At 71.1% G+C, this 53462-nt stretch carries 49 protein-coding genes and 1 pseudogene; 30 read left to right on the top strand and 20 right to left on the bottom strand.

The annotated features are described in order from the left end of the window. From CUT39_RS02940 to CUT39_RS02920, 5 genes are all read left to right on the top strand, one after another. A partial coding sequence (locus CUT39_RS02940) for an ABC transporter substrate-binding protein (RefSeq protein WP_198586829.1) occupies positions 1 to 1284 on the top strand: 1284 nt, incomplete at its 5' end. 116 nt (positions 1285 to 1400) lie between these two features. Further along, the gene (locus CUT39_RS02935) at positions 1401 to 2330 is read left to right on the top strand and encodes a carbohydrate ABC transporter permease (RefSeq protein WP_408611076.1); all 930 of its coding nucleotides are present in this window, start codon (positions 1401 to 1403) and stop codon (positions 2328 to 2330) included. Between the two features lie 5 nt (positions 2331 to 2335). After that, positions 2336 to 3217 (top strand): carbohydrate ABC transporter permease, encoded by an 882-nt coding sequence (locus CUT39_RS02930; RefSeq protein ID WP_100444068.1) that lies wholly within the window; start codon positions 2336 to 2338, stop codon positions 3215 to 3217. 139 nt (positions 3218 to 3356) lie between these two features. After that, positions 3357 to 3743, top strand: a complete 387-nt coding sequence (locus tag CUT39_RS02925; RefSeq protein WP_100444475.1) for a DUF4234 domain-containing protein — start codon at positions 3357 to 3359, stop codon at positions 3741 to 3743. A 67-nt stretch (positions 3744 to 3810) separates the two neighbouring features. Continuing rightward, positions 3811 to 4326, top strand: coding sequence for an adenine phosphoribosyltransferase (locus CUT39_RS02920; protein WP_100444474.1), 516 nt, complete (start codon positions 3811 to 3813; stop codon positions 4324 to 4326). Here the strand turns inward: CUT39_RS02920 and CUT39_RS02915 are convergent. Together CUT39_RS02915 and CUT39_RS02910 are read right to left on the bottom strand one after the other, a co-directional pair. Further along, the gene (locus CUT39_RS02915; protein ID WP_100444473.1) at positions 4323 to 4928 is read right to left on the bottom strand and encodes a bifunctional 4-hydroxy-2-oxoglutarate aldolase/2-dehydro-3-deoxy-phosphogluconate aldolase; all 606 of its coding nucleotides are present in this window, start codon (positions 4926 to 4928) and stop codon (positions 4323 to 4325) included. The genes CUT39_RS02920 and CUT39_RS02915 overlap by 4 nt on opposite strands. Then, positions 4925 to 5845 (bottom strand): sugar kinase, encoded by a 921-nt coding sequence (locus CUT39_RS02910; protein WP_100444472.1) that lies wholly within the window; start codon positions 5843 to 5845, stop codon positions 4925 to 4927. The genes CUT39_RS02915 and CUT39_RS02910 overlap by 4 nt, the downstream gene beginning before the upstream one ends. A gap of 172 nt (positions 5846 to 6017) precedes the next feature. Here CUT39_RS02910 and CUT39_RS02905 point away from each other — a divergent pair, with 172 nt between their 5' ends. The 5 genes from CUT39_RS02905 (at position 6018) to CUT39_RS02885 (ending at position 11378) form a co-directional block, all read left to right on the top strand. Then, the gene (locus CUT39_RS02905) at positions 6018 to 6446 is read left to right on the top strand and encodes a hypothetical protein (protein ID WP_100444471.1); all 429 of its coding nucleotides are present in this window, start codon (positions 6018 to 6020) and stop codon (positions 6444 to 6446) included. Positions 6447 to 6539: 93 nt separating this feature from the next. Continuing rightward, a complete protein-coding gene (locus tag CUT39_RS02900; protein WP_100444470.1) occupies positions 6540 to 8045 on the top strand; it encodes a family 43 glycosylhydrolase in 1506 nt (501 codons plus the stop codon). Between the two features lie 159 nt (positions 8046 to 8204). After that, the gene (locus tag CUT39_RS02895; RefSeq protein WP_198586828.1) at positions 8205 to 10109 is read left to right on the top strand and encodes a DEAD/DEAH box helicase; all 1905 of its coding nucleotides are present in this window, start codon (positions 8205 to 8207) and stop codon (positions 10107 to 10109) included. Then, on the top strand, positions 10106 to 10681 hold the full coding sequence (locus CUT39_RS02890) for an SWIM zinc finger family protein (RefSeq protein WP_100444468.1): 576 nt from the start codon (positions 10106 to 10108) through the stop codon (positions 10679 to 10681). Before CUT39_RS02895 ends, CUT39_RS02890 begins: the two co-directional genes overlap by 4 nt. A 103-nt stretch (positions 10682 to 10784) precedes the next feature. Next, positions 10785 to 11378: a GNAT family N-acetyltransferase gene (locus CUT39_RS02885; protein ID WP_100444478.1), complete on the top strand. Its 594-nt coding sequence runs from the start codon at positions 10785 to 10787 to the stop codon at positions 11376 to 11378. Here CUT39_RS02885 and CUT39_RS02880 read toward each other — a convergent pair. The 6 genes from CUT39_RS02880 to CUT39_RS20655 all read right to left on the bottom strand — a co-directional run bounded on the left by CUT39_RS02880 (position 11339) and on the right by CUT39_RS20655 (position 16678). Beyond that, positions 11339 to 12016 carry a response regulator gene (locus tag CUT39_RS02880; RefSeq protein ID WP_100444467.1) on the bottom strand — a complete coding sequence of 226 codons (678 nt, stop codon included), beginning with the start codon at positions 12014 to 12016 and terminating at the stop codon, positions 11339 to 11341. The genes CUT39_RS02885 and CUT39_RS02880 overlap by 40 nt on opposite strands. A gap of 34 nt (positions 12017 to 12050) precedes the next feature. Next, complete coding sequence (locus CUT39_RS02875) at positions 12051 to 13250, bottom strand: sensor histidine kinase (RefSeq protein ID WP_100444466.1); 1200 nt, start codon at positions 13248 to 13250, stop codon at positions 12051 to 12053. A gap of 10 nt (positions 13251 to 13260) precedes the next feature. Beyond that, positions 13261 to 14085, bottom strand: a complete 825-nt coding sequence (locus CUT39_RS02870) for an ABC transporter permease subunit (protein ID WP_100444465.1) — start codon at positions 14083 to 14085, stop codon at positions 13261 to 13263. Beyond that, positions 14085 to 15005 (bottom strand): ABC transporter ATP-binding protein, encoded by a 921-nt coding sequence (locus CUT39_RS02865; protein ID WP_100444464.1) that lies wholly within the window; start codon positions 15003 to 15005, stop codon positions 14085 to 14087. Before CUT39_RS02865 ends, CUT39_RS02870 begins: the two co-directional genes overlap by 1 nt. A 108-nt stretch (positions 15006 to 15113) precedes the next feature. Further along, on the bottom strand, positions 15114 to 15767 hold the full coding sequence (locus CUT39_RS20660) for a DNA polymerase (RefSeq protein ID WP_232805552.1): 654 nt from the start codon (positions 15765 to 15767) through the stop codon (positions 15114 to 15116). Beyond that, on the bottom strand, positions 15701 to 16678 hold the full coding sequence (locus CUT39_RS20655; RefSeq protein ID WP_198586826.1) for a hypothetical protein: 978 nt from the start codon (positions 16676 to 16678) through the stop codon (positions 15701 to 15703). The genes CUT39_RS20660 and CUT39_RS20655 overlap by 67 nt, the downstream gene beginning before the upstream one ends. Before the next feature lie 70 nt (positions 16679 to 16748). Here CUT39_RS20655 and CUT39_RS20650 point away from each other — a divergent pair, with 70 nt between their 5' ends. Continuing rightward, positions 16749 to 16892 carry a GPGG-motif small membrane protein gene (locus CUT39_RS20650; RefSeq protein WP_198586825.1) on the top strand — a complete coding sequence of 48 codons (144 nt, stop codon included), beginning with the start codon at positions 16749 to 16751 and terminating at the stop codon, positions 16890 to 16892. Here CUT39_RS20650 and CUT39_RS02855 read toward each other — a convergent pair. The 6 genes from CUT39_RS02855 to CUT39_RS02830 form a co-directional block, all read right to left on the bottom strand. Then, positions 16889 to 17905, bottom strand: a complete 1017-nt coding sequence (locus CUT39_RS02855) for a LacI family DNA-binding transcriptional regulator (protein ID WP_100444463.1) — start codon at positions 17903 to 17905, stop codon at positions 16889 to 16891. The two genes, CUT39_RS20650 and CUT39_RS02855, sit on opposite strands and share 4 nt — an antisense overlap. Before the next feature lie 10 nt (positions 17906 to 17915). Then, positions 17916 to 18737, bottom strand: a complete 822-nt coding sequence (locus CUT39_RS02850; protein WP_100444477.1) for a carbohydrate ABC transporter permease — start codon at positions 18735 to 18737, stop codon at positions 17916 to 17918. Between the two features lie 44 nt (positions 18738 to 18781). After that, complete coding sequence (locus CUT39_RS02845) at positions 18782 to 19744, bottom strand: carbohydrate ABC transporter permease (protein ID WP_100444462.1); 963 nt, start codon at positions 19742 to 19744, stop codon at positions 18782 to 18784. A gap of 100 nt (positions 19745 to 19844) precedes the next feature. Next, positions 19845 to 21113: an ABC transporter substrate-binding protein gene (locus CUT39_RS02840; RefSeq protein ID WP_100444461.1), complete on the bottom strand. Its 1269-nt coding sequence runs from the start codon at positions 21111 to 21113 to the stop codon at positions 19845 to 19847. 148 nt (positions 21114 to 21261) lie between these two features. After that, a complete protein-coding gene (locus CUT39_RS02835; RefSeq protein ID WP_100444460.1) occupies positions 21262 to 22701 on the bottom strand; it encodes a carbohydrate-binding protein in 1440 nt (479 codons plus the stop codon). Between the two features lie 267 nt (positions 22702 to 22968). After that, entirely contained in the window at positions 22969 to 23421 is a 453-nt protein-coding gene (locus tag CUT39_RS02830; RefSeq protein WP_100444459.1) for a hypothetical protein, read from the bottom strand. Positions 23422 to 23528: 107 nt separating this feature from the next. On the opposite strand from CUT39_RS02830, the gene CUT39_RS02825 reads away from it, so the two are divergent. Further along, the gene (locus tag CUT39_RS02825) at positions 23529 to 24281 is read left to right on the top strand and encodes a M50 family metallopeptidase (protein WP_198586823.1); all 753 of its coding nucleotides are present in this window, start codon (positions 23529 to 23531) and stop codon (positions 24279 to 24281) included. On the opposite strand, the gene hrpB is transcribed toward CUT39_RS02825, so the two are convergent. After that, entirely contained in the window at positions 24256 to 26712 is a 2457-nt protein-coding gene (gene hrpB, locus CUT39_RS02820; RefSeq protein WP_100444457.1) for an ATP-dependent helicase HrpB, read from the bottom strand. The genes CUT39_RS02825 and hrpB overlap by 26 nt on opposite strands. A 69-nt stretch (positions 26713 to 26781) precedes the next feature. Between hrpB and CUT39_RS02815 the strand changes: the two genes are divergently transcribed. Next, positions 26782 to 27381, top strand: coding sequence for a COG4315 family predicted lipoprotein (locus CUT39_RS02815; protein ID WP_157930442.1), 600 nt, complete (start codon positions 26782 to 26784; stop codon positions 27379 to 27381). Positions 27382 to 27390: 9 nt separating this feature from the next. On the opposite strand, the gene CUT39_RS02810 is transcribed toward CUT39_RS02815, so the two are convergent. Then, the gene (locus CUT39_RS02810; RefSeq protein WP_100444455.1) at positions 27391 to 28854 is read right to left on the bottom strand and encodes a serine/threonine protein kinase; all 1464 of its coding nucleotides are present in this window, start codon (positions 28852 to 28854) and stop codon (positions 27391 to 27393) included. Positions 28855 to 28897: 43 nt separating this feature from the next. Next, positions 28898 to 29305 (bottom strand): peptide-methionine (R)-S-oxide reductase MsrB, encoded by a 408-nt coding sequence (gene msrB / locus CUT39_RS02805; protein ID WP_100444454.1) that lies wholly within the window; start codon positions 29303 to 29305, stop codon positions 28898 to 28900. A gap of 68 nt (positions 29306 to 29373) precedes the next feature. Between msrB and CUT39_RS02800 the strand changes: the two genes are divergently transcribed. The 4 genes from CUT39_RS02800 (at position 29374) to CUT39_RS02785 (ending at position 34087) form a co-directional block, all read left to right on the top strand. Further along, positions 29374 to 30405, top strand: coding sequence for a lactonase family protein (locus CUT39_RS02800; protein ID WP_100444453.1), 1032 nt, complete (start codon positions 29374 to 29376; stop codon positions 30403 to 30405). Positions 30406 to 30479: 74 nt separating this feature from the next. Then, on the top strand, positions 30480 to 31088 hold the full coding sequence (locus tag CUT39_RS02795) for a TetR/AcrR family transcriptional regulator (protein ID WP_198586822.1): 609 nt from the start codon (positions 30480 to 30482) through the stop codon (positions 31086 to 31088). A gap of 117 nt (positions 31089 to 31205) precedes the next feature. Next, a complete protein-coding gene (locus CUT39_RS02790) occupies positions 31206 to 33455 on the top strand; it encodes an MMPL family transporter (protein ID WP_100444450.1) in 2250 nt (749 codons plus the stop codon). 59 nt (positions 33456 to 33514) lie between these two features. After that, on the top strand, positions 33515 to 34087 hold the full coding sequence (locus CUT39_RS02785; protein WP_100444449.1) for a hypothetical protein: 573 nt from the start codon (positions 33515 to 33517) through the stop codon (positions 34085 to 34087). A 32-nt stretch (positions 34088 to 34119) separates the two neighbouring features. Here CUT39_RS02785 and CUT39_RS02780 read toward each other — a convergent pair whose 3' ends face one another. Next, positions 34120 to 35142, bottom strand: coding sequence for a pirin family protein (locus tag CUT39_RS02780; protein WP_100444447.1), 1023 nt, complete (start codon positions 35140 to 35142; stop codon positions 34120 to 34122). Between the two features lie 85 nt (positions 35143 to 35227). Between CUT39_RS02780 and CUT39_RS02775 the strand changes: the two genes are divergently transcribed. The 4 genes and pseudogenes from CUT39_RS02775 (at position 35228) to CUT39_RS02760 (ending at position 39191) form a co-directional block, all read left to right on the top strand. Then, positions 35228 to 35710: a MarR family winged helix-turn-helix transcriptional regulator gene (locus CUT39_RS02775; protein WP_157930441.1), complete on the top strand. Its 483-nt coding sequence runs from the start codon at positions 35228 to 35230 to the stop codon at positions 35708 to 35710. A gap of 63 nt (positions 35711 to 35773) precedes the next feature. After that, positions 35774 to 38461 carry a sigma-70 family RNA polymerase sigma factor gene (locus tag CUT39_RS02770; protein WP_198586821.1) on the top strand — a complete coding sequence of 896 codons (2688 nt, stop codon included), beginning with the start codon at positions 35774 to 35776 and terminating at the stop codon, positions 38459 to 38461. A gap of 34 nt (positions 38462 to 38495) precedes the next feature. Next, positions 38496 to 38714, top strand: a pseudogene (locus tag CUT39_RS02765) (NAD(P)H-binding protein); the annotation flags it as partial. 117 nt (positions 38715 to 38831) lie between these two features. Beyond that, positions 38832 to 39191, top strand: coding sequence for a DoxX family protein (locus tag CUT39_RS02760; protein ID WP_100444443.1), 360 nt, complete (start codon positions 38832 to 38834; stop codon positions 39189 to 39191). Between the two features lie 80 nt (positions 39192 to 39271). Here the strand turns inward: CUT39_RS02760 and CUT39_RS02755 are convergent, their stop codons facing one another. Beyond that, a complete protein-coding gene (locus CUT39_RS02755; RefSeq protein ID WP_100444442.1) occupies positions 39272 to 40018 on the bottom strand; it encodes an SAM-dependent methyltransferase in 747 nt (248 codons plus the stop codon). 483 nt (positions 40019 to 40501) lie between these two features. On the opposite strand from CUT39_RS02755, the gene CUT39_RS02750 reads away from it, so the two are divergent. The 9 genes from CUT39_RS02750 (at position 40502) to atzF (ending at position 52617) form a co-directional block, all read left to right on the top strand. Beyond that, on the top strand, positions 40502 to 41563 hold the full coding sequence (locus tag CUT39_RS02750; protein ID WP_100444441.1) for a polysaccharide deacetylase family protein: 1062 nt from the start codon (positions 40502 to 40504) through the stop codon (positions 41561 to 41563). A 331-nt stretch (positions 41564 to 41894) separates the two neighbouring features. Further along, a complete protein-coding gene (gene urtA / locus CUT39_RS02745) occupies positions 41895 to 43166 on the top strand; it encodes an urea ABC transporter substrate-binding protein (RefSeq protein WP_100444439.1) in 1272 nt (423 codons plus the stop codon). 30 nt (positions 43167 to 43196) lie between these two features. Then, a complete protein-coding gene (gene urtB, locus CUT39_RS02740) occupies positions 43197 to 44081 on the top strand; it encodes an urea ABC transporter permease subunit UrtB (RefSeq protein ID WP_100444437.1) in 885 nt (294 codons plus the stop codon). Next, on the top strand, positions 44078 to 45160 hold the full coding sequence (urtC, locus tag CUT39_RS02735) for an urea ABC transporter permease subunit UrtC (RefSeq protein ID WP_100444436.1): 1083 nt from the start codon (positions 44078 to 44080) through the stop codon (positions 45158 to 45160). Before urtB ends, urtC begins: the two co-directional genes overlap by 4 nt. Further along, positions 45157 to 45948 carry an urea ABC transporter ATP-binding protein UrtD gene (gene urtD / locus CUT39_RS02730; RefSeq protein ID WP_100444435.1) on the top strand — a complete coding sequence of 264 codons (792 nt, stop codon included), beginning with the start codon at positions 45157 to 45159 and terminating at the stop codon, positions 45946 to 45948. The genes urtC and urtD overlap by 4 nt, the downstream gene beginning before the upstream one ends. Further along, complete coding sequence (urtE, locus tag CUT39_RS02725; RefSeq protein ID WP_100444434.1) at positions 45932 to 46624, top strand: urea ABC transporter ATP-binding subunit UrtE; 693 nt, start codon at positions 45932 to 45934, stop codon at positions 46622 to 46624. The genes urtD and urtE overlap by 17 nt, the downstream gene beginning before the upstream one ends. Then, positions 46621 to 47334 (top strand): GntR family transcriptional regulator, encoded by a 714-nt coding sequence (locus CUT39_RS02720; RefSeq protein ID WP_100444433.1) that lies wholly within the window; start codon positions 46621 to 46623, stop codon positions 47332 to 47334. Before urtE ends, CUT39_RS02720 begins: the two co-directional genes overlap by 4 nt. A gap of 25 nt (positions 47335 to 47359) precedes the next feature. Beyond that, positions 47360 to 50929 carry an urea carboxylase gene (uca, locus tag CUT39_RS02715; protein ID WP_100444432.1) on the top strand — a complete coding sequence of 1190 codons (3570 nt, stop codon included), beginning with the start codon at positions 47360 to 47362 and terminating at the stop codon, positions 50927 to 50929. A 29-nt stretch (positions 50930 to 50958) separates the two neighbouring features. Next, on the top strand, positions 50959 to 52617 hold the full coding sequence (atzF, locus tag CUT39_RS02710) for an allophanate hydrolase (RefSeq protein WP_100444431.1): 1659 nt from the start codon (positions 50959 to 50961) through the stop codon (positions 52615 to 52617). Positions 52618 to 52768: 151 nt separating this feature from the next. Here the strand turns inward: atzF and CUT39_RS02705 are convergent, their stop codons facing one another. Then, complete coding sequence (locus CUT39_RS02705) at positions 52769 to 53278, bottom strand: hypothetical protein (protein ID WP_100444430.1); 510 nt, start codon at positions 53276 to 53278, stop codon at positions 52769 to 52771. Positions 53279 to 53462: the final 184 nt, after the last annotated feature.

The following is a 53462-nucleotide window of genomic DNA, read 5'->3' as shown; positions in this document are numbered from 1 at the left end:
GGCAAGGGTTTCGGTGGTTCGTTTTCGGGGCCGGTGTTGGGTCGTCGGGGTGTGTTCGCGTTGGGCGGGTTGTCCGCTGGTGCGGGTGTGTTGTCGGCGTGTGGTGGTAATACCGGGCGTGGGGAGGCCGATGGTGACGGTCCGGTGTTGTCGCAGTGGTATCACGAGTACGGGGAGGCCGGGACGCAGCAGGCGGCGTTGGATTATGCGGCGGCGTATCCGGATGCGCGGGTGGGGGTGGAGTGGATCCCGGGTGATTACGATGCGGCGTTGTCGTCGGGGCTGCTGGCCGAGGACGAGGCGCCGGACTGTTTTGAGAGTCATCTCAATCGGGGGATGGTCGAGGCCGGGCAGTTGGAGCCGTTGGATGACCTGGTCGCGGATGTTATCGATGACATTCCGGAGTCGGATCTGGCGCGGAATACGCTGGATGGGACGGTGTACGGGATTCGGATGATCGATGATCCGCAGTACATCGTGTATCGGCCGAGCATGTTCGAGGCGGCCGGGATCGCCGGGCCGCCGGAGACGTTCGATGAGTTGGTCGATATGGCCGTGGAGTTGGATTCCGGTGAGGTCAAGGGCATCGATTTCGGTGAGGCCAGCGGGGCCGACCGGTTGGGTCAGCACATGATCCACAGTCTGGGGTTGTCGTTCATCGGCGCCGACCGGCAGGCGGGGTTCGATGATGCGCGGATGGCCGAGGGGGCGGGGTCGGTGCGTCGGTTGTCGGAGTCGGGGGCGCTGCTGCTGGGGGCGCCGACCGCGTGGTGGGATCCGTCGTCGATGCTGCAGGGGTTGACGGCGATGTCGTGGACGGGCCTGTGGACGATGCCGGCGCTGTTGGAGGGGTTGGGCGATGATATCGGGATCTTCCCGTGTCCGGGCTTCGCCGGGGGGGCGCCGACGGTGTTCAACGGGGGCTGGTCGGCGTTTGTGAACGCGAACGGCCCGAATGTGGAGGCGGCCAAGGCCTTCACCAAGTGGTTGTGGGTCGATCATGAGGAGTTCATTCTGGATTGGTGCCTGTCGTACGGGTTCCATATCCCCTCGCGGTTGTCGCTGCGGGCCCAGGCCGATGAGTTGACCTCGGGGCCGGCGGCGGAGGCGGTGGCGATCGCCGATGAGTTCGGGTGGGCCGAGGATCCGGATTGGACGCCGGCGATGAACACGGCGGTCAACGACATGATGAGCAACATCGTCATCGAGGGGGCCGATCCGGAGGAGGAGTTGGCCGCGGCGGTGGCGACGGTCAACGACGAGCTCGACGGGATCTTCGGGTAGCGGGGCCGGCGGTGACCGAAACCGAAACCGAAACCGAGACCGGCACCCCCGGCCCCGGCCCCGGCTCCGGCTCCGGCCCTGGTGCTGATACCGGGGCCGGGGCGGGCCGGTCGGGGGTGTCGTGGCGTGCCCGGGTCGGCCGGCGTCTGGGGAGCCGGGGCGCGGCGTTCTGGTATTTCGTGGGGCCGTTCCTGGCCGGGTTGGTGATGTTCACCTATGTGCCGGTGGCCTGGTCGGCGTTTTTGTCGTTTTTCGATGCGCGCAACACCGTGACGCCGGCGGCCGAGGACTTCGTGGGGTTCGCCAATTTCGCCTCGATGTTGACCGATGCGAACTTCCTGCGGAGTCTGTGGACGTTCACCCTGTTCGCGGCGATCATCGTGCCGGTCACGTTCGCCGCTTCGCTGGGGTTGGCGTTGGCGGTCAACCGGGTTCGGGTGGCGCGGGCGTTCTTCCGGTCGGTGTTCTTTCTGCCGTTCGCCTGTTCGTATGTGCTGGCCTCGCTGGTGTGGAAGATGTCGATCTTCACCGGGGTGCATTACGGGCTGGTGAACACGGTGCTGGGCTGGTTCGGGGTCGGGCCGATCGCGTGGTTGAACGGGAATGATCCGCCGTGGTTCTGGCTGGTGATCGCGACGCTGCGGTTGTGGATCCAGTGCGGGTTCTACATGATTCTGTTCATCGCCGCGCTGCAGCAGATCCCCGAGCATTTGTATGAGGCGGCGTATGTGGACGGGGCGAAGCCGGGGCGGCAGACGTTCTGGCATATCACGCTGCCGGGGCTGCGGGCGACGTCGGTGGCGGTGCTGATGCTGGTGCTGATCCAGGCCTATCAGGCCTTCGATGAGTTCTGGAACCTGCTGCCGAACTCGGGGAACGTGCCCTATGGGCGGACGCCGTTGGTGTATTTGTTCCATACCTCGTTGGGGACGGTGCAGGATCTGGGTCGGGGTTCGGCCGGGGCGTTGATCCTGGCGTTGTTGATCGCGTTGGTGACGCTGTTCCAGGGCAAGGTCCTGGGCTTCGGCAAACCGGAAGGACGGTGAGGGCGATGGTGGCGGCTGGTGTGAAGGGCCGGCGGCGGCCGGTGGGCTACCGGCCCGGGGCCGGCTCGGCCGCCTCCCGGGCGGCCAACCTGGTCGGCCTGTCGCTGCTGGCGGCGGTGTTTCTGGTGCCGTTCTATCTGATCGTGCGCAATGCCCTGGCCACGACCGAGGAGATCACCGCGCCGGGGTGGATGTGGTTTCCCTCCTCGCCGGCGTGGTCGAACGTGGCCGAGTTGTTCAACGATCCGAAGGTGCCGATGGGGCGGAGTCTGTGGAACTCGGCGGTGGTGGGGGTGCTGACCACGGTCGGGACGCTGTTTCTGTGTTCGACCGCCGGGTACGGGCTGGCCCGGATCTCCCACCGGCATGCGAACAAGATCTTCTATGCGATTCTGGCGACGTTGATGGTGCCCAGCGCGATCACGTTCGTGCCCAGTTTCGTGCTGGTCTCCAGCCTGGGGTGGGTCTCGGATCTGCGGGGGTTGATCATCCCGCCGTTGTTCAACGGGTTCGTGGCCTTTTTGTGCCGGCAGTACTTCCTGAGCTTCCCCAGAGAGCTGGAGGAGGCCGCCCGGGTGGACGGGTTGGGCTACTGGGGTGCGTTCTGGCGGATCGTGATGCCGAACTCGAAGGGGTTCATGGCCGCGATGGCGGTGATCACGTTCGTGACCTCGTGGAATGCGTTCCTGTGGCCGTTGGTGATCGGGCGGTCGCCTGACTCGTGGACGGTGCAGGTGGCGTTGTCGACGTTTCTGACCTCGCAGTCGATCAATCTGCCGCAGTTGTTCACCGCCGCGGCGGTCGCGATCCTGCCGCTGGTGTTCGTGTTCTTGTTCCTGCAGCGGTATCTGGTCCAAGGCGTCGCCCAAACCGGACTCAAAGGCTGAATCGGCCCTGCCGGATCGCCGGACCCCCGGAGTGGCGGAGCCGTGCTAGTGTGACCTTCGTCATCGCCGCGGTTCCGCACTTGCCCGATCAGATGGGGCCGCGGCGCACCCCGTTCATCTATTGAGGAGCCATCGAGCAATGCCTGAACTCAAGACCCGCAACCCCTTCGGCGTGTGGGTGCTCAACCTCGTCACCATCGGCATCTACGGACTCGTCTGGGCGCACAAGACGTGCCAGCAGGTGCAGGCCGTCAGCCCGCAGAACCCCAAGAACGTCTCCCCGGCCGGCGCGGTGCTGTCGATGATCTTCGGCGGGTTCACCCTGATGATCTGGCCGGCGATCAACTGGTTCAACTTCTGCGCCTCGATGCGGGCCCAGCAGCAGGCCGCCGGCCTGCAGCCGACCTTCAGCACCGGAGTGGCCACCCTCCTGGTGTTCGTGGTCAGCACCCACACCGTCTACGTCCAAGGCCAGCAGAACCTGGTCGTCCAGGCCGTCCAGCAGCGGCAGGGCGCGGTAGCCTGAGCCGTCGCCCGGGTGGGGTCCGGCCGCGGCCGGACCCCACCCGGGCGGGACCCGATAGGCTGGCGCAGTGGACCTGACCGACTACGTGCCCGTCGTGCCCGACTTCCCCGTGCCGGGGGTCGGGTTCCGCGACATCACCCCGCTGCTGGCCGCGCCGGAGGCGTTCCGGGCTTCGATGGACGAACTGGAGCGCCGGTGCGGCGCCCACACCTTCGACGCGATCGCCGCCTTCGACGCCCGTGGTTTCCTATGGGCCGCACCGCTGGCCGATCGGACCGCGAAGCCGCTCATCCCGATCAGGAAGTCCGGCAAGCTGCCTCGCGAAGCGGCGGTGGAGACCTACAGCAGCGAGTACGCCGAGGTCGGAGTGGAGATCCACGCCGACGCGGTCGCACCGGGGGACCGGATCCTGCTGGTGGACGACGTGATCGCCACCGGTGAGTCGATGGCCGCCGGCGTCAGGCTCGTGGAGGGCCTGGGCGGCACGGTGGTCGCCTGCGCCGCGCTGCTGGAGATCGGGGCCCTCGCCGGGCGCGACCGGCTCGAGGGCCACCGCGTGGTCTCCCTGCTCGGCCCGCTCTAGGATGCTTCCCTGATCTGCTCGGCCAGCAGTTCGAGCGATTCGGGTTCGGCCAGGGCCGACCCGACGCCCACGACCGAGGCGCCCGCCCGGAGGTAGGCGCCGACCTCGTTCACGCCGACGCCCCCGGTGGCGACGCACCGCATGTCGGGGAACGGACCGGCCATCGCCTTGAACCAGCCCGGTCCCAGGGTCGAGGCCGGGAAGACCTTCACCCACCGGCAGCCGAGCCGGGCCGCGAGCTGCAGTTCGCTGGCGGTCGCGACGCCCGGCAGGTGGGGGAGCCCGGCGCTGCCAGAGGCCTCGAGGACCTGGGCGTCCAGGCCCGGCGCGACGGTGTAGACCGCGCCGGCCTCGGCCGCCCGTCTCACGTGGTCGCTGGAGACGACGGTGCCCGCCCCGACCTGGTGGCCGCCGTCCCGTGCGGCCTCGACCACGGCGGCCAGGGCCTTCTCCTGGCCGGGCCTGCCGATCGGGACCTCGACGAGGTCGACGCCGCCGGCCCAGGCGGCGCGGGCCATCGCGACGGTCTCGTCCGGCGGCAGGCCGCGCAGGATGGCCATCACGCGTCGGCCGTCGAAGAGGGTGTCGAAGTCGATGCTCATGGTCGGTGCTCCAGCAGGGATTTGACGGTCTTGGGACTCGGGGGCGCGGCGAGGTCGCCTACGGTCTGGAGGGCTCCGGCGGCGAGCCGGTGCCCCAGCGACATGCAAGCGCTTGCACTAACGCCCTTGAGACGACCGTAGAGGAAGCCCGAAGCGAAGGCGTCACCGGCTCCCACCGGTTCGACGATGTCGACCGCATCGGCGGGGGAGTAGAGGCGTCGGTCCCCTTCGTAGCAGGTGACGCCCTCGCCGCCGTCCTTGATCACCAGCGTCTGCACTGCGGGCAGTCGGGCGCGGACGTCGTCGGGGGTCTTGCACTCCCACAGCGTCTCGGCCTCGTCGAGGCCGACGAAGCAGATGTCGGCGGCGTCGGCCAGGCCCGCGAGCACGGGGGCGGCCCGCTCGACCGGCCAGAGCGCGGGGCGGTAGTTGACGTCGAAGCTCACCGTCGCCGGGGCCAGCGCCCGGTCGACCACGAGCTCGCGGACCAGTCCGTGGCACGTCTCCGACAGCGCCGGGGTGATGCCCGACAGGTGCAGGATCTCGGGGGGTGCGGTGCCCGCGAGCTGGCCGGGTCCCATGGCGGAGGCGGCCGAGCCGGCGCGGTAGTAGTGGACCTTGGTGCCGTCGCCGGGCCGCGGGTCCTTGAAGTAGATCCCGGTGGGGCGGTCCGGGTCGACTTCCACGCCGTCGCAGTCGACGCCGGCGTCGCGCAGTACGTCGAGGATGCGCTTCCCGAACGGGTCGTCGCCGACCTTGCCCCTCCAGGCCGCGTCCGTGCCGAGCAGCGCCAGGCTGACGGCGACGTTGGATTCGGCGCCGGCGACACCGGCGCGCAGCTCTCCGGCGTGGCGGAGGGACGTCGACGGGGAGGGCGTGAACACGGCCATCGATTCGCCGAGGCAGAGGACTTCCATTGGCGCTCCTTACGGTGGGGAGGCCCCAGACTACCGGCCGGTGTCGGCACATGCGTATCCGCGGCTGTCGATGTCCGCGTTAGACTCGGAGGCGAGCCATCAGCCCACAGGTTCGAGTCGCCGCCCGGTGGCGGCAGGTCGCGGCTCGTGAGTTCCACCGAGAGTGTGATCGATGACCGATCTGCAACTGGGCAAGCTCTTCGCCTGGGTGATCGGCGTGCTGTCGCTGATCTGGCTCCTGGCGCAGTGCATGGGCGGCCCCGTAGCGCCGCCCGAGCCCGACCCGCAGGAGTTCGACCGGGACTCCCAGTTCTACGCTGAGGACTGCCGGCGTACCTGGGAGGCCCTGGAGATGATGGGCGAGCTCGACCACGAGAACGTCGACCAGGTGGTCGACGAGATCGACCTGATCGCCTCCGAGATCACCGATCCCGAGCTGTCGGAGATGGCGTACTCGTTCGGCGCCCGCGTCCAGGAGATGGTCGCCCAGACCGAACCGGGCGACGACGAGCAGCTCCAGGAGAGCTACATGCTGTTCCGCGGCCTGGTCGAGGTCGACCTGTCGATGCGCTGCACGGCTTCCTCGTCGTCGACCGGTTGACCGCGGCCGATCGCCGCATTGACATCCTTCGGGTTTCTGGTTAGCCTCGACACGTTCCGGCCACTTTATCGATATACCATTCCGTGGAGCGACATGAAACCCCTGGTTGAACCCCGCAGGCGCCGTCCCTGGCTCAGTGCGGCCCTCGCCCTGGCCGTGATCGGCGCCCTGCTCGGCACCGCGCCCGCCGCGACCGCCGACGGCCGCCTCGACTGCGAACCCGACGCCCCCACCGGGCCGATGCTCGGCGAGCTCGGCTCCCACGACCCCGCCCTGGTGGCCGGCTGCAAGGACGAGCCCTGGTACGTGCTGGCCACCGGCTGGGGCCCGTTCAACGACGGCACCGTCCCCATCCGACAGTCGCTCGACCGGGGCCAGTCCTGGCGCACCGTCGGCAGCGTCTTCGACTCCAAACCCGCCTGGGTCGAGGAGGCCGTCCCGGGGGTCGACAACCTCTGGGCCCCCGCCGTCCACTACGACAACAAGAGCGCGACCTACTACGTCTACTACAGCGCCTCCACCTTCGGCTCCCAACGCTCCCTGATCGGCCTGGCCACCAACACCACGCTCGACCCGGCCGACCCCGATTACGAATGGGTCGACCGGGGCATGGTGTTCGAATCGCATGAAGGCGACCCCTACAACGCCATCGACGCCGAGATCCTGGCCGACCGCCACGGGGCCCACTACATGGTCTTCGGCTCCTGGTGGAACGGCATCTACGTCCTCGAGCTCGACTGGCCCTCCGGCAAGCCCGCCGCGGGCGCCGAGCCGGTCCACGTGGCCGGCCAGGGCGGCGACGGCATCGAGGGCCCGACCCTGATCCGGCACGGCAAGTACTACTACCTGTTCGTCTCCCTCGGCGTCTGCTGCGAGGGGGCCGACTCCACCTACTCGATCGCGGTGGGCCGCTCCACCTCGCCGACCGGACCCTTCCTCGACCGCGACGGGGTCGACATGGCCGACGGCGGCGGCACCGTCGTACTCGCCGAACACGGCACCAACGTCGCCACCGGCGGTCAGAGCCTCGACAAGGGACTGATCGCCTACCACTCCTACGACCAGGCCGGCGGCTTCGCCTTCGGCATCGAACGGTTCGAATGGAAGCGCGGCTGGCCGGTGCTGTCCGGCCCCGCCGCCGGCGGCGAACCGAGTCCGGCGGTCGACACCGACGCCTGGTACGAGATCACCAGCGCCCATTCGGAGCTCGCGCTGGGGATCGAGGGCGCCTCCACCGAGGGCGGCGCCGAACTCGTTCAGCAGGAGCCCACCGGCGAGGCCCATCAGCAGTGGCGCTTCGTGTACTCCGACAACGGCTTCTACCGCCTGGTGAACCGCAACTCGTCGCTGGCGCTGGACATCTTCGAGTGGAACGACCAGCCCGGCGCGACCATCGTCCAGTGGGACGACCTCAACGGCGTCAACCAGCAGTGGCGGGTCGAGCAGAGCGGCGGAGCCGTCACGCTCCTGAACCGCTTCTCGGCGCTGTCGCTGACCGTGTGGGACGGTGCGACCGACCCGGGCAGCCGCATCAGCCAGGACACGCCCACCGGCGGGGCCGACCAGCAATGGGTGCTGGACCCGGTGAGCGGGAACTGACGAAACCGACCTTCCGCGAGGTTCCGCGGGGCGGACCGCCAGGTCCGCCCCGTTCTCCGATGAAGCACCCAAACCCCCGCAAACCGGCGGCGCGAGTTTGGGAACGAGACCCCACCTGTGGCAAAATGGCTCGTCTGCCGCGAACCAGTAGGAGCCTCGGTGCCACCCAGCCAACTGCACGCCACCTTCCTTCCCGACCACGCAGCACCGGCCGATGGTCGGCTTCTGTTCTTCGGCGGCCCGAACCCGCGCATCGCCGCGGCCGAACTCGGACTGCCCCCCGGTGACCCGCTCACCGCCGAGCTCTTCCTCGACGGCGAACCGCGCACCGTCGACGGCGTCGCGGTCCCGGTCCGCCCCGTCCTGACCGCGCTCACCCGCGTCGCCTCCCGGCCCGACATCACCGAGTCCGTGGCCGCCTGGGCCCGCGTCGCCGGCGCGATCGGCGACGACAAATTCGACGACCTCGACCGCATCGCCGCCGAGCTGCCCCCCGAGGCCCACGCCGCCCCCCACTCCGAGGACCACGTCTGGACCCCGCGGGCCACCGTCGCGGCGTTCGTGGAGTCCTACACCGAGCTCCAGCGCTCCGACTCCGGCCTCAACCTCCGGCTCATCACCGCCCAGCACGCCGACCCCGGCGACGTCCGAGTCAGCGCCGACCTGCGCCGCTACCAGTCGCACGGCATCGCCTGGCTCGAAGCCGCCGCGGAGGTCGGCGCCGGAGTGATCCTCGCCGACGACATGGGCCTGGGCAAGACCCTCCAGTCGATCGGCGTCCTCGTCCGCCGCGCCGGCGACGCCCCGCACCTGGTGGTCTGCCCCACCTCCCTGGTCGGGAACTGGCAGCGCGAGATCGCCCGATTCGCCCCGCAGTTGACCGTTCACCTCCACCACGGCCCGGCGCGCGCCAAGACGGCCGGGGCCTTCCTGGAGGCCGCCGTCGTCGTCACCTCCTACTCGATCGCGCTGCGCGACATCAAGATGATGCGCTCGATCGCCTTCGACACCATCGTCATCGACGAGGCCCAGGCCATCAAGAACCACCGCTCCCGCACCGCCGGGGCCGTCCGCGACCTCACCGGCCGGGTGCGCATCGCCCTCACCGGCACCCCGGTCGAGAACCACCTCTCGGAGCTGTGGTCGATCTCCGAATTCGTCAACCCCGGCCTGCTCGGCGGCCAGACCGACTTCAAGCGCCGCTTCGCCGACCCCATCGAGATCGGCCGCGACCCCGAGTCCGCCGCACTCCTGCGCGCCCGCATCGACCCGGTCGTGCTGCGCCGGCTCAAAGAAGACGTCGCCGCCGACCTGCCCCCCAAGATCGAGTCCACCGTCGCCTGCACCATGTCCGACGAGCAGGCCGGGCTCTACAAGGAGGCCATCCGCGAGGCCTTCGACGAGGGCCTGGGCGACGGCATCACCCGCCGCGGCCGCGTCCTCAAGCTCCTGACCCGGCTCAAGCAGGTCTGCAACCACCCCGCCCAGATTGTCGGCGCAGGCGACGGCGACCTCGCCGAACGGTCGGGCAAGCTCGACCGCGTCACCGAGATGCTCGCCGAGGTCGTCGACGAGGGCGACAAGACGCTCCTGTTCACCCAGTACCGCAAGATGGGCAACCTGCTCTCCGAGCACCTCGAGGCCGAACTGGGAATCGCCGCGCCGTTCCTCCACGGCGGGCTCGACCAGGCCGCGCGCGACCGCCTGGTCGAGGAGTTCCAGACCGCCGAGGGCCCGGCGATCCTGCTGGTGTCCCTCCGCGCCGGAGGCACCGGCCTCAACCTCACCGGCGCCTCCCACGTCGTCCACTACGACCGCTGGTGGAACCCGGCCGTGGAGGACCAGGCGACCGACCGGGCCCACCGCATCGGCCAGGAGCGGACCGTCCACGTCCACAAGCTGGTCACCGCCGGCACCCTCGAAGAGCGCGTGGACGAGCTCCTGGCCCGCAAGCGGGCCATAGCCGAGGCCGTCGTCGGCACCGGCGAGGACTGGCTCGGCGAACTGGACGACACGCAGTTGCGCAAACTGATCGAACTCGACGAAGGCGGCGATCACCGATGAGCGACCCGTACGGCAGGACCTGGTGGGGGCGCAAATGGTGGCGCGCCCTGGAGACGATCGGACTGAACTATCCCGACCAGCGCATCGTCAAGGGGCGCTCCCTGGCCGGACAGGGCGTCGTCACCGACCTCTCGATCGAACCCGGCGTCGTCTCCGGCAGCGTCACCGACGCCAACGGCACCTTCGAGGCGGCCATCCGCATCCCGGTGTTCGACAACGCCACCTGGAACCGGGGCATGACGGCCCTGTCCCTGTCGCCCTCCTGCGTGGCCGGGCTGCTCGCCGGCCGGCTCCCCAAACGCATCGACGACGTCCTGGCCGAGGCGGGGATGCGCCTGCTGCCCAAGAAGCACCTCGCCGAGCCGTACAACCGCCTCACCACCTCCTGCGGCTGCGCCGACAACCGCGACGTCTGCGCCCACATCCTGGCCGTCTCCCTGGTCAGCGCCGCCAGGATGGACGACGACCCGTGGCTGGTGCTGCTCCTGCGCGGCGGCCGCACCCGCGACCTCCCCGGGCTGCTGCGCGCCGCCCGAGTCGCCAGCATGGACGCCGCCCAACCGGTGGCCTGACCGTCCGAGAACGCCGGTTCGGCGCCGTCGCCGGTCGGCCACGGCGCCGCGGGATCGGTGAATGCGCTTGTGGACCCGATCGGCTTCGCTTAGCGTCATGGGCATGCCCGAGCTGATCCGGCCCACCGTGCGCCTCGGCGAATCGTTCGCCGAGGCCATCGACGAGTTCATCGCCGAAGGGCGGGGCGGGCCCGACGACAACAGCCTCACCGGCGACATCATCCGCAACTTCGCGAACCGCCGCGAGGGGTCGACCTGGGTCGCCGACTTCCTGGAATTCGAAGGGCGCTGGGAGACCGACCCGCCCGAATACTTCGTGCCCATGTCCGTCTACTGGTGGGTCGAGGGCGACCGCTACCTGGGCCGCATCTCCATCCGCCACCGGCTCAACCAGCAACTGTCCGACATCGGCGGGCATATCGGCTACGACATGCGTCCCAGCGCCCGGCGCCGGGGCCACGCCACCGCCATGCTCGCCGCCGCCCTGCCCCGCGCGGCGGAACTGGGCATCGACCGGGCCCTCATCACCTGCGACCGGGACAACGTCGCCTCCCGCAAGGTCATCGAACGCAACGGCGGCGTCTACGAGGACCGGCGCGGCAAGAAGCTCCGGTTCTGGGTGCCGACCCGGCCCCGAGGCGGGGGTCGGCCGGACCGTCAGGAGTGGTTGTCAGGGGAGACCAGGCCGGTGTTGTAGGCGAAGATGACCGCCTGCACTCGGTCGCGCGCGTCGATCTTGGCCAGGACCCGCCCCACGTGCGTCTTCACCGTCGACTCGGCCAGGTGGAACCGCTCGGCGATCTCGACGTTGTTCCAGCCCCGGCCGATCGCGGTCAGCACCTCCCGCTCCCGGTCGGTCAGCACCGCCAACTGCTCGGCGGCCTCCCGGTGGGACGGCTCGCCCTCGACCGGAAACTGATCGGCGAACCGGTCGAGCAGGCGGCGGGTCAGCTTCGGGGCCACCACCGCGTCCCCGTCGGCCACCACCCGGATGCCCGACAGCAGCTCCTCGGGCTGGGCGTCCTTGACCAGGAACCCGCTGGCCCCCGACCGCAGCGCCGCGTAGGCGTACTCGTCGAGGTCGAACGTGGTCAGCACCAGCACCCGGCTGCGCACACCGGAGGCGATGATCCGCTTGGTCGCCTCGATGCCGTCCATGCCCGGCATGCGCACGTCCATGAGCACCACCTCCGGAGCCAGGTCCCCGGCCATGCGGACCGCGTCGGCGCCGTTGTCGGCCTCACCCAGCACCGTCAGGTCCGGCTGGCTCTCCACTAGCATCCGGAACCCCATGCGCTGCAGCGGATGGTCGTCGACGATGAGCAGTGTCGTCACGTGTCGCTTCCTCACTAGGCGATGCCGGCGGAACTCATTCGGTGCCGGCCCGGGGCAGCCAGATCGCCACCCGCCAGCCGCCGGACGGCTGCGGACCGGCCTCCATTGTGCCGCCGAAGGCCGCCGCCCGCTCGCTCAGCCCGGCCAGGCCCCGCCGGACGCCCGTGTCCACCTCCACCGGACCGGTATTGGAGACCGCGACCGAAAGCCCGTCCTCGCCGAACTCGATCGCCACCTGCGCCCGCCGCGGCCCGGCGGCGTGCTTGAGCGCGTTCGTCAGCGCCTCCTGCACGGTCCGGTAGACCGCCAACTGCTGATTCTCCGACAACTCCCAGCGGTACCCGGTGGTCTTGACCGACACCGGCAGCCCCGCCTCCCGCACCCGCTCGACCAGCGCCGCCAGGTCCGACAGGCCCGGCTGCGGCGCCAACTCCGGACGCTCCGAACCGTCCTCCCGCAGCACCGACAGGACCCGCCGCAGCTCGCTCAGCGCCTGCCGGCTCGTCGCCCCGATCGCCGTCAGCGCCTCCCGCGCCCGCTCGGGCGAGGCGGTCGCCGCATACGAACCGCCGTCGGCCAGCGCGTTGATCACCGCCAGGTTGTGGCCGATGATGTCGTGCATGTCCCGGGCGATCCGCGCCCGCTCCTCCTGCACCGCCCGCTGGGCCGCCACCTCCCGCTCCGACTGCTGGAAGCTCCGCCTGGTGCGGATCAGCATCGCAATGGCGACGATGAACGCGAACACGAAGGCGGTCGGGAGGATCTGCCCGATGAACAGCTCGAAGAGCGAACGGACGCGCGAGTTCAGCGCCCAGTCCGCCACCGCCGTCGCCAGACCCACCAGGCCCGCCCACCACAGCAGCTTCAGCGGCCGCCGGAGCACCACGTTGTACAGCGCCAGCGTGAACGCGATCGCCGCAGCGCTGTCGGCGATCTCGCCGCCGGCCCCGGTGAGCTCGAACCACAGGACGAACGACATCGGCACCAACTGGCTCAGCAGCACCGCGAACGGATAGCGGCGCCGCCAGATCAGCGGCACCATCAGCGCCGCCCCGAGGATCAACTGCAGGCCCAGGCGGCGCGGCGACTCGGACCAGGAGGTCGCGCCCGCGCACAGGATGAACAGGTACAGCAGCAGGGGGACCAGATTCCACAGCAGCGGATGCCGGGAGTCGAACTCCGACATCCGCTGCCACAGGCCCCGCTTGCGCGGGGCGATCACGGATTGGGCCACGACGGCATTCTCACACGTCCCGGCGCTTCAGGAGCAGGGCCGCGAGCCCGAAGGAGACGGCCGTCCAGATCCCCATCCACAGCCACGAGGCTCCGACCGACAGGGTCGCACCGGTGGTGTCCAGCCACGTCAGCGTGTTGGGCGCGTTGCCGGGCGCATACGGGGTCACCTCGGCGACCCAATCCCACGGAAGCATGGTCGCCAGCTCCGGCAGGAGCAGGACCACGCCGATGTAGAAGCTGATCGACCCGGCCGAGTTGCGCAGGATCGCACCGATCGCCAGGCCCAGCAGGCCCAGATAAGCCGTGGAGACCACGTAGCCGGTCAGGACGCGGAGCACGCCCTCGTCCGACAGGCTCATCCCGCCCAGATGGGTGTCCGCCAGCAGCGCCTGCGTGGCGAAGAACGTCGCGAACACCAGCGCGGCGTAGACCGCGAGGACGATCGAGGCGAACACGGCGGCCTTGGACCACAGCACCCCGGTGCGGCGGGGAGCGGCGGCCATGGTGGACCGGATGGACCCGGTCGTGTACTCGCCGGTGATGAACAGCGCCCCGAGCACGGCGATGAACACCGCACCGATGCCGAACCCGAACAGCACGTCCAGGCCGGTCACGCCGCCCTCGACCGAAGGCTCGGCGCCGAACCGGAAGTCGGCGGCGACGGCCATGCCGATCCCGGCCCCGAACAGCGCCGCGCAGACCAGCACGATCCAGCTCGACCGCAGCGACCAGAACTTGGTCCACTCCGAGCGGAGCAGGCCAGGTCCGCTCACGCGGTACTGCTGCGGCGGTGTGAAGACCGCCGGTTCCTCTGCCATGGTCGCGGTGGTCATCACGCCGCCGCTCCTTCCTTCGTCTGCTGGAACTCGACCGCGTCGGCGGTGATCTCCATGAACACGTCTTCGAGCGAGGCGCGCTGGAGGTGCAGCTCGTGCAGCACGATCCCGTGCGCCGCGGCCGCCTCGCCGACCGCGGCGGCCCCGGCTCCCTGGACCTCCAGCACCCCCGACTCGGGGCTGGTGACGGTGACGCCCGGCCCCTGGATCCGCTCGGCCAGCGACCCCGCCTCGGGCGAGACGACCCGGACCCGGCCGCCGCCGCGGCCGTCCACGAAATCCTCCATCGAGGTGTCGGCCAGCAGCCGTCCCTGACCGATGACCACCAGGTGATCGGCCGTTTGAGCGAGTTCACTCATCAAGTGCGAGGACAGGAACACCGTCCGGCCCTCCCGGGCCAGGTCCCTCAGCAGCTCCCGGATCCAGCGCACCCCGTCGGGGTCGAGGCCGTTGACCGGCTCGTCCAGGATCAGCACCGCCGGGTCGCCGAGCAACGCCACGGCGATGCCGAGGCGCTGGCCCATGCCGAGGCTGAATCCGCCGGCCCGCTTGCCGGCGACGTCGGTCAGCCCCACCAGGTCGATGACCTCCAGGACCCGCCGCTTGGGGATGGAATGGGTGTGGGCCAGCGCCATCAGGTGCTTGTAGGCGGTGCGGCCGGAGTGGACCGACTTGGCCTCCAGCAGCGCCCCGACCTCGGTCATGGGCGCCCGGAATCGGGCGTAGCGCCGGCCGTTCACGCGGACGGTCCCCGAGGTGGGGGCGTCGAGTCCGACGACGGTGCGCATCGTGGTCGACTTGCCGGAGCCGTTGGGGCCGAGGAAACCGGTCACGGTGCCGGGCTTGACGGTGAAACTGAGGTCGTCGACGGCGGTCTTCCTGCCGTATCGCTTCGTGAGGTGCTCGATCTCGATCATGTCCTCGAAGCTACGGACGCGCGGGCCCGATTCCATCGGGCTGCGGCCGGAACTTCGCCGCCGCCGCTGGTACCGGGGTACTAGGCCCGGCGTCCTTCCCGGCGGCGTCTACTTCGCCTCGGCGTAGCTGGAGACGACCTTCGGGCGCAGCGGGAGTCGGACCGGCAGGTCGCCGAACAGGGTGCGGGTGGCCTCGTCGGCGGCCCGCTCGACCGCCGCGCACACGGCCTCGGCGCAATCGGCCGGAGCGTGGACCATGACCTCGTCGTGCAGGTAGAACACCAGCTCGCCCAGGCCCTCGTCGGCGAGGGCGCGGCGCAGCAGCGCCAGCACCACCAGCGCCCATTCGGCGGCGGTGCCCTGGACGATGAAGTTGCGGGTGAACCGGCCCCGCCGTGCGGCGGCCCGGGTGCCGCGCTCGGAGTTGAGCGCGCTCCACCATTCGGCCGGCGGTGCGGGTGCGGTGCGGCCGAGCCAGGTGCGGACGACGCCGCCGCGCTCGCCGGTGCGGGCGGCGGTCTCGACGCAGTCGTAGGCGGCGGGGAACCGCTCGCGCATGAGCGCCGCCAGCGCCGCCGCCTCGCCGGCCAGGCCGCCGTACATGGCCGACAGGAGCGCCCGCTTGGCCTTGTCCCGCTCGCCGCCCAGATCGGGGGCGAGCTCGGTGTAGAGGTCGTCGGCGCCGGTGGCGGCCATCATGGCCCGGTCGCCGCTGATGGCCGCCAGCAGGCGCGGCTCCAGTTGGGCGGCGTCGGCGACCACGAGCCTCCAGCCCGGTTCGGCCCTGATGGCCGCGCGGACGGCGTGCGGCATCTGGAGCGCACCGCCGCCGTCGGTGGCCCACCGGCCGGTGTCGGTCCCGCCCACGGAGTAGACCGGCCTGAACCGCCCCTCGCTCGTCCACTCGTCGGCCCAGTTCCAGCGAACGCGCTCCACACCCGGGCGTGCTCGCGGTAGACCTGGAGCGCCTCCACGGCGGGGTGGTCGACCTGGGACAGTTCCCAGTGGTGGGTGGTCCGCACCTCCACTCCCGCGGCGCGGAAGGCGGCGAGGACCTGTTTGGTCGAATCGGGGTTGAGCCGGTGGCCGAACGCCTCGGCGACCCGGTCGGCCAGGGCTTGGAGCTTGCGCGGCCGCATTCCTCGGGTGGGGCGCGGCCCGAGCAGTTCCCGCAGCAGCTCGTCGTGGACCTCGAGGTCGAACGGGACGCCGGTGCGCATCATCTCGGCGGCGACCAGGCCGCCGGCCGATTCGGCGGCCAGCAGCGTCCCCAGCCCGGCGATGCCGGCCGCTCGCAGCCGCCGCCGCTGGTCCAGCCAGCCCGCCTGGAGCCGGGTGAGCAGCGCCGGGCCGTCGACCGGCTCGGGCTCGCGTTCGAACAGCGTGCCGGCGTCGGGGTCGGGCTCGGCGGCCTCGGGGGCCGGCTCGCGCCCCTCGACCCGGGAGAGGATGCGTTCGGCCAGCCGCAGGTCCCGGCACCGCCCCAGCCGGACCCCGGCCTCCAGGAGCCGGGCGTAGTCGCGGGCGGAGTCGGCCACCACCCAGCGCGGCGCGGCGTCGGCCTCGGTCTCGGCCACGGCCGCGGCGAGGTCGCCGTGACGGCGCACGGGCCCGCCGGGGAGCTCCATCGTCCACCCCTCGGAGCCCCTGCCGGGCACTATCGCGACCGTCACCGTTCCAGTGGAGCACGCACCTGCGACAGCGGGCGTACATAATTCCGGCGCCGGCGGGTAGACAACGGATATGGAGTTCATTCTGTGGATACTCGCGGTGATTCTGGTCGTCTACGGGATCTTTCTGCTGTTCAGATCCAGAATCATGCTCGGCATCCTGTTCATCATCGTGGGCCTCCTGGTAGGCCCCGGCGGCGTTTCGGTCTTCACCTAGGCCGACTCGCGCACCACCAGCTCGGTGGGCAGAATGGTGGCGTGCTGGACGTCGCCGCCACCGAGCAGCTTCAGCATGTGCCGGGCCAGCGTGCGGCCGATCTCGGTGATCGGCTGCCGCACCGTCGTGAGCGGCGGTTCGGAGTAATCGGCCAGGGCGATGTCGTCGAAGCCGACCACGGCCACGTCCTCGGGCACGCGCTTGCCGGCCTCCCGCAGCGCCGAGAGCGCCCCGTGGGCCATCAGGTCCGAGGCGATGAACACCGCGTCGAGGTCCGGCTCGTCGGCCAGAAGCTGGCGCATCGCGTCCGTGCCCGACTCGGCGGTGAAGTCGCCGACCGCGACGATCGCCCGCCGGTCGGCGGCGGCCAGGGCCCGCCGGTAGCCCTCCAGGCGGGCGCGGCCGGCGACCATGTCCTGCGGGCCGGCGACGGTCGCGATCCTGGTCCGGCCGAGAGCCAGCAGGTGCTCGACCGCGGCCTGGACCCCGCCGACGTGGTCGACGTCTATGTACGGCACCGTCGAGTGCGGCAGCATGCCGTTGACCACCACCGGCACCCCGCGCCGGAGCATCAGCTCGGGCAGCGGATCGGCGTCGTGCAGCGAGGCGAACATGACCCCGTCGACGTGGCCGCCGACCGAGTACCGCTCCACCCGCGCCCGGCCCTCGGCCGAGCCGGTGGTCATGAGCACCAGGAGTTTCCCGGCCGCGTCGAGTTCGGTGGCCACGCCCCTGATGACGCTGGGGAAGAACTGGTCGTCGGAGAACACCCGCGTCGGCGACTCGGGCACGATCAGCGCCACCGATTCGGTCCGCTGGGTCACCAGCGAACGCGCCGCGGCGTGCGGCACGTAGCCCATCTCGGTGGCGGCGGCCTCGACCGCCGTGCGCAGGTGCTCGGCGACCGAGCTCTGCCCGTTCACCACCCGCGACACGGTCGCCCGCGACACGCCCGCCCGTTCGGCCACCTCTTCCAGCGTCGGTCGCCGCCTGCTCGGTTCCGTCAATCCCATTCGCTCAGCCTCAGCCCTTTACCGCACCTTGCATGATCCCGGCGATCATGTATTTGCCCAGCAGCGCGAACACCGCCAGTAGGGGAAGGGTAGCCAGCATCGTCGCGGTCAGCACGAGCGAGTAGTCGGTGACGTAGCCGCCGCTGAGCGAGGACAGCGCCACCTGGACGGTGTACTTCTCGGGGCTGGAGAGCACGATCAAGGGCCAGAAGTAGTCGTTCCAGGCGGTCAGGAAGGTCAGCACGCCCAGCACGACCGCGGCCGGGCGGGCGACGGGGAAGACCACCTGCCAGAAGATCCGGAACGTGCTGGCCCCGTCCATGCGGGCCGCCTCGATCAGGTCGCCGGGCATCGCCCCGCGCAGGTACTGGGTCATGAAGAACACACCGAAGGCGTTGACCAGGCCCGGGGCGACCACCGCCCACAGGGTGTCGGTCAAGTGGAGTTCGACCATGAGCATGTACAGCGGGATCACGCCCAGTTGCACCGGCACCATCATCGTCGCCACGACCGCCACCAGCAGGGCCTTGGAGGCGCGGAACTCGAGTTTGGCGAACGCGAACCCGGCCAGGGTCGAGAAGAACACGACCGAGGCGGTGACGCTGAGGCTCACGATCGCGGAGTTGAGCAGGGCGAAGTCGAACGGGACGGTGTCGAACACGCGCCCCACGTTCTCGACCAGGTTCGCACCGGGCAGCACCGGTGGCGGGACCTGCGCCAGCGCCGAGTTGTCCTTGGAGGCGACCACGAGGCTGTAGTACAGCGGGAACCCGGAGAAGAACATCACCGCGACCAGCGTCAGGTAGGCGAGCCTGCCGGGCCGGTTGCGCATCAGGCGGAGGTGGGCGCGCCGCTTGCGCGCGCTCGGTATCGACGTCACGAGGAGCTCCGGATCCGTTTGACGAGTAGATAGTTCAGCAGGGCGATCACCACGATGACGGCGAACATCGTCCAGGCCACCGCCGAGGCGTAGCCGAATTCGAAGCCGCGGTTGAACCCGTGCTCGTACAGGTACAGCGTCAGCGTCTGGAACTGCCGGGACGGTCCGCCGGTGACGCCGCTCGCCCCGGCGCCCCCGAACAGTTGGGGCTCGGCGAAGATCTGGAGGCCGTAGATGGTCGACACGATGACGGTGAAGACGATCGTGGGGCGGATCATCGGCACGGTCACTCTGAACAGTTGCGAGAGCCGCCCGGCGCCGTCCAGGCGGGCGGCCTCGTAGACTTCGCGCGGCACCGCCTGCATGGCCGCCAGGTAGATGAGGGTGTTGTAGCCGGTCCACTTCCACGCGACCATGACCGCGATGGCCACGTGCGAGGAGGCCCGTCCGGCCTGCCAGTCGATGCGCCCGGCGCCGAGCGCCTCCAGCACCCAGTTGATGAGCCCGAAGTCCCTGCCGAACAGTTGGCTGAAGATGACCGCGACCGCCACCACCGAGGCGACGTTCGGCAGGAGCATGCCCATGCGGAAGAACGTCTGCCCGCGGAGCCGGAAGGTCAGCAGGTGGGCCAGGCACAGCGCTGCCAGCAACTGCGGCACGGTCGCCAGCGCCAGGATCGACATGGTGTTGACCAGGGCGTTCCAGAAGTAGCCGTCGGTGAGCAGGTTGGCGTAGTTCTCGGCGCCGACGAAGACGTGCTCGTCCGACAGCAGGCTCCAGTCGTGGAGCGACACCCACGCGGTGAACGCCAGCGGGAACAGGCCGAAGGCCGCGAACAGGACGAAGAACGGGGCTATGTAGAGGTACGGGGAGGCGTGCAGGTCGAGCCGGTACCGAAGCCGGCCCGCCGTGGCGGGTTTCCGGGGGTTCGGGGCCCGGCCCTTGGTGGCGATGGCCATGGGGTCGCTTTCGAGCTCGGAGTATCGGGACGGGACGGTGCGAAGGGGCGGCTCCCCGGGTCGGGGTCGGTCGTCGGGGGAGCCGCCCCCGTCTCTGGGGCTAGAACGACTCGAGGTCGCTCAGGACCTGCTGCCAGGCCTCGTCGGGGGACTGGGCGCCCTCCTCGATGCGGCCGAGGCCCGCGCCGATGGTGGACAGGACGTCGCCCTGCAGCGGCCCCTGGTACTGGGGCTCGACCGACTCGGCCGAGTCGGTGAAGATCTCGCCGACCGGCGCCTCGTTGAAGTACTCCGCGGTCATGCCGGTGAACGCCTCGTCCTCGTACAGCTCGGGCGTGGACGGGAAGTTCCCGGTCTCCTCGAAGACCTTGAGCTGCTGCTCGGGCGCGGTGAGCCACTCGATGAACTCGTAGGCCTCCTCGGGGTGCTCGCCCTGGGCGGGCAGCACCAGGTGCGAACCGCCCATGTTTCCGGCCCCGCCCGGCACGGTGGCGATGTCCCACAGGCCGGCCGCGTCGGGCGCGTTGGTCTCGATGTAGGTGGTCATCCACGCCGGGCAGATGATGGTCGCGAAGGTGCCCTCGGTGAAGCTGGCGTTCCACTCGGGGGTCCAGGCCTCGAGCTGGTTGGACATGCCCGCCTCGACCGCCTCGACCGTCAGGTCCCAGGACTCCTTGACGGCCGGGTTGGAGTCCACGACGATGTTGTCGTCGCGGTCGTAGACGCCCTGCTCGGCCTGCTCGACCATGGCGCGGAACATGTTGCCCGAGGACTCGAAGAAGTACTCGCCGCCGGTGGCCTCGACGTAGTCGTGGCCGACCTCGACGTAGTCCTCCCACGACTCGGCCCACAGTGCCGAGACCTCGTCGCGCTCGGTCGGGAGCCCGGCGGCCTCGAACAGGTCGCGGCGGTAGCACATGGCCATGCCGCCGACGTCGGTGCCGAGGCCGATCTGGGCTCCGCCGTCGGTGGCGAGGCCCTGCTGCCATTTCCAGTCGAGCCACCGGTCCTCGAGGTCGCCGGCGCCGTAGTCGAGCAGATTGTGGAAGCGGTCGGGCTCGGCGGTGTACTGGCTGATGTAGCCGACCTCGACCGCCTCGATGTCGGCCGCGCCGCTGCCGGTGGCCAGGTGGGTGGTGAGGTTGGTGTGGTGATCGGCGAACTCGGCGATGCGCTCCTCGATCACGATGCCGGGGTTGGCCTCCATGTACTCCTCGTACAGCGGGCCGAAGCCGAAGTCGCCGAACAGGCCCACGGTCAGGTTCACGGTGTCGTCCTCGGACTCGGAGGAGCACGCGCCGCCGGCGGCTGCGAGCGCCGCGGCCGTGCCGACCGCGAGGGCCGTGCGGAAGGGGTTGCGTTTCAACATCGGGTTGCTTTCCTTTGCTGGTGATGAGGGATCCGGCTCCCGCAGCGTCCGGCTGCGGGAGCCGGGAGGGGCGCTACCGCCGCTCGGCGGCCGCCTTGGTGCTTCCTCCGCTGGTCAGCGTCGGCTGTGCACACGCTTCCTCCGCTGGTCAGCGTCGGAAGTTGAACCAGTTGACGTTGACGAAGTCGTCCGGTTGTCCACTGGTGAATGTGAGGTAGACGGTGTGGGTGCCGGTCACCGCGCTCACGTTGCCGGGGATGCTCTGCCAGCTCTGCCAGCCGCCGGTGTCGCCGACCGCGAAGCTGCCGATCGGTTCGGACGACCGGCTGTCGATGCGCACCTCGACCAGTCCGCTCACGCCCGCGCCGGCTCCCGAGGCCACCCTGGCCACGAAGTCCGCCGGGGCGCTGGAGCCGAAGTCGACCTCGTCGAAGCGGACCCAGTCGCCGTCGCCGATCCAGCCGAGGTTCTCCCCGCCTCCGGAATCGGAGGTGGCCTCGACGCCGACGCCGTTCTCGGCGTCGAACGATTCGGCTTCGATCCTGGAGTAGGCGTCGCGGCCGTCGCCCGGTTCGCTCGGCTCCGAAGTGGTCGGCTCGGTGGTGGTCGGCTCCGGTTCGGGGTCGCCGCCACCGCGGGTGTGGACCCGCACGTAGTCGACCAGCAGGCTGTGCCCGGGTTCGGTGCCGGCCACCGGGGTGGCCTGGCCGGCGACGCCGTCCGGGAACGCCCCGCCCATGGCGAGGTTCAGCAGGATGAAGTAGCCGGCATGGGAGGTCATGTCGGCCCAGGTGTCGGCCGGCAGGTCCGTCTCGCTGATCGAGTGGAACCGCTGGCCGTCGACGTACCATCGCAGCTCGCCGGTCGCCCCGGAGTCGTCCCATTCGAACGCGTAGGTGTGGAAGCCGTCCTGGCAGTCGCCGCCGCAGGTGGTGGTGTCGCCGATGCCCATGGTCTCGTTGCACGGACCGCCTTCGGAGACTCCGCAGTGGAGGACGGCGTGGACGTCGCCGAGGCCGTTGACGTTCTCCATGATGTCGAACTCGCCGACGCCGGGCCAGTTCCAGTAGTCGCCGCGGTAGGGCGAGCCGAGGGCCCAGAACGCCGGCCAGTAGCCGAGCGCGGCTTCGCCGGAGACCTGGGGGAGCCGCAGGCGGCCCTCGATGCGGAGCGAGCCGCCTTCGGGCGCGCGGAAGTCGCCGCGTTCGGTCTCGATGCGCGCCGAGGTCCAGTCGCCGGCCCCGTCGCGGAGCGCGGTGATCTCGAGGTTCCCGTTGCCGTCCATGGAGATGTTGGCCGGATCGTCGGTGTGGTAAGCGATCTCGCCGGTGCCCCAGTTGGCGGGGCCGCCGGGGTAGCCGTGGCCGATGTCGAATCGCCACTTGTTCCCGTCGGGCATCTGGCCGGCGCCGCCGTTGAACTCGGCACTCCAGATCTGCTCCCATTCCTGGGAGGCCTCGAGGTCCTGGGCGCCCGCGGTGTTGATGCTGAGCGCCGCGGCCGCGAACACCGCGGCCGCGGCCGAGAGGGCGGCGACGGCGCGGACCGGGATGCGCCGCCACCGGGGTCTGGTTCTGTCCGGGGTCATGATGGGCTCCTTTGCCGGAGAGTAGAGAGATCGCTCTCCCAGGTAGGTCAAGGGCTCGGATGTCTTGTAGAGAGCGCTCTCTCATCGAACTACAAGAAGTGTTCTACCCAAAGGATCAATGCGTGTCAATCGGCCGTGACCGAACCGTTATCCGCCGTCGCTTCCGGCGAGCGCATTCCAGAACCGGTTCACCCCACGTTGCGGGGCAGTGGGATCAGCGCGGGAAAAATTCGGGCGCCGACCGCTCCGGCGGCCGATCGGCGCGGCTCAGAGGCCGGGGCCGTCGGCCCCGGGGCGGTGCCGGTGCCGTTCCCGGGTGTGCTCGCGGAGCTCGTTGAGGCGCTCCCGCCGCTCGGCGCTGAGCCGGTCGAGCCGGTGCTGGCGGTCGCGGAGCTCCTGGGGCGACTCGGTGCCGCGCAGCATCCGCTTCTCCAGCCGCTCGATGTGCTCGGCGTGGGCGGCGGCGTTGATCGCCCGCACGTCCTGGTAGGTGTCCCGCAGCGACTCCATGCGCCCCAGCGCGTCGTGACACTGGGCCAGCAGGATCTCGATGTCGGCGTTCTCGGAGGTCGTGGCGTCGGTGCGGCGGGCCTCCAGCCACGCGATCCCCTCCCGGAGCTTCTCCCTGGCCCTGAGGTTGTGCATGGCCAGGTCCTCGACGATCTGGTCGGTGAGCTCCAGAAAGTTCAGATGCGGATCGGGGCGGTCGTCGGTGCCCATCTGGGGCTGTCCTTCCGTGCGGAGCGGATGCCTACCTCCTCTACCATACGGCTGAGCGTCCGCAGCGCGTTCACGCGCGTCCGATCCCTCCCGAGAACCGAGGCCCCGTGGAAGAAATACTCGACACCGTCATCGACCACCTGACCCGGATCCAGCAGGCCCCTCCGGCTGGCGTCATGCTGGCCTGCCTGGCGGCCGCCGCCGCGATGGTGCTCTACACGCCCCTGTGGCGGTGGAGCAGGGCGCTGGTCACCATCGCCCACGAAGGCGGGCACGCCCTGATGGCGGTGCTGATGCGCCGCCGACTGACCGGCATCCGGCTCCACGCCGACACCTCCGGGCTGACGTTCTCGCGCGGCAAGCCGACCGGTTTCGGCGCGGCGATGACCCTCCTGGCCGGATACATCGCTCCGGCGGCGCTCGGTCTGGGCGCGGCGGCGCTGACCGGTGCGGGCCGCATCGTGGCGCTGCTGTGGATCACGCTGGTGGCCTTGGCGATCATGCTGGTCTTCATCCGCAACTGGTACGGGGCGCTGGCCCTGCTGGCCGTCGGCGCCGGCGTGTTCCTGGCGACCTGGTACGGGACGGCGATCGTCCAGACCGTCGCGGCCTACCTGGGCGCCTGGCTGCTGCTGTTCGGTTCGGTCAAGCCGGTGCTGGAGCTCGCCGGGCGGCGCCGCCGCCGCGGCGGCTCGGGCGCGTCCGACGCCGACCAGCTCGCGGGCATCACCCCGCTGCCGGCCGGGGCGTGGGTGTTCCTGTTCTCGCTGGCGACGATCGCCGCGGCCGCCTACGGCACCTGGCTGCTCCTGCCGTTCGAGGACTGGGACCTTTTCAGCGCTCTCGCCGCTTCGTCCTAGCGGTGGGCTCGGCGCAGAACGGGTCGTCCGGCCAGGGGTGCTTGGGGTAGCGCCCCCGCATCTGCTTGCGCACCTGCCGGTAGGGGCCCTCCCAGAACGAGGACAGGTCGGCGGTCACCGCCAGGGGCCGACCGGCCGGACTGAGCAGGTGGAGCGTCACCGGGCCTCCGGCGACCTCGGGCGCCTCGACCTCCCCGAACATCTCCTGGAGCTTGACCGCCAGCACCGGGCTCTCTCCGGAGTAGTCCACGCGCACCCGGCGCCCGCTCGGGACCGGCAGCGTCTCGGGTGCGGCCTCGTCGAGGCTCGCCTGCCACGGCAGGAGGCTCCGCAGCGCCCGCGCGACCGGGACGGCCTCGAGGTCGGCGCGTCGGCGCGCGCGTGACCACCACGGCTCCAGCCAGTCGGTGCCGCCCAGCAGCGCCGCCTCGCCCACGTCCGGCCACGGATCGCCGATCCGCCGGTGGCAGAACGCCATCCGCTCGCGCAGCCGCCGCGCCTCGGCCGACCACCGCAGCAGCCCCGTGCCTTCGGCCCGCAGCCCGTCGGCGAGCGCCGCTTCGACCAGCGACGGGTCGGGCGCGCGCAGCGGCTTCGAGGCGACCTCGATCGCGCCGAGCTTCCTGACCTCGCGCGCGGCCACGTCGCGCCGCTCGGGGTCCCATTCGACGAGCTCGACGACCTCGTCGCCGACCAGCTCGCACGCCAGTTCGCCGTCGATCGGCACCGCCGCCCGGACGATCGCGGCGGCACTGCCGGGGGAGCGGTCGGCGTCGGCGATCGCCAGCCACCGGCTGCCGGCCAGCGACGAGCCCTCGGCGGTGACCGCTCCGGTCCCGGCGGCGGTGAGCCACTGGCCGCCGCTGCGCCCTGCGACCCGCTCGGGGAAGGCCAGCGCCACCACGACGGCGGCCGCCTCGTCGTCGCCGGCCTGCCGGTCGACCTCGGGTGCTGCGGCGGTGAGCCGTCCGACCTCGGCGCGCCACCGCCGGTCGGGTCCTGAGCGCAAGCGCCGCCATTCGGCGAGCAGGTCGTCGCCCCGGCCGCGCCGGTCGAGCCCGAGCAGCGCCGTGACCTCGGCGGCCGGGGCGGTGCCGACCCGCTCGGCGCCGTCGAGCAGCGCCCGCGCCAGCCGCGGATGCAGTCCCACCTTCGACAGGGCCCGGCCGCGGTCGGTGGCCGCGCCGCCGGAGTCGATCGCCCCCAGCGACCGCAGCGTGTCCCGGGCCGCCGCCATGGCACCGGCGGCGGGCTGGGCGGGGAGCGCCAGGTCGGCGACCGGGGTGCCCCAGCACGCGGCCTGCAGCGCGAAGCCGGTGAGGTCGGAGCATTCGACGTCCGGTGTCGGCTGCGCGGGGCGGCGTCCGTGTTCGGCCTCGCTCCAGCACCGCCACACCGCTCCGGGCGCTTCGCGTCCGGCCCGGCCGGCGCGCTGGTCGCAGGAGGCCCGCGAGGCCGCGACGGTGGTCAGTCCGGGCAGTCCGCGCGCGTGGTCGATGGTCGGCCGCCGGGCGAGGCCGGCGTCGACCACGATCCGCACCCCGGGCACGGTCAGGCTCGACTCGGCGATGTCGGTGGACAGCACGATCCGGCGCCGCCGACCGGGCCGCATCGCAGCGTCCTGCGCGGTCGGCGGCACCGAACCATGCAACTGATGTATATCGACATCGAGGTAATCGAGCTGTTCGGCCACCCGGCGGATCTCCCCGGCTCCGGGCAGGAAGCACAGCAGGTCGCCCTCGTCGGCCGCCAGCGCCCGATCGATCACGTGCGCGACGTGAGCGAGGAGCCTGGGGTCGACCCGCAGCCCGTCGGGCGGGGCGATCCGCTCGCGGGGCGGGGACCAGTGCATCGCCACCGGGTGGCGCATGGGTTCGGAGGCGACCACCGGCGCGTCGTCGAGCAGCCGCGACCACAGGTCCACGTCGGCGGTGGCCGAGGCCGCCACGAGCGCCAGATCGGGCCGCAGGACCTGCCGCGCCTCGATCAGGAAGGCGCACGCGGTGTCGGTCTCGAGGTGCCGCTCGTGGCACTCGTCGAGCACGACCGCGTCGACGCCGGGCAGTTCCGGGTCGGACAGGAGCCGGTTCAGCAGGACACCCGTGGTCACCACTTCGACGCGGGTCGCCGCCGAGCGGCGGGACTCCCCGCGGATCCGGTAGCCGACCCGGTCGCCGACCCGTTCGCCCAGGAGGTCGGCCATGCGCCGTGCGGCGGCGCGGGTCGCGAGCCGTCGGGGCTCGGCGACCAGGATCCGCCGCCGCGGCGAGGCGTCGTCGAGCAGCCCGGCGAGCGCCGGCGGTGCCAGGGTGGTCTTCCCGGTGCCGGGAGGCGCGGCCAGCACGGCCGTCCCGGTCCGGTCGACCGCGCGGAGCAGTCGCGGGAGGGATTCGCGGATCGGCAGTTCGGGAAGCTCGGGCATGGGCACCATTCTCGCCCCTCGCCCTGATTCGGGCGTGTTCGGATGACAGCGCATCCGAGTGCTTATAGCGTCGAAGGCATGGAACAGCAATCGAAACTGCGCAATGTCCGCACCGGCGCGGTTGCGGCGCTCGTGGGCGCCTTCGCGTTCACCGCCTGCGGCGACGGAGGCGACGGCGAAAGCGGCGAGGAGACCGACCCCGGCCCCGGCTACGGGGTGGAGACCGAGGAAGAGGAGTCGCCCCCGGCCGAGGACGACGCCGACGACGGCAACGGTGACGACGGCGGCGAATGGGATGCCGAATCGGACCGGATCGGGCTGGCCGAGACCAGTCTGGGCAGCGTGATCGTCGACGACGACGAGCGGACCCTGTACCTGTTCACGGCCGACGAGGGCGGCGAATCGACCTGCTACGACCAGTGCGCGGAGAACTGGCCGCCGCTCCTGGTCGAGGAGGGCGACGACGACGCCCCGGTCGTCGACGTCGGCGAAGGGCTGGACGCCTCGCTGGTCGGCTCGGTCGAGCGCGACGACGGCAGCGAGCAGGTGACCTACAACGGCCACCCGCTCTACTACTGGATCAACGACGCCGCTCCCGGCGACGTCGACGGCCAGGGCGTCAACGACGTCTGGTACGTGCTGGACGCCGAAGGCGAAGCCGTGACCACCAGCGGCTGAGGCGCCGGGTCAGGTCAGGCAGTCCGGATGGTTGGCCGCGTACTCGAGGGTGATCGGGGTGTCGTAGCCGACCTCGCTGCCGGGCTCGGGATTCTGGGCGGTGACTTCGCACTGGCCCAGCTCGGCATCATCGCTGGTGGCCTCAGTGGTCACGTTCGTGAAGCCTTCATCGGTGAGTGTGGCCTCGGCTTCGGTCACGTCCTGGCCGATGTAGTCGTCCAGGGTCACGATGCCGGGATCCACGGGCTGCGAGGTCGTCTCCCCGCCCTCGTCCTCGGTCGGCTCCTCGTCGGCCTCGTCGTCCGTGGAGTCGTCCTCCGGTTCGTCCTCGGTCTCCTCGTCGTCGGGCTCCTCGGTGGCCTCCTCGGACGTGGCTTCCTCGGCGGGCCCGGTGGTCGAGTCGGCCTGCGCGGGATCGTCCGGCCCGCCGTCGTTCCAGGGGCTCCAGATGATGAACGCCACCACCAGGACGAGCACGCCCAGGACGGTCAGGGTGATCGGCACGGCCGGGCTGCGCTTGGCCTCCTCGGGCTCGCGCGGGGCGGGCCAGTCGTTCTGCGGCGGCTCGTCCCGGCCGATCCCGGGGGCCCCGGCCGGGACCGCGCCCTGCGCCATGACCCGGGTGGATTCGGTCGGCGGCGAGGCGGCCTGCCCGGGCCGGCCGTCGCGGCAGGCGGCGGCGAGCTCGGACGCCGAGGCGAATCGCAGGCGCGGGTCCTTGGACAGCAGCCGCATCACGATCTGCGACACGCCCGGCGGGACGTCCTGCGGCAGCGGCGGGGGCTGCCCGGTCAGGTGCGCGGTGATGACGGCGGTCGGTTCGGTGCCGGGGAACGGCAGTGCGCCGGCCAGGCATTCGTAGGCGACCACCCCCAGCGAATAGAGGTCGGTCGCGCCGGTCAGCTGGGCGCCCTGGAGCTGCTCGGGCGCGGCGTAGGAGACGGTGCCCATCACGGTGCCGGTCTCGGTGAGCCCGGCCTGGCCGCGGGCCGAGGCGATGCCGAAGTCGACGATCTTCGCGGTGCCGTCGTCGGCGATCAGGAGGTTCCCGGGTTTGATGTCGCGGTGGATGATCCCGGCCCGGTGCGCGACGTCGAGCGCCTCGGCGGCGGTCCCGACGATCTTCATGACCTCGGTCGGGGCGAGGCGGCCGCGCTGCCGGATGAGCTTGTCGAGCGAGGTGCCTCTGACCAGCTCCATGATCAGGTAGGAGATGACGCCCTCGGGTCCGGCCTCCTCGCCGTAGTCGTAGAGCGCGACGATGCCGGGTGACTGGAGGGCGGCGACGGCCTGGGCCTCCTGGTGGAAGCGGGCGCGGAACCGGTCGTTGCCGGCCAGCCCGGAGTGGAGCACCTTGACGGCGACCACGCGGTTGAGACGGGTATCGGTGCCGCGCCACACCTCGCCCATGCCTCCGGCGGCGAGGCGGTCGTCGAGTCGGTAGCGGCCGGCGATCAGTGTCCCGAGTTGCACCTCGGCCCTCTCTTCGCTTCGGGGGAAGGGTTGGGGTCCGAGCTTAGTCGGGCGCTGCCGGGGCCGTTCCCTCCGGTTCCAGGGTCAGGCTGACGGAGTTGATGCAGAACCGGGCGTCCTCGGGCAGATCCCAGCCCTCGCCGTAGAAGACGTGGCCCAGGTGCGAGCCGCAGGCGGCGCAGCGCACCTCGGTGCGCTCCATGCCGAGGCTGCGGTCCTCCAGCAGTTCGACCCGGTCCCCGGCCAGCGGCGTCCAGAACGACGGCCAGCCGCAGCGGGAGTCGAACTTGGTGTCCGAGGAGAACAGCTCGGCCTCGCAGGCCCGGCACCGGTAGACGCCCCGGCGCTTCTCGTCCACGTACTCGCCGCTCCACGGCGCCTCGGTGCCGCCTCGGCGCAGCACCCGGTACTCCTCGGCGTTCAGCTTCTCGTGCCACTGCTGCTCACTCATGGGTTCGAGTCTATGCCGAGGTCGGCGGTGACGCCCTTGCCGAACGCTTGCGGATCTATGATGAGCCGATGCGTTATCTGCTGGGGGACTACACGACCGAAGGCGGACCCGGACTGGTCGTGGCCGGTCCCGACGGGCTGGCCCCGCCGGGGAAGACCGCGAACCCGTCGTGGGTGGCGACCGGCGGGCCGGAGGGCGCGGTCTACACCGTCACCGAATCCGCGACCGGCTCCGCCGCCGCCTGGCGGATCGGGGAGTCCTTCGAGCCCGAGGAGGTCGGCGCGGGCCGGCCGACCGGGGGCGCCAACCCGTGCCACGCGGCGGTCCACCCGTCCGGCAAGTGGCTGCTGGTGGCCAACTACGGCGACGATTCGGGAGGCGGCTCGGTGGCGGTGCTGCCGATCGCCGCCGACGGCTCGCTCGGCGATCCCGCCGACGTGTTCGAACTGGTCGGTTCCGGGCCCGACCTGGAGCGCCAGGCCGGGCCCCACGCCCACCAGGTGGTCTGCCACGCCGGGCGGGTGCTGGCGGTCGACCTGGGCGGCGATCGCGTCCACGCCTTCGACCTGGGGCCGACCGGCGAACTGGAACCGGTGGGCTTCACCGCGTTGGATCCGGGCTTCGGCCCCCGGCACCTGGCGTTCGCCGGCGAGGTGGCGGTCATCGTCGGGGAGCTGGCCAACGCCGTGGTCACCGGGTCGTTCGACGCTCGTTCGGGGCGGTTCGTGCTCGGACCGGCCCTTCCGCTGCCGGGCACCGACCCGGCCGACCTGGCCGCGCTGCCCGACATCGGCCTGCCGGAGGACGTCCCGACCCCGCTTCCGGCCGCGATCGTGGCCGACCCCGGCCGCGGCCTGGTGTACGTCACCGTGCGCGGCACCGACCAGGCGGCGGTGATCGACCCGGCCCGCCCGGCCCTGATCCGCTCGGTCCCGGTCGGCGGCTCCTGGCCCCGCGACGCCTGCCTCGCGACCGACGGCTCGCTGCTGGTCGCCTGCCAGTTCAGCGGCGCGGTCACCCGGGTCGACCCGAGCGGCGACGAAGCCCCAAGGGTCGCATGGGAATGCGCCGGCGTCAGCCGTGTGACACCTCTCACCTAGGAAACTTGCGCTTCGCGCAAAATTTCTCTGTACGAAGCTTGTTAACGGCGGCAACCCTGATTAGGGTTGCGATCATGACCGACCAGACCGGGCTGCGCGAACGCAAGAAGGCCGCCACCAAGGCGGCCCTCGGCGAGGCCGCCTTCCGGCTGGCGGTCGCCGAAGGCGCGATCGACGCCGTCAGCGCCGACGACATCGCCGCCGAGGCCGGCGTGTCCACCCGCACCTTCCACAACTACTTCCACAGCAAGGAAGAGGCCTTCCTCCACGACTTCAACGAGCTGACCAGAGCGCTCCTCGACGATCTCCGGGAGCGCTCCAAGGTCCAGCCGATCTGGGAGGCCCTGCGCGACTCCTGCGTCGGACTCCGCCTCAACGAGCGCTACGACCTCCACGTCCTCCAATGCAAGGACGAGCTCGTCCGCAACTCGCCGACCCTGATCACCCACCAGGCCGGCCAGTTCATGGAACTGTTCACCGACGCGGTCGGCATCGTCGCCGAAGCGACCGGCACCCGCGGCGACGACCTCTACCCGCGGCTCGTGCTCGGCAGCGCCCTGATCGCCATGAAGGCCGCCAACGAGCACTGGCTCGCCCACCCCGACCAAGCCCCCCTCGAAGACGTCATCACGAGGTCGTTCGCGCAATTCGAGGCCGGGATCACCAGACCCATAACCGCATAGCGACAAAACCAGGAAACCCGACGCCGAAGACGTCGGCCGATCACCACCCGGCCACCCGGCCCGCGGCACCCGAAAACCAGGCGGGACGGGTGGCACACCACGAACGGAGCACCCACTGTGGCTACCTTCCTCTACCGGCTCGGCAGAGGCTCCTACCGGCTGCGCTGGCTCGTCCTCGCGCTGTGGATCCTCGTCGTCGGCGGCGTCGGCGCCGCCGCCTCCGCGCTCCAGCAGGAGACCAACCCCGAATTCGAACTGCCCGGGACCGAATCCCAGGAGGCGTTCGACCTGCTCGAAGACCGCTTCCCCGAAATGAGCGCCGACGGCGCCAGCGCTCAGATCGTGTTCGCCGCCGACGAGGGCGACACGCTCACCAGCGCCGAGAACACCGCGGTCATCGAAGCGATCACCGCCGAGATGACGGCCTCGCCGGAGGTCGTCGAAGGCGGCGTCATCAGCCCCTTCGCCACCGACCCCGAGGGCAACCCCATCGGCCTGCTCTCCGAGGACGGGACCATCGGCGTCCTGCAGGTCGACTACACCGAGCCGACCATGGAACTCGAAGACCGGACCGTCGAACACCTCGAGGAAGCGGTCGCCGACGCCCGCGACTCCGGCCTGACCGTCGAGGTCGGCGGCGACGTCCTCCAAGACTTCCCGGTCGAGGGCCTCACCGAACTGATCGGCATCGCCGTGGCCCTGCTGGTCCTCATCGTCACCTTCGGCGCGCTGCTGGCGGCCGGACTGCCGATCGTCACCGCGGTCCTGGGCGTCTCGCTCACCACCGCCGGCATCATGGCGGCCACCTCGTTCATGAACGTCTCCGAGGACACCGGCACCCTCGCCACCATGATCGGCCTCGCCGTCGGCATCGACTACGCCCTGTTCATCCTGTCGCGCTACCGCAACGAACTCGCCTCCGACGGCCGCGTCGAGGACAGGCCCGCCCGGATCGACGCGATGGGCCGCGCGGTCGGCACCGCCGGCTCGGCGGTCTTCTTCGCCGGCCTGACCGTCATCGTCGCGCTGATGGGCCTGTCGGTGGTGAACATCCCGTTCCTCACCGAGATGGCCGTGGCCGCCGCGATCGCCGTGTTCATCGCCGTGACCATCGCGGTGACCCTGCTGCCGGCGCTGGCCGGCTTCACCGGCAAGCGGATCTTCACCCGACGGCAGCGGCGCCGCATCGCAGCGGGCGAGCACGAGGACAAGCCCGCCGGCGGCCGCCGCTGGGGCCGCTTCGTCGGCCGCCACCCGATCCTGGTGGGCCTGGTCGGCGTGATCGGGCTGGGCGTGGTGGCGTTCCCCTCCTCCGACCTGGAACTCGGCATGCCCGACGCCGGATCGTTCTCCGAGGACAACACCTCCCGCCGCGCCTACGACCTGGTCAGCGAGGGCTTCGGCCCCGGCTTCAACGGCAGGCTGCTCATCGTCGGCGACCTCCGTGCCGGGACCGACCCGATGGCCGCGGCCCAGAACGTCACCGAGGACCTGAACGGCGTCGACGGCATCGCCGTGGTCGGTCAGGCGTTCCCGAACGAGGCCGGCGACACGGTGATGGTCTCGGTGATCCCCGAGACGGCCCCGGCCGACGAGGACACCAACGACCTGGTGCACGACATCCGCGGCGTCCTGGGCGACAGCGGCGACGCCGACTGGGCCGTGACCGGTCAGACCGCGGTCAACATCGACATCTCCGACAGCCTGAACGACGCGCTGGCACCGTACATGCTCGTCGTGGTGGGCCTGGCGACGCTGATCCTGCTGCTGGTGTTCCGCTCGATCCTGGTGCCGATCACCGCCACCCTCGGGTTCGTGCTCAGCGTGATGGCCGCGCTCGGCGCGCTCGTGGCCGTCTTCCAGTGGGGCTGGCTCGCCGACGTGTTCAGCGTCGAACAGCCCGGACCGATCATGTCGATGATGCCGATCATCATGATCGGCCTGGTCTTCGGTCTGGCCATGGACTACCAGATCTTCCTGTTCACCCGCGTCAGGGAAGCCTACGTCCACGGCGACTCGCCGAAGCGGGCGATCGAGGACGGCTACGCCCACTCCGCGCGGGTGGTGGTCGCGGCCGCGCTCATCATGATCAGCGTGTTCGCCGCGTTCGTCTTCAGCGGCGAGCAGTTCATCGCCGCCATGGGCTTCGGCCTGGCCGCGGCGGTCGCGTTCGACGCGTTCGTGGTCCGCATGGCGATCATCCCGGCGGTCATGGCCCTGCTGGGCCGCGGCGGCTGGTGGATTCCGCGGTGGCTCGACCGAGTCGTGCCGAACGTGGACGTCGAAGGCGAACGGCTCCGGCGGCATCTGGCCGAGGACGAGGCCCCGACCGACGACCACGATCTCGTCGGCGCCTCCTCCAAGTAGCGAGACCGGAGGGCGGGGGCCGTCCCCGCCCTCCGGGCCGACCGCATACGAGCAGAACAATGAGTCTCGCACTGCCGATCGTGGCCTGCATCGTGGTCGCGCTCGTGATCGCCGACTTCTTCGTCCCGATGGTCCCGAGCGCCACCACGATCGCCACCCTCGCCGGGTTCGCCATCGGCGACTCGACCCTGATCGCCGGCCTCATCGCCTGCGCCGCGCTCGCCTCCTGGGCCGGAGACGTGCTCGGCTACTACGCGTTGTGGCACGCCCGGGGGCGGATGCGCCGCCCCATCCTCGGTTCGGCGCGGATCGTCCACCTGGAACTGCGATTGCGTTCCACCCTGCGGCGCCGTCCCCGCCTGACCACGGTGGTCGCCAGGTTCATGCCGGCCGGCCGGACCGCGCTGGCGTGGGCGGCGGTGGCCACTCCCGAGTATCCGCACGCGCGCATGGCGATCGTCGCCGGCGCGGTGTGGGCGTCCTACATGGTCGGCGTCGGGCTGCTGATCGCCTGGATGTTCGGCCCGGGCCTGCTGTCGGCGGTCACGACGGTGACGTCGGTCGCCGCCCTGAGCGTGGCCCTGGGCTGGTGGTTCCGCGGCGCGCCGGCCGCCGCGGCCGCGAAGCGTTGAGGGGCGGCCCGCCAGGGCCGCCCCTTCCCCTCCTAAACCTGTCCGGAACCTTCCGGCTCCTCCCAGGGGTCCTCGGGATCGGGTGCGTACTGGCGCCCCTCGGTCCCGGCGGGGACCTGCCCCATGCGGCCGGCCTGGAAGTCCTCGACCGCCCCCACGATCTCGGCCTTGGTGTTCATCACGAACGGGCCGTAGCGGGCGACCGGCTCCCCGATCGGCTCGCCGCCGAACAGGAGCACCTCCATCTGACCGGTGGTGTGGTGCTGGTCGGGGCCGGCGGTCACCGTGATGTAGTCGCCGCCGGAGCCGAACAGGGCCAACTGCGATTCGCGGAGCGGCCGCCGCTCGTCGCCTGCGGTCCCGTCGCCGTGGAGGGCGAACGCCATCGCCGAGTACGACTGCTGCCATGGAATGCGGACCTGGGACCCGGGTGCGAGCGAGGCGTGCACCAGCGTGATGTCGGTGTGGGTCCGGCCGGGCCCGGCGTGGCCGACCACGTCCCCGGCGATGATGCGCGCCAGCGCCCCGCCGTCGGCCGAAGCGACCAGTTTCAGGCCCCGGCCCTGGATGTCCTGGTAGCGGGGCGGGTTCCACTTCGCCGACTTCGGCAGGTTGACCCACAGTTGGACGCCGTCGAAGACGCCGCCGGTCATGACCAGCTTCTCCGACGGGAGCTCGTCGTGCAGGATGCCGGCTCCGGCGGTCATCCACTGGGTGTCTCCGCCGCGTATGACCCCGCCGCCGCCGTTGGAATCGGTGTGGACGAACGTGCCGTCCATGAGGTAGGTGACGGTCTCGAACCCGCGGTGGGGGTGCCAGGGGGCGCCCTTGGCCTCGTGGGGTTCGTAGGCGGCCACCATGTGGTCGAGCAGCAGGAACGGGTCGGCCCCGTCGGCCAGGCCTGCGCCGGGGAACGGCCGTCGGACCGGGAAGCCCCCGCCTTCGAGTGTGCGCATCGAGTCGACGGTCTTGGCCACCGTGCGCGGCCGGGATTCCAGGGCCGGAGCCCCGATGCGCGGGAGCGCGAGGATGTCGGGCGCGGTCACTGCTGGCATGGGGACCTCCTCGAGTCGTCCAGCCCGAAAAACTTGGCCAGCCAACAATAACATTGGTCGGCCAATGATTGCTAGGCTTGACCCCATGGACACCGACGGGGCGGCCGAGCCGGGGGCCGGCATCTGCGACGACCGGGACCGCGTGGGGGAGATCGGGCACGCGATCTTCCGCGTCGCGCGCGCCCACCGCGCCGCGGCAGGCCGGCTGCTGCGCGAGATCGGCCTCTACCCGGGGCAGGAGATCATGCTCGGCCACCTCGGCGACCACGGCCAGACCCGACAGTCGCGCCTGGTCGTCGAGCTCGGCATCGACCCGTCCACGGTCACCAAGATGCTCCAGCGCCTCGAACGCCAGGGCCTGGTCGAGCGCCGAGCGGACCCGACCGACCGGCGCGTGGCGGTCGTGGCGATCACCGAGGACGGCAAGGACCTCCTGGGCCGCATCGAGGACTCCTGGCGGCGCCTCGACGAGATCACCTGCGCCGGGTTCACCGACGACGACCGCGACCGGCTCAAGCGCATCCTCACCCGCCTCGAAGGCAACCTCGCCCCCTGCGAAGAGAACTGACGCGGTCCGCGTCGCTCCGGTGCGGGTTGAACCCGGCATGCGGCGTTGATAGCGTCTGCCGTTGTGACTTCTCCTTTGCGAATCCACGGCCCGTTGGAGCACACCCACGCCGGTTGGAGCGCGGCCGCGGTCGCGATCGGGAGGCCCGCCGTCGAACTGGCCTCCCGGGGCCCCGAGTCGATGCCGGTCACCATGTCCAACCACTCCCACGCCGAGAACTGGTTCGAACTGCTCACCAGGCCGCTGTGGGGCATGGCGTCCGCCCCCGAGACGGTGCCCGAACCGATGTGGACCGCCGCCGCCGAGACCCTGGCGCGGGCGCTCGACCCCGGCGACCCCTGGTACGTCGGCGCGGTCACCGACGCCGGCCAGCGGTGCGTCGAGGCCGCCGCGGTCGGATGGGGCCTCGCCCTCGCCCCCGAACGTCTGTGGGACCCGCTGCCGCCCAAGGCGAAAGACAACGTCTCCGCCTGGCTGAGGTCGGCCTACGCCGCCGACGTGGCCGACTGCAACTGGCATTACTTCCCGGTCTTCGCCGGCCACGGGCTCGAGCGCGTCGGCATCGAGCACGACAAGTCGATCAGCCGCGCCCACCTCGAGCGCATGGGGGAGTGGCTGCTGGGCGACTCGGTCTTCGAGGACGGCCCCGGAGGCCGGGTCGACTACTACAACCCCTTCGCGTTCCACACCTACGCGCTCCTGCACTACCGCCTCAGCGGCGACGACCGCTACGTCGGGCCGGCCTCGGCGTTCGCCCGCAGGTTCCGGTCGTGGTTCGCCGCCGACGGCCCGGCCGTCCCCTACGGGCGCAGCCTCGGATACCGCTTCGCCCAGGCCTCGCTCTGGGGCGCGCTGGCCGCGGCCGACGTGGAGGCCGTGCCGTGGGGCGAGGCCGCCGGGTTCGCGCGTCGGCACCTGGAGTGGTGGTGGGACAAGCCGATCCTCGACCCCGAAGGGCGGCTGACGGTCGGCTACGGCTACCCCAACGACGCCCTGGTCGAGCAGTACCTCACCGCCGGATCGCCCTGGTGGGCCTCGAAGGTCTTCGTCGGCCTGACGGCCGGGGCCGATCACCCGTTCTGGACCGAGCGGGCGACCGAGCCCGAAGCGGTCGTCGAGCCGCACAAGGCCGCCCGCGCGGTGCATGTCCGCGACCGCGGCGGGAACGTCACGCGGCTCAACGGCCAGGGCTGGCGGGCCTGGGCGCGCGGCGGCCAGGAGATCTACGCCAAGTTCGCCTATTCGACCCTCGCGGCCTTCTCCCATTCGGTGGCCGGGCCGGGCCTGGAGTGCGCCGTCCCCGACGGGGCGCTCATGCTCTCCGAGGACGGCCGCCACTGGCGGGGCCGCGAGGACTCCGAGGAGGGCGACATCGACGACAAGGGCGTCCTCACCGTGACCTGGCAGCCGTGGGAGGACGTGTCGATCACGACCTCGCTGGAGGCGGCCGTCGACGGCTGGCACGCCCGCATCCACATCGTCGAGACCGAGCGGACGCTTCACACCGGCGAGGGCGGCTGGTGCGTACCGCTGGAGGGCCACGCCGCCGACGTGGCCGACCACCGGGCCTCGGTGACCGGTACGGGCCTGCGCAGCGAGATCATCGACGGCGACTCCGGCCGCGAGGCCGGACTCATCTCGCCGATGCCGGGCACGCACCTGTACTGGCCGAGCACGGTGCTCCCGGTGCTGCGCGGGATGCTCGAACCTGGACGGCACGTCATGAAATCTTTGATATATATCGGACGCGAGTTATTCGGAAGGGGCCCGATCGGCGGCCGGATGTCACAGCCGGGCCGCCCCGGCACTCTCGGGTCGGTGACACTGGAATCGCCGACCGAGGAGGATCCCGTGGAGTCCGACGCGACCGAACAGTCCGCCATCGAGGTGTTCACCGAGCACCGGGAGCTGCTGTTCGCCATCGTCTACAACATGCTGGGGACCGTCGCCGACACCGAGGACGTGCTGCAGGAGACCTGGCTGTCCTGGGAGCCGCGCTGGCGGGCCGGACGGATCGAGCACCCGCGCGCCTACCTGGTTCGGGTGGCGGTCAATGCCGCGACCTCGCGCCGGAAGGCCGTCAGCCGCCGCCGCGAGACCTACATCGGCCCGTGGCTGCCCGAGCCGTTCCCCACCCCGCCCGGGGCGACCGAGCCGGACGCGTCCGAGGGGGCCCTGCTCACCGAATCGGTCTCGATGGCGCTGCAAGTGGTCCTCGAATCGCTCACTCCCGCCGAGCGGGCCGTCTTCGTCCTCCGCGAGGTGTTCGCGTACGGGCACGATGAGATCGCCGAGATGGTCGAGCGGTCTCCGGCGGCGGTGCGGCAGTTGGCGCACCGGGCCCGCTCGCACGTCCACGCCCGGCGGCCGCGCCACCGGGTCGATCCGCGAGTCCACCGCGAGGTCACCGAGCGGTTCATGAACGCCGTGCGGGACGGCGACCTGGACGGCCTGCTGGCCCTGCTGGCACCGGAGGCCACGCTGATCTGCGACGGCGGCGGCCGCGCCCCGGCAGCCGGACCCAGGCCGATGCACGGGGCCGGCAAGGTCGCGGACTTCCTGCTGCGGCGCACCTTCAGACTCGGACTCGGCCGGGTCGAGTACCGAACGGTCAACGGCGAGCCGGCGGCGCTCCTGGTCCGCGACGGCACCGCCGTGAGCGTCATGGTCCTCGACCCGACCGGCGAGGGGGACCGGGTGACCGGCGTCTACGCGGTCACCAACCCCGCCAAACTCGCCAATCTGCGCTGACCACGCTCCGAGTCCGATCCTTCAAGGGAAGACCATGAAACTCACCGTCATCGGTGCGACGGGCGGAATCGGCGGCGCCATCCTGAACCAGGCCCTCGCCGCCGGCCACGAAGCCACCGCCGTCGTCCGCGACCCGGCCGGACTCGAACTCGACGTCCCGACCGTCCGAGTCGACCTCGCCGACCCGGATCACGCCGCCCTGCGCGAGGCCATCGGCGGAGCCGACGCCGTCCTGTCGGGCCTCGGCCCGCGCGCGCTGCGGCTCGGCCGCGCCGACGCGGCCCACTTCATGCTCGCCGCGGTCGAGGACCGGCGGACCTTCGGGCGCCCCGTGACCGTCGCCTACTGAAACCCGAGTCCTGGAGGGCCCATGTCCGCGCTGTACTTCACGCTCGCCGTGGTGACCGTGGCTTTCAACGTCTTCTCCGGCACCGCCTCGATGCTGCGCCTGGCGATCATCTATCCGCTCCTGGACGGGGCGAACGTCCCGCGGTCGTGGCTGGTGTTCCCCATCGGCGTGCTGAAGACCGCCGGCGGCCTGGGGGTCCTCGCCGGACTGCTGTTCGCCCCCTGGATCGGAACCGTGGCGGCGGCGGGCCTGGTCATGTTCTGGGTCTGCGCGCTCTACACCCACGTCCTGGCGAACTTCTGGCCGCGCGAGACGATCCTGGCCCTCGTCTTCCTCGCCCTGGCGGCCGGAACCCTCGCCACCGACCTCCTGCGAGCTTGAGCCCGCCCGACGGGCCCCACGCTCCTGACAGGGCCGGTGCCGCGAGCCCGGAGACACGCCCCAGGGCCCGCGACACGGTCTCAGCGGTCCATCAGTGCGAAGACACCCCAGCCGAGGTATTCGCGCTGGTAGCGGACGTGCTTTACCGGCGCGGTGTCGAGCTCGGCCCGCATCTCGGGTGCCAGCACGTCTTCTGGGTTGGCGTCGAGCCAGCGCCGGATGTTCAGCCACTGCGCCGCCACGTAGCGGTCCCAGCTGTCCTGGTCGGCGAGGACCATTTCGACGACGTCGCAGCCGAGGGCGCCGAACCGCTCGATCAGGTCGGGCAGGGCGAGCAGGTCCTCCTCGCCGCCGATGTGGCACCCCTCGACGGTGGCCCGGTCCTCGGGTTCGCGGCGCCAGTACGGTTCGCCGATCAGCATGAGGCCGCCGGGGGCGAGACTGCGCCGCAGGAGCTCGACCGTGCCCGGAACACCGTCGCCGATCCAGGTGGCGCCGATGCAGGAGGCGATGCCGACCGGTTCGGCGGCGACGTGGGCCGAGGCGTCGGCATGGATGAACTCGACCCGGTCGGCGACGCCCAGCTCGGCCGCGCGATCCCGGGCGGCGCCGAGGAAGACGGTGCTGATGTCCACTCCCGTACCGGTGACGCGGTGGTCCCGGGCCCAGGTGGACAGCATCTCGCCCTTGCCGCAGGCGAGGTCGAGCATGCTCGTGCCCGGCTCGGGGTCGATGGCCGCTCCCAGTGCGGCCAGCTTCTCTCCGGTGAGCGGGTTGCAGATGCGATGGCTGCTTTCGCGGATGGTGAAGCTACGTGGCAGATCCACTTCGATGGTTCCTTCGGTCGGAAGAGGTGATGACGGACGTGACGGGCGGCCGATCAAGGTCGACCGCGACTGCCCGGACCGGCATGGAAGCACCTCTTCCGACTCGTGGACGCTCGAATTCCGTGAGACTACCGCCGCCCCGGTCCTCCCGTCGACCGGATTTCAGAGGTGCCGGGAGGCGACCGCCGGGCGAGTCCTGGGGCCCGGCCCGATGTGGGCGGTGGCGGGTTGCGCGGGCAAGCTCTGCGGCCCAGCCGCATCCGGAAAGAGATCGACATCCTTGAATCTTAATGCGGTCTGGTGGATAATCGTCTGCGTCCCTGCAAATCCGCGGAACATCGATCCGCCGTCACCCCCTCATGACGCCTTGGGCCCTCACCCCGCCTGCCCGTCGACGCCGAACGATGGGCCGCACCGTCGGCCGCTGCCACCGGCACCCTCGGCCGGGCACCGCCGACCGCACTCCAAGGAAGGGCATACCCTATGCACGGCAACCGCCGCCGCAGATCCGCCATCGCCGTATTCACGGCCGTCATCGCAACCCTGGGAGCCGCATTGGCTTTCACCTTCTCCAGCAGCCCGTCCCACGCCCAGAACTGCAACGGGTACGTGGGGCTGACGTTCGACGACGGCCCCAACCCCAGCACCACCGCAAGCCTGCTGAACGCGCTCCAGTCCTCGGGGCTGCGGGCGACCGTGTTCAACACCGGCCAGAACGTCGCGAGCAATCCGGGCCTGGCCCAGTCGCAGCTCGACGCGGGCATGTGGATCGCGAACCACTCGTGGTCGCACCCGGACATGACCCAGTTGAGCCGCCAGGAGATGGCTCAGGAGATCGCCGACACCCAGCAGGCGATCGAGCAGGCCACCGGGGTTACCCCGGACCTGTTCCGGCCGCCCTACGGGTCGACGAACGCGACCCTGCGCGACGTCGAGTCCCAGTACGGCCTCACCGAAGTGCTCTGGGACGTGGACTCGGAGGACTGGAACGGCGCCTCCACCCAGCAGATCGTCCAGGCGGCCCGGCAGCTCCAGGCCGGCGACGTCATCCTCATGCACGACAACTACCAGTCCACGATCGACGCGATCCCGCAGATCGCGTCCGACCTGCAATCGCGCGGCCTGTGCTCGGGCCGGATCTCCCCGGCGACCGGCCGGGCCGTGGCCCCCGACGACGACCCGGGGCAGCCGACCACCCAGGCGCCGACGGACACTCAGTCGCCGACCGAGCCCCCGCCGACCACCGAGCCGCCCGGCGGTGACTGCTCGGCGGTGATCGAGGTGGTCAACGACTGGGGCTCCGGTTGGCAGGCCAACGTGTCGGTGACCGGCCCGACCGACGGGTGGACCCTGAGCTGGAACTGGCCGGGGAGCCAGGGCATCTCCAGCTCCTGGAACGCCCAGATCAGCGAGTCCGGGTCGTCGGTGACCGCCTCCGACGTCGGCTGGAACGGCGGCATCGCCTCCGGCCAGACCCAGCAGGTCTTCGGCTTCATCGGCAGCGGACCGGCGACCGAACCCACCGTCACCTGCAACTCCAACTGACCGAACCTCCCCACCGATCCTGCGGCGCCCGGCCGGGACCACCGGCCGGGCGCCGCTTTCGTGCGTGCCCGGCGGCCGGTGAAGCCTTCGGTGCACGTAGATACCTTTCGGACACCCTTGGTGGTCGTGCGGGCCTTTTTACGGCCGAGAAACGACAGTTCACATCGCTGTACTTGACAGGCACAGCGGGGAAACATCCCGGACCTAGCTTGGCCTGGAAGCGGATACGACGTTGTATACGCGCTCGTACACCGCCGCTGCCAGCGCCGGTGCCCTGCAGACCCGCCGCCCGCAGCGGCCGGACACTCCTCTGCGAAAGGTCGACAACCGAATGCCACACCGCTCCACACCCCGCGCCGGGCGCACCGCCCGCGCCCTCGCCGCCGCCGCGGCGGTAGCCGTGGCCGCCGCGACCGCCGCGTGCGGCAGCCGCGCCGGCGACGAGGCCACCGCCGCCGAGTCCTGTCTCGACACCTCCGGCGACACGGTGAAGGTCGGCGCGCTCAACTCCCTGTCCGGCACCATGGCCATCTCCGAGACCACCGTCCGCGACGCCATCTACCTCGCGGTCGACCAGATCAACGCCGACGGCGGCGTCCTGGACAAGCAGATCGAGATCGTCGCCGAGGACGGGGCCTCCGAGCCGACCGTCTTCGCCGAGAAGTCCGAGAAGCTCATCCGTGAAGACTGCGTCGCCGCCGTCTTCGGCGGCTGGACCTCCGCCTCGCGGAAGGCGATGCTGCCGGTCTTCGAGGACAACGACTCGCTGCTGTACTACCCGGTCCAATACGAGGGCCTGGAGGCCTCGGAGAACATCTTCTACTCCGGTGCCACCACCAACCAGCAGATCGTGCCCGCCCTCGACTACCTCGCCGAGGCCGGCGTGGAGTCGATGTACCTGGTCGGCAGCGACTACGTGTTCCCACGCACCGCCAACGCCGTCATCAACGCCTACGCCGAGGCCCACGGCATCGAGATCCTCGGCGAGGACTACGTCCCGCTCGGCTCCACCGAGTTCTCCACCATCGTCCAGCAGGTGGACTCGGCCGGTGCCGACGCGGTGTTCAACACCCTCAACGGCGACTCCAACGTGGCCTTCTTCCGCGAATACACCAACGTCGGCCTCACCGCCGAGGACATGCCGGTCATGAGCGTCTCCATCGCCGAGGAGGAAATCGGCGGCATCGGCATCGAGAACATCGAGGGCCAGCTCGCCGCCTGGAACTACTACCAGACGATCGAATCGGACACCAACGCCGCGTTCGTCGAGGCGTTCAAGGGCGAATACGGCGACGACCGGGTCACCTCCGACCCGATGGAGGCCTCCTACAACTCCGTCCACCTGTGGGCCGCCACCGTCGAAAAGGCCGGATCGTTCGAAGTCGACGACGTCCAGGAGGCCGCCGGCGGCGTCTCCTTCGACGGACCCGAAGGGACCGTCGTCATCGACGGCGACAACAACCACCTGTCCAAGACCGCCCGCATCGGGATCATCGAGTCCGACGGCCTGCTCCACACCATCTGGGAGTCCGACGGGCCCATCGAGCCGGATCCGTTCCTGGAGGGCTACGACTGGGCGGCCGACCTGAGCGTCGGCGAGTAGCCGACCGGCGATCGGGAAGGAGACTCCGCAATGGAAACCATCGTCGGGCCGCTGTTCACCGGTCTGAGCACCGGATCGATCCTGCTGCTGGCGGCGCTGGGCCTGTCGCTGACATTCGGGCAGATGGGCGTGATCAACATGGCCCACGGCGAATTCATCATGGCCGGCACCTACACCGCCTACGTCACCCAGCAGATCGTCGGGGACGCCGGCGTCTCCCTCCTGATCGCCCTCCCGATCGGCTTCGCCGTCGGCGGCGCGATGGGGCTGGTCCTGGAGACCCTCCTCATCCGCCACCTCTACCACCGGCCGCTCGACACGCTCCTGGCGACCTTCGGAGTGGGGCTGATCCTCCAGCAGGTCGCCCGCGACGTCTTCGGCGCCCCCGCCGTCAACGTCACCGTCCCGGAGTTCCTGCGCGGCGGCGTCGACGTCCTCGGCACCACCGTGCCCAAGACCCGCCTGTTCATCATGGCGCTGGCCGTGGTCGCGGTCGCCGCGGTCGCGCTGGTCCTCCGCTTCACCTCGGCCGGGCGCCGCATCCGCGCCGTGGTCGGCAACCGCGACCTGGCCGAGGCCTCCGGGATCGCCTCCCGCACCGTCGACGCCGGGACGTTCTTCATCGGATCCGGCCTGGCCGGCGTCGCCGGCGTGGCCCTGACGCTGATCGGCTCGACCAGCCCCACCACCGGCCAGTCGTACCTGGTCGACGCCTTCCTGGTCGTGGTCGCAGGCGGCCTGGGCCGCATCAAGGGCGCCGTGGTCGCCGCGGTCGCCCTCGGCTCGCTCCAAGCGGTCTTCGAGACCTACTCGACCGCCTCGCTGGCCAAGGTCGGCGTCTTCGTCGTCATCGTCGTCTTCCTGCAGTTGCGGCCCCAGGGCCTGTTCACCCTGCGGACCAGGAGCCTGGCATGAGGAACTTCGCCCAATCGAGACTCGGCACCCTGAGCGGCTTCGCCGCCGGCGCGGCCGTCCTGTTCGGCCTCGCCCCGCTGGTCCTGTCCGGATTCCGGCTCGGCCTGTTCGCCCAGTTCATCTGCTACGCCATCGTCGCGGTCGGCATCGGTCTGGCCTGGGGCCGGGGCGGCATGCTCACCCTCGGCCAAGGCGTGTTCTTCGGCATGGGCGCCTACCTGATGGCCATGCACCTGAAGATGGCCGACGCCGAATTCCGGTCCGGCCCCGGCGCCGTCCCCGACTTCATGGAACTGGCCGGCATCCGCGAACTGCCCGCCTACTGGGTCCCGTTCGCCTCCCCGGCCTTCACCATCGCCGCCGTCCTACTGCTCCCGACCGGCCTGGCCGCCGCGCTCGGCCTGGCGGTGTTCAAACGCCGCGTCAAGGGCGCCTACTTCGCGATCCTCTCCCAGGCGCTCGCCGGCGCCTTCGCGATCCTGCTGATCGGCCAGCAGACCCTGGGCGGATTCAACGGCCTGAGCTACTTCCGCTACTTCTTCGGCTTCACCCTCAACGACCCGGTCAACCAGCGGATGCTGTACTTCATCACCGCCGCGGTCCTGCTGGCCGTCGTCGCCCTCGCCCTGCAACTGCGGCGCTCGCGCTACGGCGAACTGCTTGTGGCCGTCCGCGACGCCGAAGCGCGCGTGAGATTCCTCGGCTACGACGCCGCCAACGTCAAAGTGGTCGCCTACGCCGTCGCCGCCCTGTTCGCCTCGGTCGCCGGCGCCCTGTTCGTGCCGGTGGTCGGCATCATCTCCCCGGCCAGCATCGGCATCATCCCCTCGATCATGTTCCTCCTCGGCGTCGCCATCGGCGGCCGCGCCACCCTCCTGGGCCCCGTGGTCGGCGCGCTCGCCGTCGCCTGGGCCCAGACCACCCTGTCCGAGCAGTTCCCCTCGGCGTGGACCTACGCCCAGGGGCTGCTGTTCGTCCTCGTCATCGCGCTCCTGCCGGGCGGGATCGCCTCGATCCCCAAGCTGGCCGGGCGCGTCCGCGCCAAGAACCAAGCCCGAACCCTGGAGGCGACCGCATGAACGACACCGCGCTCTCCCGGCCCGCACCCGACCCGGTGCTGGTGTGCCGCAACGTCGAAGTCGACTTCGACGGCTTCAAGGCCGTCGCCGGGGTCGACCTGGAGCTGCGCCGCGGCGAGGTCCACTTCCTCATCGGACCCAACGGCGCCGGCAAGACCACCCTCGTCGACGCCGTCACCGGGCTGGCCCGGTACACCGGCTCGATCACCAAGGACGGCGAAGAACTGCGCGGCAAGAAGGTCCACCGCATCGCCCGCAAAGGCGTCGGCCGCACCTTCCAGACCGCCACGGTCTTCGAGAACCTCACCGTCGCCCAGAACCTCGACATCGCCGCCGGCGCCTCCCGCGGCCCGCTGACCCTCCTGCGCCGCCGCAAGACCCTCCCGGAGACGGTCACCGACACCATGAAACGCATCGGCCTCGACGACGCCGCCGACACCCTCGCCGGCGTCCTCGCCCACGGCCGGAAGCAGTGGCTCGAGATCGGGATGCTCCTGGTCGGCGACGCCGACGTCCTCCTGCTCGACGAACCCATCGCCGGCATGGGCCACGACGAACGCGAGACCACCGGCCGCCTCCTCCACGACATCGCCGCCGAACGCGCCGTCGCCGTCGTCGAGCACGACATGGACTTCATGCGCGCCAACGCCTCCCGCGTCACCGTCCTCCACGGCGGCGCCGTCCTCGCCGCCGGCGGCGTCGACGAGGTCTCGGCCGACCCCCGCGTCCAGGAGGTCTACCTCGGCACCAGCGACCACCAGGAGACCGCCGATGCTGCGGCTGCATAACCTCACCTGCGGATACGGCCGCTCCGCGGTCGTCCACGGCATCGACCTCGAGGTCGGCGCCGACGAAGTGGTCTCCGTCATGGGACACAACGGCGCCGGCAAGACCACCCTCCTGCGCGCCGTCGCCGGACTCCTGCCGGCCATGGCCGGCACCGTCGAACTCGACGGCCGCGACGTCACCGGCAGACCCACCAACAAGCGCGTCAAGGCCGGCATGGCCTACGTACCCCAGGGCCAGCAGTGTTTCGCCCACCTCACCACCGCCGAGAACCTCCGCCTGGTCGCCGACGGCCGCCGCCGCGGCAAGACCCTCGTCGACGAGCAGCTCGACCGGTTCCCCGCCCTGCGCGGACTCCTCGGCCGCCAGGCCGGGCTGCTGTCCGGCGGCCAGCGCCAGCAACTGGCCATCGCCCGCGCCCTGATCGGCCAACCGCGGCTGCTGATCCTCGACGAACCCACCGAAGGCATCCAGCCCACCGTCGTCGCCGAGATCGAATCGACCATCGTCGACCTGGCCGCCGCCGGGGGCCTGTCGGTGCTCCTGGTCGAACAGCACCTCGGATTCGCCATGCAAGCGGCGCACCGCTACTACGTGCTCCGGTCCGGCCGCGTCGCCTCCGAAGGCGAGACCGGCTCCGACGCCGACACCCGAGTCAGAGAGGCGATGGCCATATGACACACGGATTCTCCTCCCTACCGGAGACCAATGACCCGCTGGCGGCGCGCGTCTACATCGCCCTGCGCGCCGACCTCATGGCGGGCCGCTACGAACCGGGCCGCCGCCTCGGCGAGGAACGCCTGGCCGGCAACTACGGCATCTCCCGCACCCCCGTGCGCGAGGCCCTCAGCCGGCTGACCGCCGACGGCCTGGTCGCCCGCGAAGCCGACGGCCTCTACCCCTACCGGCCCCGCATCGACCAGCTCAACGACCTCTACGAGGTCCGCCTCACCCTGGAACTGCGCGGCCTGGCCCGCGCCGCCGCCGACCCCGGCACCGCCCACGACCCCGACCTGCTCGGACCCGAACTCGACCGCTGGTACGCCCTCCGCCGGACCCCGCCGCGACCCGACGCCGGTTTCGTCGACGCCGACGAGCACTACCACCTCACCCTCCTGGCCGCCTCCGGCAACCGGGAACTGGCCGAGGCGCTCGAGGCCGTCAACAACCGCATCCGGCCCGCCCGCATGTTCGACTACTTCACCGACGAGCGCATGGCCACCACCATCGCCGAGCACATCGGCATCGCCGAAGGCGCCCTCGACGGCCGCTACGAGGAGGCGACCAAGATCCTCACCCGGCACATCGAAACCTCCCGGTCCATCGTGGTCACCCGCGCCGAGGCCGCGCTGTCATGGGCGCCCTTCGCCAACGCCGTCCGGCCCTGACCACCGCAGCGAGTAGGAGCCCTCAGTGTTCGACCGCATCCTCATCGCCAACCGCGGCGAGATCTCCCGCCGCATCACCGGCACCGCCCACCGCCTCGGCATCGAGACCGTCGCCGTCTACTCCGAGGCCGACGCCGCCTCCCTGCACGTCCGCGAGGCCGACCGGGCCGTGTGCGTCGGACCGGCCGCCCCCGCCGAGTCCTACCTCGACATCGACGCGATCCTGGCGGCCGCCAAGGACACCGGCGCCGACGCCGTCCACCCCGGCTACGGGTTCCTCTCCGAGAACGCCGAATTCGCCCGCCGCGTCGCCGAAGCCGGACTCGTGTTCATCGGCCCTACCCCCGCGCAGCTCGAACTGTTCGGCGACAAGGTCACCGCCCGCGCCGAAGCCGAACGCGCCGGGGTCCCGCTCGCGGCCGGCACCGCCGCGCTCGCCGACACCGACCAGGCACTGGCGGCCGCCGAGCGGATCGGCTACCCCGTCATCGTCAAGGCCTCGGCCGGAGGCGGCGGCATCGGCATGCGCACCGCCGACGGCCCCGCCGAACTGGCCGACGTCTTCGCCTCGGTCAAGCGCCTGGCCGCCGACAACTTCGGCGACGACGCGGTCTTCCTCGAAAGATACGTCCGCCGCGCCCGCCACGTCGAAGTCCAGGTCTTCGGCGACGGCGCCGGACGGGTCGTGAGCCTGTCCGACCGCGACTGCACCCTCCAGCGGCGCCACCAGAAGGTCATCGAGGAAGCCCCCGCCCCCGGACTGCCCGACCGCGTGCGTGACCACCTGCACGCCTCGGCCCGCGCGCTGGCGGCCGGAGCCGACTACCGCTCGGCCGGCACCGTCGAGTTCATCTACGACGCCGACCGCGACGAAGCGGCCTTCCTCGAATGCAACACCCGCCTCCAGGTCGAGCACCCGGTCACCGAGCAGGTGCTGGGAATCGACCTGGTGGAGTGGATGATCCGCGCCGCCGCAGGCGACACCGCCTTCCTCGACCGCGTCCCCGACACCGGCCCGCCCCCCGGCGGCTGCGCGGTCGAGGCGCGCGTCTACGCCGAAGACCCCGCCCGCGACCACCTGCCGAGCTCGGGGCTGCTGACCTGCGCCGACCTGCCGGAGTCCGCGCGCGTCGACACCTGGATCGAACGCGGCATCGACGTCCCGGCCGCCTACGACCCCATGCTCGCCAAGGTCGTCACCACCGGAGCCGACCGCGCCGAAGCCTGGGCCGCGCTGTCGGAGGCGCTGGCCGACACCAGGATCGAAGGCGTCCACACCAACCTCGGGCAGCTCCGCGCCGCCGCCGTCGACCCGAGCGTGGCCGCGGTCGAACACACCACCGGCACCGTCGCCGGCATCGCGGACGCCTCGCCGCGCATCGACGTGATCGCCCCGGGCGTCCTGACGACCGTCCAGGACTGGCCCGGCCGGGTCGGCTACTGGCAGGTGGGCGTGCCGCCCTCGGGCCCCATGGACGACTACTCCTTCCGACTCGGCAACCGCGCGCTCGGCAACGACGAGGGCGCCCCCGGCCTCGAATGCACCATCGCCGGCCCGACCCTGAGGTTCGGCACCGCCGCGACCGTCTGCATCACCGGCGCCCCCGCCCCGGTCACCGTCGACGGGGCGGCGGTCGACCAGTGGACGCCGGTGGCGGTACCGGCCGGTGCCGAACTGGCGATCGGGTCCATATCCGAGGCCGGCGCCCGCACCTACCTGCTGTTCGACGGCGGCCTGGACGTTCCGACCTTCCTGGGCTCGGCCTCGACCTTCCCGCCCGGCCGCATCGGCGGCTACACCGGCGACCGGTTGCGCCCGGGCGACCGCCTGATCCCCGGCCCGGCCACCGGCACCCCCGCCGCCGCGGTGCCGGAGGCCGACCGGCCCGAATTCGCCCACGAATGGACCCTCGCGGTCACCCCCGGACCCCAGCCGGCCCCGCACTACTTCACCCGCGAGGACATGGAAGAGCTGTACCGGGCGACGTGGACGGTCCAGGTCCACGCCGGCCGGTCAGGTGTCCGCCTCGACGGGCCCCGTCCCCAATGGGCCCGCACCGACGGCGGCGAAGCGGGCCTGCACCCGTCCAACCTGCACGACAACCCCTACTCGGTCGGCACGGTCAACTTCACCGGCGACACCCCGGCGCTGCTGGGGCCCGACGGGCCGAGCCTGGGCGGCTTCGCCTGCCCGTTCACCGTCACCACCTCCGACCGGTGGAAGCTCGGCCAACTGCGCCCCGGCGACACCGTCGGGTTCCTGCCGGTCGGCGAGGCCGAGGCCGACCGGCTGCGAGCCGCACCGGTCTCGGCCCCGGCCCTGCTGACCGGCGCGGCCGACGACGACGCCACCCTGGCCCGCATCGACGGCGACGGGAACCGGCCCGCCGTCGCCTACCGGCGCGCCGGCGACGACGCGATCCTCCTCGAATACGGACCCATGCACCTCGACCTGGGCCTGCGGATGCGTGTCGGCGCACTGATGAACGCCCTCGCCGAGGCCGCCCCCGCCGGCATCGTCGACACCACTCCCGGAGTGCGATCCCTCCACCTCCACGTCGACCCCGACCGCCTGCCGATCCGGACCCTCACCGGCCTGCTGCTCGAACTCGAGGCCGACCTGCCGGCCGTCGACGACATGGTCGTGCCCTCCCGGGAGGTGCGGATGCCGATCTCCTGGAACGACTCCGTGGTCGACGAGGCGATCGCCCGCTATACGACCAACATCCGCGACGACGCGCTCTACAACCCGTCCAACATCGAGTTCATCCGCCGCATCAACGGCCTGGACTCGGTCGCCGACGTCGCCCGCATCACCACCGACGCCGAGTGGCTCGTCCTCGGCTTGGGCGACGTCTACCTCGGCGCCCCCGCCGCGCTCCCGATCGACCCCAGGCACCGGCTGGTCACCACCAAGTACAACCCCGCCCGCACCTGGACCGCCGAAGGCACTGTCGGCATCGGCGGCTCCTACATGTGCATCTACGGCATGGACTCGCCCGGCGGCTACCAGCTCGTCGGCCGCACCGCCCCCATCTGGGCCGGCCTGCGCGACCTGGCCTCGTTCAAGGACGGCCTGCCGTGGCTGCTGCGGTTCTTCGACCGGGTGGTGTTCGACCGCGTCAGCGAGGACGAACTGGCCGAGATCCGCCGGGAACTGGCCGCCGGCCGCCGCGAGGTCGACATCCGCGACGGCGAGTTCGCCTACGCCGACTACCGGCGCCTGCTGTCGGACAACGCCGACTCGATCGCCGCCTTCGGCGAACGCCAGTCCGCGGCCTTCGAGGCTGAACGGCAGCGGTGGGCCGAGGCCGGCGAGTTCGACCGCGACCTGGCCGAACCGGCCCCCGCCACGGCCGAGGTGGCGCTCGCCGAAGGCGAGGCCCTGGTGGAGGCCCCGATGGCCGCGAGCGTGTGGCGCGTCGGCGTCGACGAAGGCGACCGGGTCGAAGCCGGCCAGCCGGTGGTCGTGCTGGAGGCGATGAAACTGGAGATGCCGGTCCCGGCCCCGGCTTCGGGGACGGTCACCCGGGTCCTTGCCGAACCCGGAGACCAGGCGGGCCCGGGGACCCCGCTGCTCGTGATCGCCCAATAGCGTTGGAACTGAAGGAGACAGGGGACCACGTGAACCTCATCGAACGGGTCGGGGCCGCCTATGCCCGGATCGCCGAACTCGACCGGCCCGAAGCCTGGATCACCCTGCGCGACCAGGCCGAAGTGCTGGCCGAGGCCGAGCGCGTCGCGGCGGCGGGGGAGGACCTGCCGCTGGCCGGGCGGCTCTACTGCGTCAAGGACAACATCGACGTCGCCGGCCTGCCGACGACCGCCGGCTGCCCGGCCTTCGCCTACCGGCCCGACCGGGACGCCACCGCCGTCGCCCGCCTCCGCGAGGCCGGGGCCGTCTGCCTGGGCAAGACCAACCTCGACCAGTTCGCGACCGGCCTGGTCGGCACCCGCAGCCCGTACGGGGCCGTGCGCGGGACCGCCGACCCCGAACTGATCGCCGGCGGCTCCTCCTCGGGCTCGGCGGCGATGGTCGCCCTGGGCGTGACCGATTTCGCGCTCGGCACCGACACCGCCGGATCCGGTCGGGTCCCGGCCGCGCTCAACGGGATCGTCGGCATCAAGGCCAGCCTGGGCCTGGTCCCGGCCGACGGCGTGGTCCCGGCGTGCTTCTCCTACGACTGCGTGACCGTCTTCGCCCCCGACCTGGCCGGTGCGGTCGAGGCGATGCGGGTGATGACCGGCCCGACCGAAGCCGACCCCGGTTCACGGGACTGGCCGGCCGACGTGGCGCTCGCGGCCCCGCCGAACCCGCGCGTGGCCGTCCCGCGCGAGGGCGACCTCGCCCCGGTGGACGAGGCCCTCCGGCCGCTCTTCGCCGAAGCCGTCGCCGGGCTCGAGGCCGAGGGGGTCGAGTGCGTCGAGATCGACATCCGCCCATTCCTCGAAGCCGCGCTCCTGCTGTACGAAGGCGCCCTGGTGTCCGAGCGGTTCGCCGCCTTCGGCGAGTACATCGACGCCTGGCCCGACGAGGTGGACCCGACCGTCGCCGAAATCGTCATGGGCGCCAAGAAGTTCACCGGCGCCGACCTGGCCGTCGACCAGCAGCGGCTGCGCGAGGCCCGGGTGGCGACCCGCGCGCTGCTGACCGGCTTCGACGCCCTGCTCCTGCCGACCGCCCCGGCCCACCCCACCATCGCCGAGGTCGGCTCCGACCCGATCGGCGTCAACTCCCGCATGGGCGTCTACACCAACTTCGTGAACCTGCTCGACATGGCCGCGGTCGCCGTCCCCGCCGGCGCCAAGGGCTTCGGCGTGAGCCTGATCGTCCCGGCCTTCGCCGACCAGGTCGCGATCGACCTGGCCGCCCGCCTGACCGCGAGCGAGGCCCCGCTACTGGCTCCGGCCGACGCCGAACTGGTGGTCTTCGGCGCCCACATGAGCGGGATGCCCCTGAACCACCAACTCACCGACCTCGGCGCCCGCCCGGCCGGACCGGTTCGCACCGCCCCGGCCTACCGCATGTACGAGCTCGACACCGCCCCGCCCAAACCCCTGGTGGTGCACACCGGTGACGGCGTCGGACTCCCGGGGGAGCGCTGGCTGCTGAGCCCTACGGCCCTGGGCCGGTTCCTGCACGACTTGCCTGAGCCGATGACCCTGGGCAAAGTGGAACTCGACGACGGCACCCGGGCCACCGGCTTCGTCGCCACCGAACCGACCGGCGCCGACATCACCGGCTCCGGTGGCTGGCGGAACCACATCCGTCCCGACCGATGAATCTCGGCCCGCATCTCGTCGGTACTGGGGAACGCACCCTACCGACGAGGACAGAACACGACCGGGCTCGCGATCGACTTCCGGAACGTCACCGATCAGGTCTCCACACTGCTCAAAGGCGTCGACGACGCCCACCTGCCCGGCCGCAGTACTACTGGGGACCCCAAATGGGTGCCAGGCCGACCCGCGCCTTGATCGTCTTGTCCGCCCGGGGCCATTGTGCTCTGGGAGGTTGGGGCCAGATCAAGGCGGCCCAGGCTCGCAGCCTCGCCCAGTCGTCGGGATCGGCCAGCGTGCAGTTGAGGTTCACCCGTTCGTACCCGCCTCCTCCCGATCGCCAGATGAACAGGCCGTCGTCGGTCACGACCATCGAATCGCCGTAGTAGAGGTCCACCTTGGATTGATGATTGATCGGTATATATCCGAGCATCCAGCGGTAGATCACCCGATGCGGCGTCACTCGCACATATGTGATGCCGCCTGCGCGGTACAGCACCGCCGTCAGAACGATCATCGCGATGATGCCGCAGGGAACCAGGACGAGGAAGGACCTTGAAAAGGTCGCGACCATGAAGAGCGCCGGGAGGCTCATCGCCCCCATGGCGCCGACGTTCACGGCGGTGCAGTTGCGGGAGAACCGTACGTGGATCGAGTCGGGCATGGCCCATATTCTCACGGCGTGAAGGCTGTTCGTGTCCCTGACCGTGTGCGGGGATACGTTCTATGGACTCCGGTTCGGCGGTCGGCCTGGGGCGGGCATGGGGAGGTGCCCGACCGGGTGTTCCCGGTTCGGGCTCGGCGGTATCGGCCTTGCTCCCCGCCGCGGTTGCCCGCGGCGGGCGGCC

This window comes from Glycomyces xiaoerkulensis, assembly GCF_002798405.1.
Taxonomy (GTDB): domain Bacteria; phylum Actinomycetota; class Actinomycetes; order Mycobacteriales; family Micromonosporaceae; genus Glycomyces; species Glycomyces xiaoerkulensis.
This window is presented reverse-complemented; position numbering and strand designations above follow the sequence as displayed.

Bases quoted from the DNA above. Each gene is read 5' to 3' on its own strand.
- CUT39_RS02930 (WP_100444068.1), top strand. From the start codon at position 2,336: ATGGTGGCGGCTGGTGTGAAGGGCCGGCGGCGGCCGGTGGGCTACCGG.
- CUT39_RS02925 (WP_100444475.1), top strand. From the start codon at position 3,357: ATGCCTGAACTCAAGACCCGCAACCCCTTCGGCGTGTGGGTGCTCAAC.
- CUT39_RS02915 (WP_100444473.1), bottom strand. From the start codon at position 4,928: ATGAGCATCGACTTCGACACCCTCTTCGACGGCCGACGCGTGATGGCC.
- CUT39_RS02910 (WP_100444472.1), bottom strand. From the start codon at position 5,845: ATGGAAGTCCTCTGCCTCGGCGAATCGATGGCCGTGTTCACGCCCTCC.
- CUT39_RS02905 (WP_100444471.1), top strand. From the start codon at position 6,018: ATGACCGATCTGCAACTGGGCAAGCTCTTCGCCTGGGTGATCGGCGTG.
- CUT39_RS02900 (WP_100444470.1), top strand. From the start codon at position 6,540: ATGAAACCCCTGGTTGAACCCCGCAGGCGCCGTCCCTGGCTCAGTGCG.
- CUT39_RS02890 (WP_100444468.1), top strand. From the start codon at position 10,106: ATGAGCGACCCGTACGGCAGGACCTGGTGGGGGCGCAAATGGTGGCGC.
- CUT39_RS02885 (WP_100444478.1), top strand. From the start codon at position 10,785: ATGCCCGAGCTGATCCGGCCCACCGTGCGCCTCGGCGAATCGTTCGCC.
- CUT39_RS02870 (WP_100444465.1), bottom strand. From the start codon at position 14,085: ATGACCACCGCGACCATGGCAGAGGAACCGGCGGTCTTCACACCGCCG.
- CUT39_RS02865 (WP_100444464.1), bottom strand. From the start codon at position 15,005: ATGATCGAGATCGAGCACCTCACGAAGCGATACGGCAGGAAGACCGCC.
- CUT39_RS20650 (WP_198586825.1), top strand. From the start codon at position 16,749: ATGGAGTTCATTCTGTGGATACTCGCGGTGATTCTGGTCGTCTACGGG.
- CUT39_RS02855 (WP_100444463.1), bottom strand. From the start codon at position 17,905: ATGGGATTGACGGAACCGAGCAGGCGGCGACCGACGCTGGAAGAGGTG.
- CUT39_RS02850 (WP_100444477.1), bottom strand. From the start codon at position 18,737: ATGCGCAACCGGCCCGGCAGGCTCGCCTACCTGACGCTGGTCGCGGTG.
- CUT39_RS02845 (WP_100444462.1), bottom strand. From the start codon at position 19,744: ATGGCCATCGCCACCAAGGGCCGGGCCCCGAACCCCCGGAAACCCGCC.
- CUT39_RS02840 (WP_100444461.1), bottom strand. From the start codon at position 21,113: ATGTTGAAACGCAACCCCTTCCGCACGGCCCTCGCGGTCGGCACGGCC.
- CUT39_RS02835 (WP_100444460.1), bottom strand. From the start codon at position 22,701: ATGACCCCGGACAGAACCAGACCCCGGTGGCGGCGCATCCCGGTCCGC.
- CUT39_RS02830 (WP_100444459.1), bottom strand. From the start codon at position 23,421: ATGGGCACCGACGACCGCCCCGATCCGCATCTGAACTTTCTGGAGCTC.
- hrpB (WP_100444457.1), bottom strand. From the start codon at position 26,712: ATGGTGCCCATGCCCGAGCTTCCCGAACTGCCGATCCGCGAATCCCTC.
- CUT39_RS02815 (WP_157930442.1), top strand. From the start codon at position 26,782: ATGGAACAGCAATCGAAACTGCGCAATGTCCGCACCGGCGCGGTTGCG.
- msrB (WP_100444454.1), bottom strand. From the start codon at position 29,305: ATGAGTGAGCAGCAGTGGCACGAGAAGCTGAACGCCGAGGAGTACCGG.
- CUT39_RS02800 (WP_100444453.1), top strand. From the start codon at position 29,374: ATGCGTTATCTGCTGGGGGACTACACGACCGAAGGCGGACCCGGACTG.
- CUT39_RS02795 (WP_198586822.1), top strand. From the start codon at position 30,480: ATGACCGACCAGACCGGGCTGCGCGAACGCAAGAAGGCCGCCACCAAG.
- CUT39_RS02785 (WP_100444449.1), top strand. From the start codon at position 33,515: ATGAGTCTCGCACTGCCGATCGTGGCCTGCATCGTGGTCGCGCTCGTG.
- CUT39_RS02780 (WP_100444447.1), bottom strand. From the start codon at position 35,142: ATGCCAGCAGTGACCGCGCCCGACATCCTCGCGCTCCCGCGCATCGGG.
- CUT39_RS02775 (WP_157930441.1), top strand. From the start codon at position 35,228: ATGGACACCGACGGGGCGGCCGAGCCGGGGGCCGGCATCTGCGACGAC.
- CUT39_RS02760 (WP_100444443.1), top strand. From the start codon at position 38,832: ATGTCCGCGCTGTACTTCACGCTCGCCGTGGTGACCGTGGCTTTCAAC.
- CUT39_RS02750 (WP_100444441.1), top strand. From the start codon at position 40,502: ATGCACGGCAACCGCCGCCGCAGATCCGCCATCGCCGTATTCACGGCC.
- urtA (WP_100444439.1), top strand. From the start codon at position 41,895: ATGCCACACCGCTCCACACCCCGCGCCGGGCGCACCGCCCGCGCCCTC.
- urtB (WP_100444437.1), top strand. From the start codon at position 43,197: ATGGAAACCATCGTCGGGCCGCTGTTCACCGGTCTGAGCACCGGATCG.
- urtC (WP_100444436.1), top strand. From the start codon at position 44,078: ATGAGGAACTTCGCCCAATCGAGACTCGGCACCCTGAGCGGCTTCGCC.
- urtD (WP_100444435.1), top strand. From the start codon at position 45,157: ATGAACGACACCGCGCTCTCCCGGCCCGCACCCGACCCGGTGCTGGTG.
- urtE (WP_100444434.1), top strand. From the start codon at position 45,932: ATGCTGCGGCTGCATAACCTCACCTGCGGATACGGCCGCTCCGCGGTC.
- CUT39_RS02720 (WP_100444433.1), top strand. From the start codon at position 46,621: ATGACACACGGATTCTCCTCCCTACCGGAGACCAATGACCCGCTGGCG.
- CUT39_RS02705 (WP_100444430.1), bottom strand. From the start codon at position 53,278: ATGCCCGACTCGATCCACGTACGGTTCTCCCGCAACTGCACCGCCGTG.